Origin of the sequence: Methylomonas rapida (assembly GCF_024360925.2) — a bacterium.
Lineage (GTDB): Bacteria > Pseudomonadota > Gammaproteobacteria > Methylococcales > Methylomonadaceae > Methylomonas > Methylomonas rapida.
The window spans coordinates 4,050,344-4,106,199 of record NZ_CP113517.1; the positions used below are offsets into that span (position 1 = coordinate 4,050,344).

At 53.0% G+C, this 55,856-nt stretch carries 59 protein-coding genes, 1 tRNA gene and 1 pseudogene (2 of these 61 running past the window's edge); 17 read left to right on the plus strand and 44 right to left on the minus strand.

Features of this window, described 5'->3' with window-relative positions; translation table 11 throughout:
• Positions 1-108: pseudogene (locus NM686_RS19120) on the minus strand (tyrosine-type recombinase/integrase) (its annotated part extends 138 nt beyond the left edge of the window); the annotation flags it as partial.
• Between the two features lie 179 nt (positions 109-287).
• Between NM686_RS19120 and NM686_RS19125 the strand changes: the two are divergent.
• Complete coding sequence (locus NM686_RS19125; RefSeq protein ID WP_255189416.1) at positions 288-1,952, plus strand: L,D-transpeptidase family protein; 1,665 nt, start codon at positions 288-290, stop codon at positions 1,950-1,952.
• A 292-nt stretch (positions 1,953-2,244) separates the two neighbouring features.
• On the opposite strand, the gene NM686_RS19130 is transcribed toward NM686_RS19125, so the two are convergent.
• The 10 genes from NM686_RS19130 to rpsU form a co-directional block, all read right to left on the minus strand.
• Complete coding sequence (locus NM686_RS19130; RefSeq protein WP_255189417.1) at positions 2,245-3,141, minus strand: CPBP family glutamic-type intramembrane protease; 897 nt, start codon at positions 3,139-3,141, stop codon at positions 2,245-2,247.
• Positions 3,141-3,869 (minus strand): 16S rRNA (uracil(1498)-N(3))-methyltransferase, encoded by a 729-nt coding sequence (locus NM686_RS19135; protein WP_255189418.1) that lies wholly within the window; start codon positions 3,867-3,869, stop codon positions 3,141-3,143. Before NM686_RS19135 ends, NM686_RS19130 begins: the two co-directional genes overlap by 1 nt.
• Positions 3,869-5,221 (minus strand): adenosylmethionine--8-amino-7-oxononanoate transaminase, encoded by a 1,353-nt coding sequence (locus NM686_RS19140; protein ID WP_255189419.1) that lies wholly within the window; start codon positions 5,219-5,221, stop codon positions 3,869-3,871. Before NM686_RS19140 ends, NM686_RS19135 begins: the two co-directional genes overlap by 1 nt.
• Positions 5,222-5,532: 311 nt before the next feature.
• Entirely contained in the window at positions 5,533-6,825 is a 1,293-nt protein-coding gene (ahcY, locus tag NM686_RS19145; protein WP_269021919.1) for an adenosylhomocysteinase, read from the minus strand.
• A gap of 12 nt (positions 6,826-6,837) precedes the next feature.
• On the minus strand, positions 6,838-7,998 hold the full coding sequence (gene metK / locus NM686_RS19150; protein WP_255189420.1) for a methionine adenosyltransferase: 1,161 nt from the start codon (positions 7,996-7,998) through the stop codon (positions 6,838-6,840).
• A gap of 65 nt (positions 7,999-8,063) precedes the next feature.
• Positions 8,064-8,140, minus strand: a tRNA-Ile gene (locus NM686_RS19155).
• An 8-nt stretch (positions 8,141-8,148) separates the two neighbouring features.
• Positions 8,149-9,987: an RNA polymerase sigma factor RpoD gene (rpoD, locus tag NM686_RS19160; protein WP_255189421.1), complete on the minus strand. Its 1,839-nt coding sequence runs from the start codon at positions 9,985-9,987 to the stop codon at positions 8,149-8,151.
• 76 nt (positions 9,988-10,063) lie between these two features.
• The gene (gene dnaG, locus NM686_RS19165; RefSeq protein ID WP_255189422.1) at positions 10,064-11,794 is read right to left on the minus strand and encodes a DNA primase; all 1,731 of its coding nucleotides are present in this window, start codon (positions 11,792-11,794) and stop codon (positions 10,064-10,066) included.
• A 23-nt stretch (positions 11,795-11,817) separates the two neighbouring features.
• The gene (locus NM686_RS19170; RefSeq protein WP_255189423.1) at positions 11,818-12,267 is read right to left on the minus strand and encodes a GatB/YqeY domain-containing protein; all 450 of its coding nucleotides are present in this window, start codon (positions 12,265-12,267) and stop codon (positions 11,818-11,820) included.
• A 9-nt stretch (positions 12,268-12,276) separates the two neighbouring features.
• Positions 12,277-12,510: a 30S ribosomal protein S21 gene (gene rpsU, locus NM686_RS19175; protein WP_196435560.1), complete on the minus strand. Its 234-nt coding sequence runs from the start codon at positions 12,508-12,510 to the stop codon at positions 12,277-12,279.
• 107 nt (positions 12,511-12,617) lie between these two features.
• On the opposite strand from rpsU, the gene tsaD reads away from it, so the two are divergent.
• The gene (tsaD, locus tag NM686_RS19180; RefSeq protein WP_255189424.1) at positions 12,618-13,640 is read left to right on the plus strand and encodes a tRNA (adenosine(37)-N6)-threonylcarbamoyltransferase complex transferase subunit TsaD; all 1,023 of its coding nucleotides are present in this window, start codon (positions 12,618-12,620) and stop codon (positions 13,638-13,640) included.
• Here tsaD and plsY read toward each other — a convergent pair.
• Complete coding sequence (gene plsY, locus NM686_RS19185) at positions 13,628-14,200, minus strand: glycerol-3-phosphate 1-O-acyltransferase PlsY (RefSeq protein ID WP_255189425.1); 573 nt, start codon at positions 14,198-14,200, stop codon at positions 13,628-13,630. The genes tsaD and plsY overlap by 13 nt on opposite strands.
• An 87-nt stretch (positions 14,201-14,287) precedes the next feature.
• Here plsY and folB point away from each other — a divergent pair, with 87 nt between their 5' ends.
• Positions 14,288-14,641, plus strand: a complete 354-nt coding sequence (gene folB / locus NM686_RS19190) for a dihydroneopterin aldolase (protein WP_255189426.1) — start codon at positions 14,288-14,290, stop codon at positions 14,639-14,641.
• Position 14,642: 1 nt separating this feature from the next.
• On the plus strand, positions 14,643-15,140 hold the full coding sequence (gene folK, locus NM686_RS19195) for a 2-amino-4-hydroxy-6-hydroxymethyldihydropteridine diphosphokinase (RefSeq protein WP_255189427.1): 498 nt from the start codon (positions 14,643-14,645) through the stop codon (positions 15,138-15,140).
• Here folK and NM686_RS19200 read toward each other — a convergent pair.
• Together NM686_RS19200 and NM686_RS19205 are read right to left on the minus strand one after the other, a co-directional pair.
• The gene (locus NM686_RS19200) at positions 15,129-15,860 is read right to left on the minus strand and encodes a pteridine reductase (RefSeq protein ID WP_255189428.1); all 732 of its coding nucleotides are present in this window, start codon (positions 15,858-15,860) and stop codon (positions 15,129-15,131) included. The two genes, folK and NM686_RS19200, sit on opposite strands and share 12 nt — an antisense overlap.
• A gap of 8 nt (positions 15,861-15,868) precedes the next feature.
• Positions 15,869-16,216 carry a hypothetical protein gene (locus NM686_RS19205; protein WP_255189429.1) on the minus strand — a complete coding sequence of 116 codons (348 nt, stop codon included), beginning with the start codon at positions 16,214-16,216 and terminating at the stop codon, positions 15,869-15,871.
• A gap of 181 nt (positions 16,217-16,397) precedes the next feature.
• On the opposite strand from NM686_RS19205, the gene NM686_RS19210 reads away from it, so the two are divergent.
• A complete protein-coding gene (locus tag NM686_RS19210; RefSeq protein WP_255189430.1) occupies positions 16,398-16,799 on the plus strand; it encodes a hypothetical protein in 402 nt (133 codons plus the stop codon).
• A 50-nt stretch (positions 16,800-16,849) separates the two neighbouring features.
• Here NM686_RS19210 and NM686_RS19215 read toward each other — a convergent pair whose 3' ends face one another.
• The 8 genes from NM686_RS19215 to NM686_RS19250 form a co-directional block, all read right to left on the minus strand.
• Positions 16,850-17,209, minus strand: coding sequence for a DUF2782 domain-containing protein (locus tag NM686_RS19215; protein WP_255189431.1), 360 nt, complete (start codon positions 17,207-17,209; stop codon positions 16,850-16,852).
• A 146-nt stretch (positions 17,210-17,355) separates the two neighbouring features.
• Positions 17,356-18,717, minus strand: a complete 1,362-nt coding sequence (locus tag NM686_RS19220; RefSeq protein WP_255189432.1) for a hypothetical protein — start codon at positions 18,715-18,717, stop codon at positions 17,356-17,358.
• Between the two features lie 119 nt (positions 18,718-18,836).
• Complete coding sequence (locus NM686_RS19225; RefSeq protein WP_255189433.1) at positions 18,837-19,103, minus strand: hypothetical protein; 267 nt, start codon at positions 19,101-19,103, stop codon at positions 18,837-18,839.
• 78 nt (positions 19,104-19,181) lie between these two features.
• Positions 19,182-21,191, minus strand: a complete 2,010-nt coding sequence (gene tkt / locus NM686_RS19230; protein ID WP_255189434.1) for a transketolase — start codon at positions 21,189-21,191, stop codon at positions 19,182-19,184.
• 149 nt (positions 21,192-21,340) lie between these two features.
• Positions 21,341-21,988 carry a 3-hexulose-6-phosphate synthase gene (gene hxlA / locus NM686_RS19235; RefSeq protein ID WP_255189435.1) on the minus strand — a complete coding sequence of 216 codons (648 nt, stop codon included), beginning with the start codon at positions 21,986-21,988 and terminating at the stop codon, positions 21,341-21,343.
• 271 nt (positions 21,989-22,259) lie between these two features.
• Complete coding sequence (locus NM686_RS19240; protein WP_255189436.1) at positions 22,260-22,847, minus strand: UbiX family flavin prenyltransferase; 588 nt, start codon at positions 22,845-22,847, stop codon at positions 22,260-22,262.
• Positions 22,848-22,851: 4 nt separating this feature from the next.
• Positions 22,852-23,796, minus strand: a complete 945-nt coding sequence (gene pip, locus NM686_RS19245) for a prolyl aminopeptidase (protein ID WP_255190451.1) — start codon at positions 23,794-23,796, stop codon at positions 22,852-22,854.
• 124 nt (positions 23,797-23,920) lie between these two features.
• The gene (locus NM686_RS19250; protein WP_255189437.1) at positions 23,921-24,832 is read right to left on the minus strand and encodes a porin family protein; all 912 of its coding nucleotides are present in this window, start codon (positions 24,830-24,832) and stop codon (positions 23,921-23,923) included.
• Positions 24,833-25,273: 441 nt separating this feature from the next.
• On the opposite strand from NM686_RS19250, the gene thiO reads away from it, so the two are divergent.
• Together thiO and NM686_RS19260 are read left to right on the plus strand one after the other, a co-directional pair.
• The gene (gene thiO, locus NM686_RS19255; protein ID WP_255189438.1) at positions 25,274-26,365 is read left to right on the plus strand and encodes a glycine oxidase ThiO; all 1,092 of its coding nucleotides are present in this window, start codon (positions 25,274-25,276) and stop codon (positions 26,363-26,365) included.
• 7 nt (positions 26,366-26,372) lie between these two features.
• A complete protein-coding gene (locus NM686_RS19260) occupies positions 26,373-27,392 on the plus strand; it encodes a quinone-dependent dihydroorotate dehydrogenase (RefSeq protein ID WP_255189439.1) in 1,020 nt (339 codons plus the stop codon).
• A gap of 252 nt (positions 27,393-27,644) precedes the next feature.
• On the opposite strand, the gene NM686_RS19265 is transcribed toward NM686_RS19260, so the two are convergent.
• The 7 genes from NM686_RS19265 to NM686_RS19295 all read right to left on the minus strand — a co-directional run bounded on the left by NM686_RS19265 (position 27,645) and on the right by NM686_RS19295 (position 35,097).
• Positions 27,645-28,925: an HD-GYP domain-containing protein gene (locus NM686_RS19265; protein WP_255189440.1), complete on the minus strand. Its 1,281-nt coding sequence runs from the start codon at positions 28,923-28,925 to the stop codon at positions 27,645-27,647.
• Between the two features lie 396 nt (positions 28,926-29,321).
• Positions 29,322-30,653 (minus strand): metalloprotease PmbA, encoded by a 1,332-nt coding sequence (pmbA, locus tag NM686_RS19270; RefSeq protein ID WP_255189441.1) that lies wholly within the window; start codon positions 30,651-30,653, stop codon positions 29,322-29,324.
• 53 nt (positions 30,654-30,706) lie between these two features.
• Positions 30,707-32,146: a metalloprotease TldD gene (gene tldD, locus NM686_RS19275; RefSeq protein WP_255189442.1), complete on the minus strand. Its 1,440-nt coding sequence runs from the start codon at positions 32,144-32,146 to the stop codon at positions 30,707-30,709.
• Between the two features lie 34 nt (positions 32,147-32,180).
• Complete coding sequence (locus tag NM686_RS19280; RefSeq protein WP_255189443.1) at positions 32,181-32,606, minus strand: hypothetical protein; 426 nt, start codon at positions 32,604-32,606, stop codon at positions 32,181-32,183.
• 22 nt (positions 32,607-32,628) lie between these two features.
• Positions 32,629-33,474, minus strand: a complete 846-nt coding sequence (locus NM686_RS19285; protein ID WP_255189444.1) for a 23S rRNA (adenine(2030)-N(6))-methyltransferase RlmJ — start codon at positions 33,472-33,474, stop codon at positions 32,629-32,631.
• A gap of 25 nt (positions 33,475-33,499) precedes the next feature.
• A complete protein-coding gene (locus NM686_RS19290) occupies positions 33,500-33,850 on the minus strand; it encodes a DMT family protein (protein ID WP_255189445.1) in 351 nt (116 codons plus the stop codon).
• Entirely contained in the window at positions 33,847-35,097 is a 1,251-nt protein-coding gene (locus NM686_RS19295) for a multifunctional CCA addition/repair protein (RefSeq protein WP_255189446.1), read from the minus strand. The genes NM686_RS19290 and NM686_RS19295 overlap by 4 nt, the downstream gene beginning before the upstream one ends.
• A gap of 92 nt (positions 35,098-35,189) precedes the next feature.
• On the opposite strand from NM686_RS19295, the gene NM686_RS19300 reads away from it, so the two are divergent.
• The 8 genes from NM686_RS19300 to pqqE all read left to right on the plus strand — a co-directional run bounded on the left by NM686_RS19300 (position 35,190) and on the right by pqqE (position 40,487).
• Positions 35,190-35,978, plus strand: coding sequence for a sulfite exporter TauE/SafE family protein (locus tag NM686_RS19300; RefSeq protein ID WP_255189447.1), 789 nt, complete (start codon positions 35,190-35,192; stop codon positions 35,976-35,978).
• Between the two features lie 150 nt (positions 35,979-36,128).
• A complete protein-coding gene (pqqA, locus tag NM686_RS19305) occupies positions 36,129-36,203 on the plus strand; it encodes a pyrroloquinoline quinone precursor peptide PqqA (RefSeq protein WP_054760176.1) in 75 nt (24 codons plus the stop codon).
• 105 nt (positions 36,204-36,308) lie between these two features.
• Entirely contained in the window at positions 36,309-37,220 is a 912-nt protein-coding gene (gene pqqB / locus NM686_RS19310) for a pyrroloquinoline quinone biosynthesis protein PqqB (RefSeq protein WP_255189448.1), read from the plus strand.
• 9 nt (positions 37,221-37,229) lie between these two features.
• Positions 37,230-37,958 (plus strand): pyrroloquinoline-quinone synthase PqqC, encoded by a 729-nt coding sequence (gene pqqC, locus NM686_RS19315; RefSeq protein WP_255189449.1) that lies wholly within the window; start codon positions 37,230-37,232, stop codon positions 37,956-37,958.
• Between the two features lies 1 nt (position 37,959).
• Positions 37,960-38,517 carry a Uma2 family endonuclease gene (locus tag NM686_RS19320; RefSeq protein WP_255189450.1) on the plus strand — a complete coding sequence of 186 codons (558 nt, stop codon included), beginning with the start codon at positions 37,960-37,962 and terminating at the stop codon, positions 38,515-38,517.
• Position 38,518: 1 nt separating this feature from the next.
• Entirely contained in the window at positions 38,519-39,082 is a 564-nt protein-coding gene (locus NM686_RS19325) for a Uma2 family endonuclease (RefSeq protein ID WP_255189451.1), read from the plus strand.
• A gap of 27 nt (positions 39,083-39,109) precedes the next feature.
• The gene (gene pqqD, locus NM686_RS19330) at positions 39,110-39,382 is read left to right on the plus strand and encodes a pyrroloquinoline quinone biosynthesis peptide chaperone PqqD (protein WP_255189452.1); all 273 of its coding nucleotides are present in this window, start codon (positions 39,110-39,112) and stop codon (positions 39,380-39,382) included.
• Positions 39,360-40,487, plus strand: coding sequence for a pyrroloquinoline quinone biosynthesis protein PqqE (gene pqqE / locus NM686_RS19335; RefSeq protein ID WP_255189453.1), 1,128 nt, complete (start codon positions 39,360-39,362; stop codon positions 40,485-40,487). Before pqqD ends, pqqE begins: the two co-directional genes overlap by 23 nt.
• Positions 40,488-40,516: 29 nt before the next feature.
• On the opposite strand, the gene NM686_RS19340 is transcribed toward pqqE, so the two are convergent.
• Positions 40,517-41,899: a type VI secretion system contractile sheath domain-containing protein gene (locus tag NM686_RS19340; protein WP_255189454.1), complete on the minus strand. Its 1,383-nt coding sequence runs from the start codon at positions 41,897-41,899 to the stop codon at positions 40,517-40,519.
• Between the two features lie 164 nt (positions 41,900-42,063).
• Here NM686_RS19340 and NM686_RS19345 point away from each other — a divergent pair, with 164 nt between their 5' ends.
• Complete coding sequence (locus NM686_RS19345) at positions 42,064-42,960, plus strand: phosphoribosylaminoimidazolesuccinocarboxamide synthase (RefSeq protein ID WP_255189455.1); 897 nt, start codon at positions 42,064-42,066, stop codon at positions 42,958-42,960.
• Between the two features lie 74 nt (positions 42,961-43,034).
• On the opposite strand, the gene NM686_RS19350 is transcribed toward NM686_RS19345, so the two are convergent.
• The 14 genes from NM686_RS19350 to NM686_RS19415 all read right to left on the minus strand — a co-directional run bounded on the left by NM686_RS19350 (position 43,035) and on the right by NM686_RS19415 (position 55,564).
• Positions 43,035-45,815, minus strand: coding sequence for a glycosyltransferase (locus NM686_RS19350; RefSeq protein WP_255189456.1), 2,781 nt, complete (start codon positions 45,813-45,815; stop codon positions 43,035-43,037).
• Positions 45,816-46,052: 237 nt separating this feature from the next.
• Positions 46,053-46,250, minus strand: a complete 198-nt coding sequence (locus NM686_RS19355; protein WP_255189457.1) for a winged helix-turn-helix domain-containing protein — start codon at positions 46,248-46,250, stop codon at positions 46,053-46,055.
• Between the two features lie 79 nt (positions 46,251-46,329).
• Complete coding sequence (gene minE, locus NM686_RS19360; RefSeq protein WP_255189458.1) at positions 46,330-46,584, minus strand: cell division topological specificity factor MinE; 255 nt, start codon at positions 46,582-46,584, stop codon at positions 46,330-46,332.
• Complete coding sequence (gene minD, locus NM686_RS19365) at positions 46,584-47,396, minus strand: septum site-determining protein MinD (protein ID WP_255189459.1); 813 nt, start codon at positions 47,394-47,396, stop codon at positions 46,584-46,586. The genes minE and minD overlap by 1 nt, the downstream gene beginning before the upstream one ends.
• A gap of 21 nt (positions 47,397-47,417) precedes the next feature.
• Entirely contained in the window at positions 47,418-48,158 is a 741-nt protein-coding gene (gene minC / locus NM686_RS19370) for a septum site-determining protein MinC (protein ID WP_255189460.1), read from the minus strand.
• Positions 48,159-48,233: 75 nt separating this feature from the next.
• Positions 48,234-49,592 (minus strand): magnesium transporter, encoded by a 1,359-nt coding sequence (gene mgtE, locus NM686_RS19375; protein WP_255189461.1) that lies wholly within the window; start codon positions 49,590-49,592, stop codon positions 48,234-48,236.
• Between the two features lie 32 nt (positions 49,593-49,624).
• Entirely contained in the window at positions 49,625-50,485 is an 861-nt protein-coding gene (rapZ, locus tag NM686_RS19380; protein ID WP_255189462.1) for an RNase adapter RapZ, read from the minus strand.
• 50 nt (positions 50,486-50,535) lie between these two features.
• Positions 50,536-50,826, minus strand: a complete 291-nt coding sequence (gene hpf, locus NM686_RS19385) for a ribosome hibernation-promoting factor, HPF/YfiA family (RefSeq protein ID WP_255189463.1) — start codon at positions 50,824-50,826, stop codon at positions 50,536-50,538.
• A 41-nt stretch (positions 50,827-50,867) separates the two neighbouring features.
• Complete coding sequence (locus NM686_RS19390; RefSeq protein ID WP_255189464.1) at positions 50,868-52,307, minus strand: RNA polymerase factor sigma-54; 1,440 nt, start codon at positions 52,305-52,307, stop codon at positions 50,868-50,870.
• A 12-nt stretch (positions 52,308-52,319) separates the two neighbouring features.
• Positions 52,320-53,045 carry an LPS export ABC transporter ATP-binding protein gene (lptB, locus tag NM686_RS19395; protein ID WP_255189465.1) on the minus strand — a complete coding sequence of 242 codons (726 nt, stop codon included), beginning with the start codon at positions 53,043-53,045 and terminating at the stop codon, positions 52,320-52,322.
• A gap of 1 nt (position 53,046) precedes the next feature.
• Positions 53,047-53,550 carry a lipopolysaccharide transport periplasmic protein LptA gene (gene lptA, locus NM686_RS19400; RefSeq protein WP_255189466.1) on the minus strand — a complete coding sequence of 168 codons (504 nt, stop codon included), beginning with the start codon at positions 53,548-53,550 and terminating at the stop codon, positions 53,047-53,049.
• A complete protein-coding gene (lptC, locus tag NM686_RS19405; protein ID WP_255189467.1) occupies positions 53,537-54,103 on the minus strand; it encodes an LPS export ABC transporter periplasmic protein LptC in 567 nt (188 codons plus the stop codon). The genes lptA and lptC overlap by 14 nt, the downstream gene beginning before the upstream one ends.
• Complete coding sequence (gene kdsC, locus NM686_RS19410; protein WP_255189468.1) at positions 54,100-54,633, minus strand: 3-deoxy-manno-octulosonate-8-phosphatase KdsC; 534 nt, start codon at positions 54,631-54,633, stop codon at positions 54,100-54,102. The genes lptC and kdsC overlap by 4 nt, the downstream gene beginning before the upstream one ends.
• Before the next feature lie 10 nt (positions 54,634-54,643).
• The gene (locus NM686_RS19415; protein ID WP_269023008.1) at positions 54,644-55,564 is read right to left on the minus strand and encodes a KpsF/GutQ family sugar-phosphate isomerase; all 921 of its coding nucleotides are present in this window, start codon (positions 55,562-55,564) and stop codon (positions 54,644-54,646) included.
• Between the two features lie 197 nt (positions 55,565-55,761).
• Between NM686_RS19415 and NM686_RS19420 the strand changes: the two genes are divergently transcribed.
• Positions 55,762-55,856, plus strand: partial view of an ABC transporter ATP-binding protein gene (locus tag NM686_RS19420; protein WP_255189469.1) — the beginning only. The gene runs 724 nt beyond the window's last position; only the first 95 of its 819 coding nucleotides appear in the window; it begins with the start codon at positions 55,762-55,764; the stop codon falls past the right edge of the window.

The window sequence follows — 55,856 nt, forward strand, 5'->3', positions numbered from 1 at the left end:
GTTCATCATAAAATGACTGGCGAACGTATGGCGTAAAACATGCGACGACTGGCCGCGCGGTAGCGTTACTTGGGCGCGATCGATGGCATTTCTAAAGGCTTTGATGGGATCTGAAAAGCTGCCGTTTTGGTTTCGTTTGGCTTATGCCCCCACAAGCAGGGAATTCTTTTTGTGTACCTATGATAACGAAAACTAGCAGTTTAAAAAATTCAAGTCATAGCCTTGCCTGGTTTGCATTGGCCGTTTCTCTTTATTGCTCCGGAACAACGACGGCCGTCGGGGACGACATGCCTGTTCCACTCCCAGAATCAAGCCAGCCCGTAATTGATAGCATTGTCGAACCTGTAAGCCTGATTCCGACAGACAATCCCATCGGCGCAATTTTGCTCAGCAAACGCCACCCGTTATTGCTCCGCGCCGATTTCACTCGCGTCAGCGACCCTGTGATTCAGATTTATCAGCATAATGGTTTTGAGCCCATTTGGTTTACCCCCCATCGCTCGGAAAAAAATCTGCAAGATTTGATCACCATCCTGAGCAATGCCTCGAGTGATGCGCTGAATCCAATCAATTACGATGTCGAGCTCATCAAGAATTCGATCGGCCAGCAAGATTTGGATAGCAATATGACAGCCAGCTACGATGTGGCCTTGACCGTATCGTTAGTACGTTACTTGCAGGACTTGCGGCATGGGCAAGTCGATCCGCGCAACGCCCAGTATCCCGTACATATTGCCCCCAAACCATCGTTGGACATTGCCGGCTTGCTGAAGCAAAATCTGGCGTCTCAAACATTGACTGAACTGGTAGGCCAGTTCGAGCCCAAGGCCAAGCAATACCAACAGCTCAAGCAAATTTTGCATCACTTTCAACAGCTGAAGCTTCAAAATGATGTGGGTGAATTCAAGCCGAAAAAAATGCTGCGCCCAGGCGACCATCATGCCCAAATTCCCATCCTACGCCAGCGCCTAACATTGATGGGTGTACTTAGGGCCAGCAACGATAGCGATAGCGGACTTTACGACAACGATCTGGTCGACGCCGTCAAGACTATTCAGCAACAACAGGGCTTAAAAGCCGATGGCGTGATTGGCCCTGCCACCCTGGCATTATTCAAGCAATCCCATGGCGATGAAATCCCCAGGATTGAACTGGCCATGGAACGTGCTCGCTGGATTCCGGACCCAAGCGACGGTCCAATGATCATGGTCAACATACCCGCATTTGAACTGTGGGCATTCAATTCCGCTGACGATCCCAATCCGCTGAACATGAAAGTGATCGTCGGCAAAGCGCCGGACAAACAAACGCCGATACTCTGGGAAGAAATGAAGTATTTGGAATTCATGCCGTACTGGAATATTCCAATGACCATCTTCAAGAAAGAAATCCTGCCGAAGGCAGCCAACAATCAAGGTTATTTAGCCAGCCAGGATATAGAACTGGTTCGGCATCAAAATAGCGAGGCTTCAGGCGGAGGCAGTTACATTCGCGCCCGGCAGCGCCCAGGCAAGAAAAACCCGTTAGGGCGGGTGAAATTCGTATTCCCGAATAACGCCGACGTTTATTTACACGACACACCCAGCAAGGCGGCATTCAACCGCCCTCGTCGTGATTTGAGCCATGGCTGCGTGCGAGTATCGGAACCGGAACGCTTGGCGGAATTCGTATTGGGGGAACAGCTGGGCTGGGACACGGAAACCATCAAACAAGCCATGTCTGCTTCCAAGACACGCCATGTCACCCTTAAACGCGCGATCCCCGTGTTGTTTTATTATGGCACCACGTTTGTCGACCATGAAAATCAGTTGCATTTCTACCCCGACATTTACGGACAGGATGAACAACTGAAACAAGCTCTCAACAAACTACAATCACCCGTCCTGGTCAAATCTGACGCCAGTAATCAGTTGGCCAAGAGCAATACATCGGAACTGCTATCCAGCCCGTAAACGAGACTGCCATAACACACAAAATGCAGATTGAGCTGGCTTAACCTAACAAAATCATAATGTTAGGCTTCATTGCCATCAACAGAATCTCTTTTAAGGATTTGGTTGAAAATAATTTCCCGCACTCGGGGCTCATCGTTCCCATGCTCCGCGTGGGAATGCAGCCTGAAGCGCCCTGCGGTTCGGGATGCTAGAGTGTCCCTGAGCAGGCTTCCACGCGGAGCATGGGAACCAAAAGCGGAAGTTATTTCTGACGAAATCCTAACTCGGACCCAGGCATCGGCCGGCAAGGCTATCGTGCTCCTTGGCTGCTTTCGTGCCTTTCCGGGTTTAGCCCCAACCATAGCCAAACACCGATCGCTATCGCCAACCAGATGCTGACCAACGGCCCCACTACACCATCGTAGCTACTGACCAGATACAGGTAAGCGGCGTCAGAATTGACGTTGAAGAGATCCTTGCTGAGCTTGATTTGCCAGACCCAGCCGGCATGACAGCCTATGCAAAGCCCCAAGCTTTGCGGCACTTGAGTCCGAATGACGGCCAGAAAAGCACCGACGAAAAACAGCGCAATCAGTGCACTGATGATTTCCGGATTCAACCAGTTGGCGAACGCTTCCGCCATCAATTCAAAACCGCTGAAGACTGTTTGCTGCTCGTAAGGAATCTGGGTTTTGCTTTTCAGGAAATGCAGCGCCGCGAAATACAGCGAGCCTAGGCCTATCGCCAACCACACGGGCAAATAGCGGCGCAACAGGCTTAACAACAAGCCGCGGAACAGCAGCTCTTCGCCGATTCCGATCAACAGCGACAACAATAATCCCAAGCCCATGCGCTCGACCAGTTTGCCCGCCGTCCAATGCCGGCTAGAGTCCCAAACGTGCACATCCAACGCATACAGCGTCAGCAGCACCGGCAACAAGGTCAGCAGGCCCAGCAACAAGCCTTGACCCAATTGATTGAAAAACGCACGCGGCGGGGCAAAGCCCAGTTCGCCCCAGCTAAAGCCCAGTTTTTTCCGCAGCGGAAACACACCTATCAACAACAAGATCAAGGTCAGCTTGCTGACCGTCTTGTGCAGCGGCAGCAGGTCGCCGAACAGCTGCAACAAACCAAAACCCAGCAGACTGGCGCCAGCCGCCAGCAGCAGCAACCAAACCAAAGGCGCCAGCGCGACGATCCAGGCCATCAGCGAAAATCCCCCCACAGCGTTTGCACCGCGCTCAAAGCCGACAGCACGGCGGTTTCAGTGCGTAAAATGCGCGCGCCCATCCGCACCGGCACGAAGCCGGCGGCCTTGGCGATTTGCCGCTCCGCGTCGCTGAAACCGCCTTCCGGGCCAGACAGCAGCGTGATTTGGCTATCGCTTGGCTGCAGATCGGCCAGGGTTAGCTCGGCATAAGGATCGAGAAACACCTTCAAGCCTCGCGGCCGTTCAACCCAGTCGGATAATTCGGCGATGTTGCCCAACAGCGGCAAGCAGGTGCGGCCGGATTGCTCGGCGGCATGGCGGACGATGCCGTGCCAATGCTGCCAGCGTTGCTGTTTTTTGTCGTCGTTGAGTTTGGTGACGCAGCGTTCGGTCAGTAGCGGCGTCAATTCGGCCACGCCCAATTCCACGGCCTTTTGCACGGCCCAATCCATGCGGTCGCCGCGCGAAATGCCCATGCCCAAACAAACCCGCAGCGGCGACTCTACGTCGCGCGCCGAGAAAGCTTCGATTTCGACGCGCACGTTTTTGCGGCTGACTTCGCTGAAACGGCTGGCATATTCCCCACCCAGGCCGTTGAACAGCACAATCGCGTCGCCGGCTTTCAGCCGCAACACCGACCGCACGTAATGCGCCGCGTCGTCGTCCAGTTCGATACAGCCGCCAGCGTTCAAGGCCGCATTCACATATAATCGGGATACGCGCATCAGTCTTGCGTCGCCCGTTGTATGCCTTGCCAAGCTACGTCCGCCATCCGTTCTATCTCCTGTTCGTTGATCACATAAGGCGGCATAAAATAAATGACATTGCCTAGCGGACGCAACAGCACGCCCTGCGACAGGGCATATTGATAGACTTTCAATCCGCGCCGCTGCTGCCACGGATAAGCTTCGCGCGTCAGTTTGTCTTTGACCATCTCGATGGCCATGATCATGCCGGTTTGCCGCACCTCGGCCACATGTGGATGTTCTTTGAAACGCTCGGCGGCTTTGGCCATGATCTGTGCCAAATGCCGGTTACGGCCCAGCACGTCCTGGCTCTGGAAAATACCTATCGTCGCCAGCGCTGCCCGGCAAGCCAGTGCGTTGCCGGTGTAACTGTGCGAATGCAAGAATGCTGTCAGGTTTTGGTAATCGTCGTAAAAAGCCTCGTAGACCTTGTTGCTGGTCAGCACCGCCGACAACGGTAAATAGCCGCCGGTCAGCCCCTTGGACAAGCACAAAAAATCCGGGCTGATGCCGGCCTGTTCGCACGCGAATAAAGTCCCGGTGCGGCCGAAACCGACGGCGATTTCATCAGCGATCAGATGCACGCCGTATTTATCGCAGGCCTCGCGCAGCAATTTCAAATACACGGGATCGTACATGCGCATGCTGCCGGCGCATTGCACCAAGGGCTCGACGATCACCGCGCACACTTCATCGGCATGCTTGGCCAGCGTGTTTTCCATGTCGGCGAAACGGCGAAGCGAATAATCCCGCCAGCTCTCGCCGGCTTCGCGATGGTAACAATCCGGGCTGGGCACCGTGATGACATCCATCAGCAACGGCCCGTAAGTTTCCTTGTACAAGGCCACGTTACCAACCGCCAGCGCGCCCAGGGTTTCGCCGTGGTAACTGTTTTCCAGCGTGACAAATTGGGTCTTTCGGGTTTGCCCCAGGTTGCGCCAGTAATGAAAGCTCATCTTCAATGCGACTTCGATCGCCGACGAGCCGTTGTCGGCATAGAACACTTTGTCCAGATTCGGCGGCGTGATCTCGACCAGCTTTTCCGCCAGCTCCAGTGCCGACTCATGCGTGAAGCCACCGAGGATGACATGCTCCAAGGTATCGAGCTGGGCCTTGACGGCCTGGTTAATTATCGGGTTACAGTGCCCGAACAAATTGACCCACCAGGAACTGATGGCGTCCAGATAACGCTTGCCGTCGAAATCCTCCAGCCAGACGCCTTGGCCGGACTTGATCGGGATCAAGGGCAATTGCTCGTGATCCTTCATTTGCGTGCAAGGGTGCCAGAGTACGGCGAGATCGCGCCGGGCGATGAGTTGATTGTTTGTCATGCAGGAAGATTACAATAAACCTAAAAACATCAGTAGTCCACGAAAGACACGAAATAAAACAGATGGTTACGTCACTTGATTTAGTTACCCGCAAGGTGTCGGCTTTTTGAGCAATAACTTTTTGAAACTGTTCGTGATTTTTGTGTGTTTCGTGGACCAAATGATTTTTATAGGATAAATCCAGTGGCCTGAGAACGCAATTGCCTCGTTTTTGTTCACGATACAGGTTACTCTCCTCACGTTCCGGCGAACCCCCAGTGGACAGGCACAAAAAAGGGGCTTTCGCCCCTTTCTTTTGGATGGGAAAACGCTCAATAACGATAATGATCCGGCTTATAAGGCCCTTCGACCGGTACGTTGATATACGCGGCCTGTTCGGCAGTCAATTGAGTCAGTTTCACGCCGATTTGCGCCAAATGCGAACGGGCGACTTTCTCGTCCAGTTTTTTCGGCAATACGTAAACCTTGTTTTCATATTGGTCGGCATTATTCCATAGCTCGATTTGCGCCAACACCTGGTTACAGAACGAGTTGGACATCACGAAGCTGGGGTGACCGGTCGCGCAACCCAGATTCACCAAACGGCCTTCCGCCAACACGATGATGCGTTTGCCGTCCGGGAAAATCACGTGATCCACCTGCGGCTTGATGTTTTCCCAGGTGTATTGACGCAACGAAGCGATATCGATTTCGGAATCGAAATGACCGATGTTGCAAACGATGGCCTGGTCGCGCATGGCCTTCATGTGCTCGTGCGTAATGACGTGCACGTTGCCGGTCGCAGTCACGAAGATGTTGCCAACTGAAGCAGCTTCATCCATGGTCACGACGCGATAGCCTTCCATTGCCGCTTGCAATGCACAAATCGGATCGATTTCGGTGATCCAGACGGTCGCCCCCAAGCCGCGCAAGGATTGCGCGCAGCCTTTACCGACATCGCCATAGCCGCAAACCACCGCGATCTTGCCAGCCACCATCACGTCGGTCGCGCGCTTGATGCCATCGACCAGGGACTCGCGGCATCCGTATAGATTGTCGAATTTGGATTTGGTGACGGAATCGTTGACGTTGAACGCCGGCACTTTCAGCGTACCTTTCGCGACGCGCTCGGTCAGGCGTAATACGCCGGTCGTGGTTTCTTCCGACAGACCTTTGACGTCGGCCATCAACTCGGGAAACTTGTCGTGCATCATGTTGGTCAGGTCGCCGCCGTCGTCCAGAATCATGTTCGGACGCCAGCCGTTCGGCCCCAGAATGGTTTGTTCGATGCACCATTCGGCTTCGGCTTCGGTTTCGCCTTTCCAGGCGAAAACCGGAATGCCGGCCGCCGCAATCGCCGCCGCGGCGTGATCCTGGGTCGAGAAAATATTGCAGGAAGACCAGCGCACTTCGGCGCCCAATGCGGTCAATGTCTCGATCAAAACCGCAGTCTGAATGGTCATATGCAGACAACCGGCGATGCGCGCGCCTTTCAAGGGTTGCGAAGCGCCGTATTCGGCGCGCAAAGCCATCAGGCCCGGCATTTCAGTTTCGGCGATCTTGATTTCCTTACGGCCCCATTCGGCCAAAGCCATATCGGCTACTTTGTAATCGGTTTGAGTCATGGTGATTCCTGATTAAATGCCGGCCGCATCTCTCAATGCTTCGGCTTTGTCGGTTTTTTCCCAGCTGAAAGTGGCTTCGTTACGGCCAAAGTGACCGTAGGCCGCAGTTGGGCGGTAAATCGGTTTCAACAAGCCCAGTTGCGCGATCAGGCCTTTCGGGCGCAAATCGAAGTGTTCACGCACGATCTTGACCAGCTTATCTTCCTCGATCTTGCCGGTGCCGAAGGTTTCGATGCTAATCGAAGTCGGCTCTGCCACGCCAATCGCGTAAGACACCTGAATTTCGCAGCGTTCGGCAAGGCCTGCCGCGACGATATTTTTCGCCACATAGCGCCCCATATAGGCCGCCGATCTATCCACTTTGGAAGGATCTTTGCCGGAGAATGCTCCGCCGCCGTGACGCGCCATGCCGCCGTAGGTATCGACGATGATCTTACGGCCGGTCAGACCGCAGTCGCCGACGGGACCGCCGATGATGAATTGACCGGTCGGGTTGATGAAATATTGGGTGTCCTTGTGCAACCATTCCGCCGGCAATGTAGGCAGAATGATTTCATCCATTACCGCTTCTTCCAGCAATTTGCCGCCGACTTCCGGCGAGTGCTGGGTCGACAACACCACCGCGTCAATCGCGACCGGTTTGTTGTTTTCGTAGCGGAAAGTGATCTGGCTTTTCGCGTCCGGACGCAACCAAGGCAGGGTTTTGTTTTTGCGCAATTTGGCCTGTCTTTCCACCAAACGGTGAGCATAAGTAATAGGCGCAGGCATGAACACGTCGGTTTCGTTGCTGGCATAACCGAACATCAGCCCCTGGTCGCCAGCACCTTGCTCGTGGTTTTCAGATTCATCGACGCCCATCGCGATGTCGGCGGACTGTTTGCCGATCGCGTTCAAGACCGCGCAGCTGTTGCCGTCGAAACCGATGTCGCCATGATCGTAGCCGATTTCGCAGACTACCTTTCTGACCAGCTCTTCCATGTCAACCCAGGCACTGGTGGTGATTTCCCCCGCCAGCAATACCATCCCGGTTTTTACCAGAGTCTCACAAGCCACCCTGGAACGCGGGTCTTGCGCCAACAAGGCATCGACAACCGCATCGGAAATCTGGTCGGCCACTTTATCGGGATGACCTTCGGATACGGACTCTGAGGTAAAAAGGTAGTTTTTATTCACGGTGACACACCTCGCAAAAAATAGTGTGGATATAGAAAAGGCCGTTCAACACGGCCTTGGGATTATGGTGGGCCCTGTAGGACTTGAACCTACGACCTGCCGATTATGAGTCGGAAGCTCTGACCAACTGAGCTAAGGGCCCTAAAAGGTTTATTCGCCATCAAGGAAACAACGCAATTGCTCGGAGCGCGAAGGATGGCGCAATTTCCTGAGCGCCTTGGCTTCGATTTGACGAATCCGTTCACGGGTGACGTCGAATTGTTTGCCAACTTCTTCCAGCGTATGGTCGGTATTCATATTGATACCAAAACGCATGCGCAGCACTTTTGCCTCTCTTGCGGTCAATCCAGCCAGCACATTTTGGGTGGATTCGCGAAGGCCGGCGATTGTAGCAGATTCCACCGGGGATAGCATCTTGGAATCTTCGATAAAATCACCCAAATGCGAATCTTCGTCGTCGCCAATCGGGGTTTCCATCGAAATCGGCTCCTTGGCGATTTTCAATACCTTACGGATCTTGTCTTCCGGCATTTCCATGCGCTCGGCCAATTCTTCAGGAGTCGCTTCGCGGCCAAGTTCCTGCAAAATCTGCCTGGATACGCGATTGAGCTTGTTGATCGTTTCTATCATGTGCACAGGAATCCGGATGGTTCGGGCCTGATCGGCGATCGAACGAGTAATCGCCTGACGTATCCACCAAGTGGCATAAGTCGAGAATTTATAACCGCGGCGATATTCGAATTTATCCACCGCTTTCATCAGGCCGATATTGCCTTCCTGAATCAAATCCAGGAACTGCAAGCCGCGATTGGTGTATTTCTTGGCAATCGAGATCACCAAGCGCAGGTTGGCCTCGATCATTTCCTTCTTCGCGCGCCTGGCCTTGGCCTCGCCCAACGAGATGTTGCGGCAAATATTTTTCAAGACCGAAATGCTCAAGCCATACTGAGATTCGATAGCCGCCAGCTTTTGCTGCGCCGCCTTGATTTGCTCCTGATTGGCCTGCAGGACCTCTGCAAACTGAGGATGCGCAGCAGCGAACTGCGCCAGCCAATCAAGATTGGCCTCGTTTTCGGTAAAGGCGTTGATGAAATCCCGCCGAGGCACTTTGGCTTTTTTGACGCACAAATCCATCACCCGCCTCTCCTGCTCACGAATGGCAACGATCAAGTCATCGGCAATGGTGGTCATTTTTTTCAGATACTGGGGAGTCCACTTGAACTGAGAAAAGATTTCACTGAGCGCGTCAAAAGCCTTCTCGGCCTTGTCATGCCCATAACCGTGCTTTTTCACCGCGGACATCGCGGACTTTAAAGCCTTTTTCAACAGATCGACTTTTTCCTTGACCTCATGATAATCGACCGCCTTGACCTCATCTTCCTCCGTGGCGGTAGCCGCTTCCTCCTCGTCGGGCGCATCGATATCGATGTCGTCGGCAACCGCCACCTCTTCTTCGTCGAGATCAGTGTAATCGACGAAACCCTGCACCAAGTCGCCCAATCGCATACTGGATTCTTCATCCGCGACCAAATCAAAGGTTTCGATGAACGATTCCACGATGAATCCAGAACGCGCGATTGCGCCGACCACTTGACGCTGACCTTCTTCGATACGCTTGGCGATTTTCAGCTCTTGCTCGCGAGTCAACAATTCGACGGAGCCCATTTCCCGCATGTACAGCCGTACGGGGTCGGTGGTCCGGCCAAACTCGCTGTCGACCGATGCCAATGCCGCGACTTCGGCCACCTCTTCCTCATCGTCAACGGAGACAACGGTATCCGCGGTGATCAAGGAGTCATCGTCATCCGGCGCAACTTCATACACCTGAATGCCCATGTCATTGATCATGCCGATAATATCGTCAATCTGCTCAGGATCAATGATATCGCTAGGCAAATGGTCATTGACCTCGGCGTAGGTCAAATAACCTTGCGCCTTGCCTTTTGCTATCAGTTGTTTAAGTTGAGATTGCTGTTGTTCTTGATTCATTCTTTACTCACAATACGTTTTCAGCACCAAGCGCCGCAGAACAGAGCATTATAGCCTTAAATTGTAATTCGGTCATCTATAAGCGTTCTCTAAGCAACGCCCGCAACACTTGTTTTTCTTCGGCATTCAAACCCTCTCGACCTTCCTTGGCCAGCAATTCGGTTAATTTTTCTTGTCTGGACTGTTTCAACAATTGAATCACAGCCCCGAAAAACTCGGCCTCTTCCCCTCCCTCCGGAATATCAAGCTCCACCCCAGCCAAGGCGTTGACCGTTTTCTCATAAGATGACCCACGATAAGCCTCCAACAAGATTGCGCCATTTTCCGGTTTTTCAAGGGCTATTCTGCGCAAAACGTCTTCAAGCAACTCCTGGCCCGCAAACTTCAACCCCTCCAGACTCAAATGCCGCTGCGCAAGTACCTGCGCCAATTCAGGCCGCTGTATCAACAAAGCCAGCACTCTGCGTCCCAGGCTTGGCCGCTGCGTTTTCGCTTTGCCGACTTTCCCCTGAAACTGCCGATTAAGTGTAGACGGTTTTTCAGGAAGCTCCACAACTCGAGACCCCGCCAGCTCCCTCAGTCGTCGCCACATCATGTCCTTGAAATAGCCAGGCGGAATTTTTTCCACTTGCGGCCTGGCTGCGGTCATCAACTGCGACCGCCCCTCGATACTGGACAAATTCAATGGCCCCGCCAAAAAATCAAAAAAATAATCGGACAATACTTGAGCCTGCTCGATACGCTGCTCAAACCCAGCCTTTCCCTCGTCGCGAATCAATGAATCCGGATCATGACCTTGCGGCAACAGCATGATCTTGATTTGCCGGCCATCCCGCAAACAGGACAGCGCGGCATCCACCGCCTTCCACGCCGCCTGCCGCCCCGCATTATCGCCATCAAAGCAAAACACCAGCTCCGAGGCATAGCGAAACAGCATATCGATTTGGGTTTTGGAGGTTGCCGTACCCAGCGTCGCCACGACGTTTGCTACACCATACTGCGCCAGCGCAATCACATCCATATAACCCTCGACGATCAAAATGCGCTCAGGCCGTGACTTTTTTTGCAGCAACTCGCAAAGACCGTAGAGCTCCTTGCCCTTGGAAAATATCGCCGTCTCGGGAGAATTGAGATATTTGGGCAACGAGTCATCCAGTACCCGACCACCAAAACCGATCACGCGCTTGCGCTTATCCCGTATCGGAAACATCAAGCGACCACGGAACCGGTCGTAGACCTTGCCATCCTCCCTAACAACCAGCATGCCCGCATCAATCAACGCGTCGCGTTCGAAGCGACCCAACAGCACATCCCAAGCCTGCGGCGCATACCCCAAGCCAAAATCGCGAGCCACCTCGCCGCTGACACCACGCGCTTTCAAATAATCGACTGCAATCCTGCCATCGCCAGTGCGTAACTGATCCACATAAAAAGCAGCAACATCCTCCAGCACCGCATAGAGCCGGGTAAAATCCTCCTTATCAGACGCCGAAAAATCACCCCCTATCTCGCGAGGCACATCGACACCGACGAATGCCGCCAAATCCTCGACAGCCTCGACAAAACCCAAATGACTGTAATCCATCAGAAAGCTTATGGCATTCCCACTCGCGCCGCAGCCAAAACAGTGATACATCTGCTTGCCACGACTAACTGAGAAACTCGGCGTTTTTTCGGTATGAAACGGACAACGGGCAACAAAATTGCTGCCAGTTTTTTTCAGAGGAACGTGCGAATCGATCAGATCGACGATATCGACCCGCACCAATAGATCATCTATGAATTGCCGGGGGATCCTGCCGGACATATTACCGACAACGGAACGGCGATTTATGCTGGAAAACCAGCCTTGATTCTTGCGCTGACCAGCGCCATGTCGGCGCGACCTTGCATTTGCGGCTTCAGAATGGCCATCACCTTGCCCATATCCTTGACGGATTCGGCACCGGTCTCGGCAATCGCTTTCGCCACCATGTCATCGATTTCGGCCTCGTTCAAAGCCTGCGGCAAGAAATCTTGAATCACCAAAATTTCCGCCTCTTCGACTTCCGCCAAATCGATGCGATTGGCATCGCGATACTGCTTGATCGACTCGCGCCGCTGCTTCAACATCTTGTCGAGCACCACGATGACTCTGGCATCATCCAGCTCGACGCGCTCATCGATCTCGACCTGCTTGATGGCAGCCAGGATCATGCGTATCACGCCCAATCTGGCTTTATCGCCACTCTTCATCGAGGTCTTCATATCCTCCTTGATACGCTCCTTTAATGCATCCATAACCAAGCCTTAGGCTTGCGGACGACCGCGGCGCAGGTTTTTCAATGCATAACGCTCGCGCGCCAATTTTTTCAAATGACGTTTGACGGCCGCTGCACCTTTGCGTTTACGCTCGGTGGTCGGTTTTTCATAAAACTCACGGCGGCGCACTTCAGCCAATACACCGGCCTTTTCACAAGCACGTTTGAAACGGCGAATAGCAATATCAAAATGTTCGTTTTCTTTAACTTTAACTGATGGCATTATCAAAAATCCGAAGTGTGTTAGTATCTTAAAAATTCTTCAGGCAAAAACCCGCCCTGTAAAACCGACCGATTATACCGATAAAAAACTTTTATTCAAAAAATTTAATGTACGTTTTAGGCATAGAAACCTCATGCGACGAAACCGCGGTCGCCATTTACCATGCCGATAAAGGCCTGATCTCCCACACCCTGCATAGCCAAGTCCAGACTCATAACGAATACGGCGGTGTAGTCCCAGAACTGGCCTCGCGCGACCATGTCCGCAAACTCATTCCACTAGTCAAACAAGCTTTGCGCGACAGCGAACTGACAGCCCCCAACATCAATGGCATCGCCTATACCGCGGGCCCGGGGCTGATGGGCGCATTATTGGTCGGCGCCGCCACCGCGCGTAGTCTGGCGTGGGCCTGGCAAGTCCCGGCCGTTGCCGTGCACCACATGGAAGGCCATTTACTAGCCCCCATGCTGGAAGACAATCCACCACACTTCCCGTTTGTGGCGCTATTAATCTCGGGCGGACACACATTATTGATCGAAGTCACAGGCATAGGCCAATACCGACTACTGGGTGAATCGCTGGACGACGCGGCCGGCGAAGCCTTCGACAAGACCGCAAAATTGCTTGGACTCGATTATCCCGGCGGCCCCGCGCTGTCAAAATTGGCCACACGAGGCAAGGCGCGCTTTCACTTTCCACGCCCGATGACGGACAGACCCGGACTCGATTTTAGTTTTAGCGGCCTGAAGACGTTCACGCTCAACACGTTCCAAAACAGCGATCAAACCGAACAAGACAAAGCCGACATTGCCTTCGCCTTTCAACAAGCCATGGCCGAAACGCTCGCCTTCAAATGCAAGCGCGCATTACAGCAAACCGGCTTAAAAACGCTGATAGTCGCCGGAGGCGTCAGTGCGAATCATGAAATCCGCCGACAATTGCAGCAAATCTGCGAAAAGGAAGGCGCCGGGATTTATTTCCCTCGCCCGGAGTTTTGCACCGACAACGGCGCCATGATCGCCTATGCCGGCTGCCAGCGCCTACAGGCAGGCCAATCACAAGGCCTGGATATTTTCGCCCGCCCGCGCTGGCCGATGAACGAACTGCTAGGCCTGAATCAGGATTCCTGACCCGCCAGCAAACGCTGGATATTGCCCTTATGCCGCCACAATAAAATCAGCGATATCGATACGAAAGTCAGCAACAAATTCACATCACCCACGATCAACCAGACGTACAACGGCGCCAATGTCGCCGCCACGAGCGCAGATAGCGACGAAATCTTGCCGATTTTGTAAACCACGAACCAGGTTCCAGCGACCGCCAGGCCCAGCAACGCATGCACCCCCAGCATGACACCGAACGAAGTCGCCACGCCCTTACCGCCTTTGAATTCAAAAAAGATCGGATACAAATGCCCCAAAAACGCCGCAAACACGACCGCTGACAACACCAGACTGTTGACGCCCATGGCATGCGCCAACAGCACCGGCAACAGACCTTTCAATGCGTCGCCGGCCAAGGTAATCGCCGCCGCCTTTTTACCGCCGATACGCATGACATTGGTCGCACCAGGATTGCCCGAACCATTTTCCCTAGGATCGGCCAAGCCCATCATCCGGCAGACGATAATCGCGCTGGACACCGATCCCGTTAAATACGCCAAAGGCACGAGCAACCACTCCATCATTCAATCAACCTCTCTCATCAAAACTTGTACACTCGAGCCATTTACTCGATACTGATATAACAAAAATATAATAACCGGAAAGCACACATGGACATCATCTTTTTAGGCGGACTCGAAATCGAAACCGTGATTGGTATTTACGATTGGGAACGCAAGATCAAACAAAAAATCTTCCTGGATATCGAAATGGCTTTTGACATCAAGAAAGCCGCCGAGACCGACGACATTACCTTTACCCTTGATTACAAAACCGTTTCCGACCGCATCGTTTCGTTTGTCGAAGCCAGTGAGTTCTATTTAGTTGAGACTCTGATAGAAGAAATCGCCAACATCCTGCTCAAGGAATTCCCGATTCCCTGGGTAAAAATCATTCTGAACAAGAAAGGCGCCATCAGCCGCGCGCGCGACGTCGGCATCATCATCGAACGCGGACGAAAATAGCATGCCCATAGGATATATCAGCATCGGCAGCAACATCGACAAGGAAGTCAACATTCCATCCAGCCTGACAGCCCTGGCGCATGCGTTCGGCACGCTAACAATATCCAGCATTTATGAAACCGAAGCCGTGGGTTTTGTCGGCGACAGTTTTTATAATTTGATCGTGCGGTTTGAATCCAATCTCACTGCCAAAGAAGTCGCCAAGATATTACGGCAAATCGAGCTAGACCATGGCCGCACCCGCGAATCGCAGAAATTTTCCGCGCGCACCCTGGATTTAGACTTGATTTTATATGGCGATCAGATCATCAGCGACGGGCGCTTACAAATTCCACGCGACGAAATCGAGCGCTACGCGTTTGTGCTGGAACCGCTAGCCGAAATCGCCCCACAAGAAAAACACCCGATCAGCAGGAAAACCTACCAAGAACTCTGGCAGGCATTCGACAAAACCGGCTTGAAACGGACGAAAATAAACCAACACGATTCAAGAGAATAGCGTTCTGCCACCATCAACCGTCAGAACGTGACCTGTAATGTAATCGGCTTCATTGACCAAAAAGCGCATGGCCTTTGCAATATCATCGACCTCGCCGCAACGGCGTAAAGCAACTTTTTGCAGAATCTCTTGTTGCCGAGCCTCGTTCAGCTCATGCTCGGGCCATAGAATAGCCCCCGGCGCCACGGCATTGACGCGCACGTCAGGCGCCAGCTCTTTTGCCAGACATTTGGTCATCGCAACCAGCCCCGCCTTGGCAATACTGTACACAGGAAAGCCCAACAAACCTTTTTCCGCATGAATATCGACGATATTGACGATACAACCCTTTCGCCGCGCCAGCGACGGCACCAGGGCCTGAGACAGGAAAAAAGGCGCTTTTAGATTACTACCCAATAGTGCATTCCAATCCTGCTCCGTCACCTCGCCGACTTTTCCGCCATAAAATAGCGAAGCATTGTTGACCAATACATCGACCCCCCCGCTGATTGCCAAGCCCCATTCTGCCAATGCAGCCACTTGACTCAAATCCAACAAATCGGCTTGCTGCAAATGCGCCGAATGGGGGCGCAAGACGTTCAATTCGTTCACCAACGACTGCGCCGGCGCCTGTGACGTATGATAATGCAGCAGAACATCATAGCCCTCTTGGTGCAACAAGCGCGCACAAGCCGCGCCGATGCGCCGAGCAGCTCCGGTAATCAGCGCGACTTTTGGCATTGGCTACTTCACTGAACCGGAGCAACACTCGCAATCAGCTTTTTACGAATCAAATAGCAAGCTCCCACGGCGCAAACGACTGGCATCTGCGTCAACAAAAACTCCACCACGGAATGCTTGGGCACTGCATCCGCCAGCGGAATGACGAGCAAAAATTTCGCGAGCCACCAGGTCAGCCAATAACCGATCAACCCAATGATCGACCAATTAATAACCGGCCCGTTATTATTTTTGGCCGCCAAATAAAACCAAATCAGCGTCAGAATGCCAAACAGTTTAGCCAGAAACAACATATCCCCTTCCCCTTTAATTATTGTCAGTAAACCAAATACCCACCAGTCGGGCAATGTAATCAAATTGACTCAAAACAGCAACTATAACCGGGACTTGCACCCAGGACACCCGTACTTTCTCAAGCAAACACAACGCTTGGCGCATCGCAATACGGCACTAGCCGTCCATTGCAAACTTCAAAGTTACAAACGCAACACATATAATCGCCGATCATTCCAATAATAAATGACGAGGAGGGGTATCGTGCAAACGATTAAAATTTTCGCAGCATTACTAGCGCTGGGCTTTGGCCACATATCCTGGGCACAATCAACCGGCCATATCGGTCACGGCGGGGGCGGCGATGGTCCATCGTGTGTCAAGGCCAAAATCAGCCGATATAATCCCGAACATATGGCTAGCGTCGCGCCCGGCTCGGAGTTTTCGTTCGTTGCCTCCGGCAGCAATGGCCCCGGCCATATTCACGTCAGCATCAAACAGCAACCCATCGACGTAGAGATCGAAGACAAGGAAACTTTCTATTTGGTCAAAGGAAAGCTGCCTGAAGACATCAAAAACACCGTGGTGCGCATTTCAGTGGCGATCAAATCCAAAGTCAGCAAATGCGACACGGAAGGCGGCTGGCTATTGAAGGTCACGGAATAAATCTTTACACAACATGGCCGCTCTCGCCTGACAAGGCGGCCATGATTCGATCAATCCCACTCAAACAAGGTCCATAGATTGATGTTGCTGTGCTTATCCAGATCATTTTTCTTGACATCCATGCGCTCATCACCGTTGGTATCGAGTAGATAGTAAGGCGGTCCTACTTGCGGCACCACCTTGATCATATAAAGCTTGCCATTTCTACGATATTCCTGAACGGTATCCTTACCCTTGCGGATGATCGTAATATCGGGCTCCATTTCTTCCCCGGATTGAACGCGCTGCGGCAATTCCGGCGGTTCGGGGACCGCCGGCGGCTCATCCGACACGCCATCCCCTGGGCCAGATTGAGCCCATGTAACCAGCGGAGGCAGCAACAGCAGACTAAAAATCAAAAAACGCAACATTCTATTCTCTGGACAAGTCTTATCGGGTAAGCATGATAAACCAGTTTTACGATTGCCGTAGCCTATAAAACATAAAATCAGCCCGCATAAAAAAACCAATACTCCCGTGAAGGAGTATTGGCTTTATTGGTTTATCTACAGATCAATCAGGCTTGTTTACGCAAATACTTTTCCACGCCCGTGCTTCTGACAAATCCCGCGTCTTCGCTCTGCGCCTGTCTAGCCATGTAACGTTCCACACCGGATACCGGCGCAACCTCTCTGGCCAAGGCACTCTGCTTGGAGACATACCTGGATACACCGGTCACCTCGGCGCTATCCTTCTCTTGCAACTCTTGACGCAGCACATATTTGCTGACCGTGCTGATTTCTACTGTCGGCTTGAAGACGAGTCGCTGTTTCGCAATATACCTACTAACACCGGTCAAAGGCTCTTGATAGCGCGCCAAAGTCGCTTGTTTTGCCAGATATTTGGCGACGCCGCTCATGGGCTCGGCCTGGCTTTGCAATTGGATCTGCCTGGCCAAATAGCGCGCAACGCCGGTTGGCTTTTCCTGTACCGAAGCCGCCTGCTTAGCCAGGTATCTTTCGACCCCGGAGCCTTGGAATACTTCTTCGGTAGACTCAGGCAACGCAGCCTGCTCTTCAGCCTGCTCGGCCTGTTGTCGAGCTTTTTCCTGTTGCATTCTTGCCTCTTCTTCCAGATACCTAGCCACTACGGCGGCGGCTGCCGCTTTTTTCGCCAACACGGCCTGTTCAGCCAAGAATTTGGCGACACCTGTAGTCGGGATATTTTCTTGTTCCTGTTTTTCCAAGGCTTTGATGTAATTGGCAACGCCAGTCACCTTAGGCGCATCCTTGGCAAGCAAATTTTGCTTGCTGACGTATTTGGCCACACCGGTTGCCACTGGCGCATCCTTGGCTTGCAACTCGCTTTTCAGCACGTATTTGGCGACACCGGTAACGCTTGGCGCCATGCTTTCACGCATGCCTTGTTGGGTTACGTATTTGGCAACGCCAGTCACCACATGCCCGTCATGCTCATGTCTGGTGACATATTTGGACACGCCGGTCACAGGTATTTCGCGGGATAAAATCGATTGCTTGAGCAAATATTTCGCAACCCGGGTTATCGGGTTTTCATTTTGCTGGGAAATATATTTCTCGACGCCGCTAGGCACAGGCTCGCTTTCGACAGGCTCCACTTCGACAGCGGCCTCCTCGGCTACCTCCAAAACTTCGGCTTCCACCTCTGCGACCACTGGCTTATTGGCTTCTTCCAATGCTTGCTGCTGCGCCAAATATTTCGCCACTCCGGTCAATTGTTCTCCATCGATGACTTCTTCGGCTTTTGGCTCAAGCTTTTGTAAATAACGGGCAACGCCAGTCACTTGACTATCTTCGCCGGCATCGCCTCTATTTTCGACGACACGACCAACAGACGGCTTATCGAAAAACAAAGGCGGCAAAATGCCAAATAAGCTATTCATCAAACTGTTTTTTTTCATTTGAGAATACTCCTGAATGAATTAATGTCGTGTACAACCAACAGTTGGCTGCTTACACCTTCTTTTAACGTCGCGCGCCCATCACGAAAACCGGCCACAATCGCATCTTTTTATTCTAATTATTCGCTAAAAATCACTTTAGGCTGAAAACTGCTGGCCGGATATTTAGCATCCACTTCTTCTGCCACCGCCACTTCTTGTTTGGCGGCCGAATCCTGACTTACACAGGGCGCTTGCCCGGCCGCAACCGGTTCAACCACCACCGATTCATCTCTGTACAACACTTTGGGCTGAAAATCCGCCGCGGGATAATCCTGGGCATTAACGGCCGAAGCGACCAACAACAAACCACCGAGCATTCCTTGGTTCAATTGTGTTTTTGTCATATTGTCCACCCCACTCAATTTTGTTGAAAAACCGGTTCTTGCGAACTAGCCCGCAAGAACCGGCTGAAACATGACTAATTACAGCACTGCTTCCACATTGGCGACGACATTGTCCACGGTGAAGCCGAACTCTTTGAAGAGTTGTCCGGCCGGCGCGGATTCGCCGAAGCGGTCCAGACCCACGATTCTGCCATGGCTGCCGACATATTTCCACCAGCCATCGGTGACGCCGGCTTCAACGACCACGCGTTTGCTGACGCTAGGCGGCAATACGCTGTCTTTGTAAGCCTGGTCTTGCGCTTCGAAGACGTTGGTAGACGGCATGGACACCACGCGGATTTTCTTGCCTTTGGCTTCCAGCGCTTCGGCGGCTTTGACGGCCAGTTCGACTTCGGAGCCCGTGGCGATGATGATCGCATCGGGTGTGCCTTCGTCACGCAACACGTAACCGCCTTTGCTGATCGCGTCGATCTGCGCCTGGCTGCGCGCCATGTGCGGCAGGTTTTGCCGCGAGAAGATCAAGGTGCTCGGGCCGTCTTGGCGGTCGATCGCGGCTTTCCAGCTCACGGCCGATTCCACCGCGTCGCAGGGACGCCAGACTTGCATGTTCGGAATCATGCGCAGGGTGGCGGTTTGTTCGACCGGCTGGTGAGTCGGGCCGTCTTCGCCCAGACCGATGGAGTCGTGGGTGAATACGAAGATGCTCGGCGCTTTCATCAGTGCGGCCATACGCAGCGCGTTACGGGCGTATTCGCTGAACATCAGGAAGGTGGCGCCATACGGACGGAAACCGCCGTGCAGCACGATGCCGTTCATGATGGCGGCCATGCCGAATTCGCGCACGCCGTAGTAGACGTAGTTGCCGTCATGGCCTGGCGCGCAGACGTCTTTGCAGCCGGACCACAAGGTCAGGTTGGAGCCGGCCAGGTCGGCGGAACCGCCCATCAGTTCAGGCAACAACGGACCGAAGCCGTTCAGGGCGTTTTGCGAGGCTTTACGGCTGGCGATGGTTTCGCCTTTGTCGTTGACGGCAGCGATGAAGGCATTGGCTTTTTCGTGCCAGTCTTTCGGCAGTTCACCGGCCATGCGGCGTTCGAATTCGGCGGCCAGTTCAGGATACGCGGCTTTGTAGGCGGCGAACTTTTCGTTCCAGGCGCGTTCCAGACGCTCACCTTTGGCTTTGGCGTCCCAACCGGCGCGAATGTCGGCCGGAATTTCGAAGGGAGCGTGCGGCCAACCCAGTTGTTCGCGGGTCGCAGCAACTTCGGTTTCGCCCAACGCGGCACCGTGGCATTCTTCCTTGCCTTGCTTGTTCGGCGAACCGAAACCGATGATGGTTTGGCAGCAGATGATGGACGGTTTGTCGGTGACTTTTTTGGCTTCTTCGATGGCTTTTCTCACCGCTTCCGGATCGTGGCCGTCGACTTTTGGAATCACGTGCCAGCCGTAGGCTTCGAAGCGTTTCGGGGTGTCGTCGTGGAACCAGCCGTGCACGTTGCCGTGACCACGCACTTCACCGTCGATCGAGATGTTGTTGTCGTCGTAGAAGGCGATCAGTTTGCCCAGACCCATGGAGCCGGCCAGCGAGCAGGCTTCGTGGGAAATACCTTCCATCAAGCAGCCGTCGCCCAGGAATACGTAGGTGTGGTGATCGACGATGTCATGGCCAGGACGGTTGAATTGGCCGGCCAGGGTGCGTTCGGCCAACGCGAAACCAACCGCGTTGGTGATACCTTGACCCAAGGGACCGGTGGTGGTTTCGACACCCTCGGTATAACCGTATTCCGGATGGCCTGGGGTTTGGGAGTGCAATTGACGGAACTGTTTCAGTTCTTCGATCGGCAGGTTGTAGCCGCTCAAGTGCAACAACGAATAAATCAGCATCGAGCCATGGCCGTTGGACAGGATGAAACGGTCACGGTTTGCCCATTTGGGATTGGTGGGGTTGTGTTGCAGAAAGTCGTTCCACAATACTTCTGCGATGTCAGCCATCCCCATCGGGGCACCAGGGTGTCCTGAGTTGGCTTTTTGTACGGCGTCCATGCTGAGTGCGCGGATGGCGTTCGCTAAGTCTCGGCGCGAAGGCATGTTGGTCTCCTTAATTTATAATGATGAATGCTGAGATTGCGGCACGATGGCCGCTTGATTATTACGGTTTTAAAACGAACAAAGGACGGGTGGCCTTCGCCATCCGTCCTCCGTTTGCCTAGATAAAGCTAGCTATTGCCAATGTCGGCTTATGCAGCTGCGGCTTCAACCAATTCGCGGATTTCGCGGGCAGCTTCAGCAGGTGACGGCGCACCGTAGATCGCAGCGCCGACAACGATGATGTTTGCACCCGCTTTAACGGTTTGATCAATAGTCGCAGGTTTGATACCGCCAGCAACAGAAACACGAACGTTCAAGCCCAATGAGGCAACTTCATTCAGGTCGGTAAATGGGGTTTGACCCGCGGCTTGCGCGTCCAGACCGGTGTGAACGCCCATGATTTGCGCGCCCAATTTTGCAGATTCGCGTGCGCACTCTGCTTTGTTCGGCACGTTGATCAGGTCAACTTGAACTTCGGCCGCGTGTTTTTTCGCCGCCTTGATGACGCCACCGATGGTAGCCAGACCAGACACACCCAATACGGTGCAGATGTCGGCGCCAGCCGCATAGAATGCACCGGCTTCATATTCGCCAGCGTCCATGGTTTTCAGGTCAACCAGCAACAGTTTGTCAGGATAACGTTCTCTCAACGCTTTAACCAGGTTGATACCGTTGTATTTGATGCAAGGGGTACCGATTTCGAAAATATCCACATACGGCGCTACTTGATCCGCCAATGCTACGGTTTGGTCGAAATCCAGTGAGTCCAACGCCATTTGAATTAATGGTCTTGCCATGAGATGTGCTCCGATTGTTACAGTTACAGTTATAGTTATAAGGACCGCTCACCAACATCTGGACAACCCGCCTTGAAGCAGCAAAGAAACAACCGTCGTTGATGGGCAATAAAAAAGCTGGCAGCAACTCTAAATCAGAACGAGCCCCCCTGTCAATTGAAAGCCCGCCATTTACTCGCTAAATTTTGTTATTTATTTGGTTTTTCAGCCAATTCTCCCTGCAAAAACCCGCTTCAGGTTTCGGGCGGCAACCGGTAATCTTTGCTCAATATCAGCAGATTTCGCCATTCAAGCCAGTCCACGGCCTGAAAAGACCGGCTACCGTGACGCCAAACATGTCCAGGATTCGCCCGACCCCCTCATCCACCATCGCCCTGACTGAATCGGTCTTGTTATAAAAAGCCGGCATCGGCGGAAAAATCACCCCTCCCATCTCGGTTACCGCCGCCATATTGCGGATATGCGCCAGATTCAACGGCGTTTCACGCGGCACCAGCACGGTTTTGCGTCTTTCCTTCAAGGCCACGTCGGCGGCGCGGGAAATCAAATTATCGCCAAACCCATGAGCCACGGCCGCCAGGGTTTTCATCGAACAGGGTGCGATGACCACCCCTTCCGTCTTGAACGAGCCACTGGCAATACAGGACGCAATATCATTGATGCCATGAGTAACGTCCGCCAACTGATAAATCGCCGCTCTATCCATATCCAGCTCGTATTTCAAATTGACCAGACCGGCCGCGGAAATCACCAGATGCGTCTCCCATTCCGGCAAACCTTGCAACACCTGCAGCATACGCACACCATAAATCGCGCCAGTGGCGCCGGTCATCGCAATGACCAATCGTTTTTTATTCATTATTTCAAGCCAGTGCCATTGCCATCTCATCCGTGGCCGCAACCAGCGCAGCGATCATTTCCTCGCCTTTGGCAACATGCCCGGCATTCGGCAGCACCACGAATTTCGCCCGAGGCAAGGCCTGATGCAAGCGCCAGCCCGCCTCCAAAGGACAGGTCAAGTCGTTTTGACCGTGAATGATGATAGCCGGAATATCCTGCAAAACGGCGCAATTGCGCAAAATCTGATTTTCGGCGACGAAATACGCATTCCTCGCATAATGCAATTCCATTTGCACTTGTTTGACCGCCGTTTCCGGCAGAGGCTGATCATCGTCGCGATATTCGTTACCGAGCGCCACCTGCCCACCCCAGGCCAGCCACTGCCGGGCACCCCGTTTCGCCACCGCCTCCTCGTTACCGAAAACAGCGAGACAGAGCTTTTGCAATACGTCTTCGCCGGCTTCGGCAGCCGCCGCTTGCAATAACGCCTGCCAAGCTTGCGGATAGATGCGATTGACACCGTCGCGCAAAAACCAATCCATATCGGTTTGCCGTGCCAGAAATACGCCGCGCAAAATCATGGCCGCAACCCTTTGCGGATAACGCTGCGCATACAACAAGGCCAGAGTTCCGCCCCAGGAACCACCAAACAGCAACCAGCTATCGATACGCAGGCGTTCACGAATAACCTCCATGTCCGCCAGCAAATCCTGGGTCGTGTTGCCATCGAGCTCGCCGAACGGCAGCGATTGCCCACAACCGCGCTGGTCCATCAGGATGATGTGATAGCGCTCCGGATCGAAAAAACGCCGATGATCGGGCTTGGTGCCGGAACAAGGACCGCCGTGCAAAAAAATCACCGGAATACCCGCCGGGTTACCGGATTGTTCGACATAAACCCGATGACAACTCTCGGTTTCGAGCAAGAAGGCGTGGAAAGGACTGATTTCAGGATAAAGGGACTTCATCATCGACTACAAGTTTACACGCCGGCACAAACCAGTCTGACACGGCACAAGCAAGCATGGCCAGACAGACACAAAAAAAGGGAAGGCTTTCGCCTTCCCCTTGCGTGCCTGGAGAGCTGACAAATTAGAATTTGAAACCGACTGAACCACCGGCACTGAAACCATCGGTTTCGGTGCCATCGATTTCGGTGGTTGAATAGTGGTAGCGGGTATCCGCGCCAATCACGATGCCACGATACAATTCGTACTCAACACCACCACCGAACTGCATGCCGGAGTTCAATACGGAAACCGCGTTCGAAGGCACGCCCAGGATATTGACATCTAAACCAATAGGAATGATCCAGGGACGGAATTTACTGCCATGCATGAATTTGATTTTTGGAGAAGCACTCAATCTTAAACGGGCGTCGGTGGAACGAGGCGAACCGGCGTTCAACGGAACCTGCTTGGTTCTATCAGCTGTTGCAAGAGCGGTCAAGGTACCATCGGTCAACGCATTGGTGCCATCGCCAAACTCGGCATATTCAACGCCCAACTCAATCGCGAACGAAGTGCCATCCATCAAGCCAAACAAATCGTTGTTGATGTTGAAGTCGAACGCGCCACCGAAATAGAAACCGTCGTTGTCGGTGTTATTGGACAACAGACCACCCTCTTCAAACCAGTTGCCATTCGATCTGGCATCATCCACACGAGTCCATCCGCCGCGCACCGCAACCAAGTTATCTTTAGAAAGAGACACGGCTGGAGCGGACTTGACAGAAGCCATCCACTGATCCAGTTCCTGCACCTTGGCGGATTCGGTAGCGGTTTTAGAAGACTCGGCCTTGACACGGCTCAATTCGGCTTGCATGGCTTGCATTTGCGCAGCCATTTGTTCCATTTGCGATTCCAGCGCTTCGGTCTTTCTGGCGGCGGCATCGGCAACGCGCTCCGCTTTGCTATCGGTAGCCGCTTGCGCAGGGGCAACGATTGCCAGGGATAAAGACGCCGCGGCAAGGCCCAGCGCCAGTTGATTTTTCTTAAATGTCATTGTCGTCCCCCAAGGGTTATTGTTGTTAGACAGGCTGCATTTTGCTTAATTGCAACACAGATTTTTTTGCCGTTGGCAATAATAGCAGCAGTCTTGCATCCTTACAAGTTTTGACGTTAATTTTTTTTGCACAAAAACATGATTTAGATCAATAACCTACATCAGCAAAATAAAGACGAATCATCGACTGTTAAAAAAAAACAACATTTAGTTTAAAATTCGCACTTAGCCATCACCGGATTTAAGCACGCTCAACGCTAGGAGAAAACATCATCGTCCGGCGGAAATCGTGAAAAATTTTCATCAGCATCATGGCGGACCAGAATATGATCGTTTCAAACATTCTTTAGACGGGCAAACGAGCCTTTATACCCAGGAAAACAGCAAAACAAGGCGATTTAATGTTACCTTGCGGCATAATTTAAGCCCAACTCTCAGCAAATGAACCAAGACACAGACATCCTGATCATAGGCGGCGGCATCAGCGGTTTGTTGACCGCGCGCGAACTGCGGATGGCGGGCCTAACGGTCACCGTCATCGACAAATCCCATACAGGCCAGGAGGCCTCATGGGCCGGCGGCGGCATTCTGTTACCGATCTATCCCTGGCGGCAGGCCGCCGCGATATCGGACCTCGTCATCGACAGCTTGCAACGCTACCCCAGTCTCAGCCGAGAGTTACGCGAAGCCAGCGGCATCGATCCCGAATGGCTGCCCTGCGGCATGTTGATTTGCAAAAACCCGGATTATGCCGAGGCCGTAGCCTGGTGCCAAAATCGCAATATCGCCTATCAGGACGCGTCCGAAACCATGTTGCGGAACTTTCGGACGACACCCGATCGCCCGCTATGGCTGCCGGAGGTTGCCCAAGCCCGCAATCCCAGACTGTTGAAATCCCTGAAGGCCTATGTGACGGAATTGGGCGTCCGCTTGATCGAACACAGCGAAATCAGCGCCATTGAATTTCAGCGACGGCAACTGACGCGCGTCACGATCGGCCAGCAAAGTTTCCGCCCCAAGCAGACCATAATCTGCGCCGGCGCCTGGACGGGGAAATTACTCGAAAAATGGCTGCCGCGGGCATCGGTGGCGCTGAACATCCAGCCTGTCCGCGGCCAGATGCTGCTGTTCGATGCCCTACCCGACACGCTAATGCATATGGTGCTGGATGGTGATCAATATTTAATCCCGCGCCGTGACGGCAAGATTTTGGCCGGCAGCACGGTGGAACAGGCCGGCTTTGAAAAAACCACCACCGCGCAAGCGAAGGAAGCACTCTATCGCTTCGCCACCGACTTGCTGCCGGAGCTAAAAAATTTCCGGGTCTGCGAACATTGGGCCGGCCTGCGCCCCGGCACCCCTGACGGCATTCCTTATATCGGTTTTCACCCCGACATCGACAATCTCAGCATCAATGCCGGACATTTTCGCAACGGCCTGGTCATGGGCCCGGCTTCGGCCCGCTTGCTGGCCGACTTGATCTTGCAGCGCCCGACCAGCGTCGACCCAACTCCTTATGCCTTGACCCATTGAGCGAACCATGAACCTGTATCCGCTACTACGCCCGCTGTTGTTTAGCCTCGATCCCGAAACCGCGCACCATGCCACACTCGCGCTGCTGAAACTGGCCGACAAGACCGGTCTTTCCACCCTGATTCGCGCGCAATCCGTCGACAAGCCGCTGCGCGTGATGGGTCTGGACTTCAAGAACCCACTGGGCTTGGCCGCCGGCCTGGATAAAAACGGCGATTACATCGATGCGCTGGCCGCACTGGGATTTGGTTTCATAGAGATCGGCACCGTCACGCCGCGCCCGCAGCCTGGCAACCCCAAGCCTCGCCTGTTCCGTTTACCCGAACACCAAGCCATCATCAACCGGATGGGTTTCAACAACTTCGGCATCGATCACTTGTTGCGGCAAGTCGAGCGCTGCCGCTATCGCGGCATTTTAGGCATCAATATCGGCAAGAATGCCGATACACCGCTGGAAAACGCCACCGAGGATTATTTGATCGGCTTGCGCAAAAGCTATCAAGCCGCCAGCTATGTGACGATCAACATCTCTTCGCCCAACACGAAAAATCTGCGCCAGTTGCAACAGGGCGACGAAATCAAGCATCTACTGGAGGCGCTGAAACGAGAGCAAACGAAACTGCAAGCCGAATACGGAAAATACACGCCGATTGCGGTCAAGATCGCCCCCGATCTGACGGCGGAAGAAATCCGCCATATCGCCGAATTGCTGCTGGAATATGGCCTCGACGCCGTCATCGCCACCAACACCACGATTGCCCGCGATAAAGTGCAAGGTCATCAATACGGCACCGAAACCGGCGGTCTCAGCGGGGCCCCGGTCAAAGAGAGCTCGACGCTGGTAGTGAAAGGGCTTGCGGCGGAATTGAACGGCAAATTGCCGATCATTGCCGCGGGCGGCATTCTGTCGGGTTTCGATGCCAAGGAAAAGATCGATGCCGGCGCCAGCCTGGTGCAGATATACAGCGGCTTGATTTACAAAGGCCCCGCTTTGATTGAGGAAGTCCTGCAAACTCTTGCGGAGTGATGGATATGACATTAAGTTGAGCGGACAATAAAGCTCAACCTAACGCTCATGAAGGCTAGGCAATCACCCCGGCAAATGAAAATAGTCTTCAGGGTAAGGTTGCTTGCCGGACAGGCCGCCGTGAATACATCCATGTAGGCTCGACGGCGGCATCCTTGCCGCCGACGCCTGCCCAACAAGCAACCGCACCCTCAGATTTTGCTACTTTCAGAGTAATGCCACCGACCCGCAACAATCACCAACATCATAAAGTTACTTTCGCTCCTCGTTCGCCAGCACTTTTTCAAACAGTCCAGCCTTCACGTATGTGCTCAAGTCTATGCCGCACTCATCGGGGCGCAGCACTTTTTTGATGACATAATCACGGCCATCGACATTCTGACTCAACATGGCCAGGTCGACCACGAACTCAAGGCAGGGCTGGTTTAGCTTTTCCTGCAATATCATGATTTTGGGTTTCAGCTTGACCTTGGGATTGACTTCAAGCACCAGGGCGACCTGCCCACTGGCCAATTCCACTATGCTGCCTGCCGGATAAATCCCCAGGCATTCGATGAATTTCATCGTCAACGCGGAATCGAGATGGCTGCCTGCCGCATCGGTCAGAATTTTAATGCTCTCCAGATGCGACTTGCCGGGCTTATAGATGCGATCACTGCTGACCGCATCGTACATGTCGGCAATCGCCACGATACGCGAATACGGCGTAATTTGTTCACCCTTCAATTGCCGCGGATAACCCGTTCCGTCAATACGTTCATGATGCATGTGAGCCACGTCGATCGCCCCCGCATATATGCCGCTGGTTCTCATCAACAAGCTCCAGCCCTTGGCGGCATGGCTTTGCATCACGGGCAATTCTTCGGGCGTCAGCCGGCCCGGTTTATTCAAAATTTCCAGCGGCACCAGCATCTTGCCCATGTCGTGCATCATGCCGCACAATCCGACGTTATTCAGCTCGTCGAGCGATAGATTGATCTGCCTGCCCAATGCAATCGAAAAAACGCAGACATTCATGCTGTGCTGCGCGGTATATTCATCGCGTTTTTTCAATTGCGTCATCAACATCAAGGCATCCGGCGCATTGAGAATGCTATCCACGCAAGCCGCCACGGCTTTCTTCGCAACCATCACATCGATAGGGCGACCCAGCCGCACTTCTTCCATGAAGCTTTTCACCAGCGAACTGGTTTTGTGGTAAATATTCTCGGCTCTTTTGATTTCCTGAGCAAAAGATTTCCGCTTTTCCGGCGGCTTGACATGGTCCAGATAGTCCTTGGTATAGGCTGTGCCGCGCGCAACATAACGCGGCACCTGGGTCTGTTTACTGACGTCGATGTACACGAAATCACACTGCTTTTGCACGGCATCGATGTCAGCTTGAGTTTTCAACTCAAAACCTTGAAACAGAAAATTGGTTTCCAGCCACGGTCTATCCAGTTTGGACACGAACATGCCGATTTTCAGATCCTTTACATTGATCTGTACCAGGTCGATCGTATCAATCGTTAGGTTGTGAATTCCGTTCGTCATAAAAACTCAATCACTTTAATTGATGAAACCAAACATAAAACGGATTAAAACGCGCAAATTGATTCGCCTGCAAATTGGCTTGCCGTAAAAATCCTCTCAGGCCCAAATTCTTAGTGGAAAAGCTAAGGAATGTGTGAGAAATAAGCTCGACAATGGTAGGCGCGGATAAAGCCCCACCTACACCGAATCCTTGCATAGATTATTTCATGTTCATTCCTAAAGGCTTTTCACGCCAGTCAGTACTCTGGCCTGCCATAGCTTCAGCTATGGCCGAATAGCGCTGGCGTTTTTGGCTGTTATGGCAGTCTCATAATGATGGCTTCGCCCTGCCGGCGACTGCCGCAGCGCCGGCCAAGATTATAATGCCCCGCAAAACTTGAATATCGGCTTTTTGCCCTATTCACCGGCAATGGCCATTTGCTCCAGTAACACCGATCCCACCCGGATATTACCGCGCAAATCTACGTCATTGCCAATCGCCACGACGTTGCGCAGCATGGTTTTCAAGTTGCCGGCAATCGTGATTTCCTGCACCGGATATTGAATCACACCGTTTTCAACCCAGAAACCGGAGGCGCCACGCGAATAATCGCCGGTGACACGGTTCACGCCCTGCCCCATCAATTCGGTAACCAGCAAGCCCGTATCCAATAGTTTCAGCATGCCGGCGAAATCGTTGTCGCCGGCCTCTACGATGATGTTATGCACCCCACCGGCATTACCGGTGCTTTTCATGCCGAGCTTGCGAGCCGAATAGGTACTGAGGATATACGAGCGCAAAACCCCGTCTTTGACGATGTCGCGGGCCTGGGTGGCCACGCCTTCGGCGTCGTAACTGGCGCTACCCAGTCCGCCCACCAACAAAGGCTGTTCCTGTATGCGCACGAAATCCGGCATCACCTGGGTATCGAGACTATCCAGCAAAAACGACGATTTGCGATACAAGCTGCTGCCGCTGATGGCGCCCAACAACGCGCCAATCAAGCCCGAGGCCATTTCCGGCGCAAACATTACCGGACATTGGCGGGTGCTGAGACTGCGGGCGCCTATCCTCGCCACCGTACGTTCGGCCGCCATTTCGCCGACCTGCTGCGCGGATTCCAGCAGCGCCGCGTTGCGCGCCACGCTATACCAGTAGTCGCGTTGCATCGCATCGCCGCTGCCAGCCAACACTGAACAACTGATGGAATGTCGACTGGATTGGTAGCCTTGCAAAAAACCCAGCGAATTGCCAAACACCCGGGTACCTTGATGGGTACTGACCGAAGCCCCCTCCGAATTGCTGATGGCGGCATCGTAATGGCGGGCGGCATTTTCGCATTCGATGGCGAGTCCAATGGCTTTTTCGGCGTTAATGCCCCAAGGATGATACAAATCCAATTCGGGAAAATCGGTCGCCAGCTGGTCGGGATCGGGCAAGCCGGCGTATTCATCGTCACTGGCGTAACGAGCGATACTGCAAGCGGCCTTGACGGTTTCCTTCAAGGAGTCGGGCGAGACGTCGTTGGTGCTGGCCGTACCTTTTTTTTGCCCGAAATATACCGTAACGCCTATGCCCTGATCGCAATGGTATTCGACGGTTTCCACGTCGCCCAACCGCGCGGACACCGACAAGCCGTTGTCTATGCTACACGCCGCTTCGGCGGCACTGGCGCCTTGTTGTTTGGCTTCGTCCAGCAACTGCTGTACGACATCTTTTAAACGATTGATTTCTTGTTGATTTTGCAAGATGACTTCTCTTTGATTGCTGATTTAGGTCCTGCATGCGACCTAAAAAATACTTAAACGCTGGTCCCGCCGACGGTCAAACCGTCGATTTTCAACGTGGGCTGCCCAACACCGACCGGCACACTCTGGCCTTCCTTGCCGCAGGTGCCGACGCCGCTATCCAGTTGCATATCGTTACCGACCATGGAAACCTTGGTCAAAACGTCTGGGCCATTGCCTATCAAGGTAGCCCCCTTGACCGGCCGGGTAATCTTGCCGTTTTCGATCAGGTAGGCTTCGCTGGCCGAAAACACGAATTTGCCGGACGTGATGTCCACCTGGCCGCCGCCGAAATTACGCGCATACAGGCCTTTTTTCACCGACCGCATGATTTCTTCGGGATCGCTTTCGCCAGGCAGCATATAGGTGTTGGTCATGCGCGGCATCGGCAGATGCGCGTAGGATTCACGCCGGCCGTTGCCGGTAGGCTTGACGCCCATCAGGCGCGCGTTCAGCTTGTCCTGCATATAGCCTTTCAGAATGCCTCTTTCGATCAACACGGTGTTTTCGGTCGGCGTGCCTTCGTCGTCTATGCTCAAGGAACCACGGCGTCCAGGCAAGGTGCCGTCATCCACCACGGTGCAAAGATCGGAGGCCACGCGCTCGCCGACCCGACCACTGAACGCGGACGTGCCCTTGCGGTTGAAATCGCCTTCCAGACCATGCCCTATGGCTTCATGCAACAAAATACCGGGCCAACCGGGACCGAGCACGACGATCATGTTACCGGCCGGTGCCTCTTCCGCCTGCAAATTGATTTGAGCTTGCCGCACGGCTTCGCGTCCGTATTCGAACGCCCTGTCGCTGTCGAGAAAATAACTGTAATCGCTACGCGCGCCGCCCCCCATGCTACCCTGCTCGCGCCTGCCGTTTTCCACCATGATGACGCTGACGTTCATCCGCACCAGCGGCCGGACATCGGCCATTAACGAACCATCCGGATTCGCCACCAGAACGCTGTCATAAACGCCGGCCAGGCTGATCATCACTTCCTCGATACGGCTGTCCAGCTTGCGGGTTTCAGCATCGACCCGTTTCAATAAATCGATTTTTTCCTGATCGTCCAGGGATTTCAACGGATTGAAGGGTTCATAGAGTTTGGGCCAATTTTGCGGCGTTTCGATTTTGTGCCGCGCGTGTTGACCTTGCCTGACGATGGCTTTGACATTGTTCGCGGCCTCCAGCAATATCGGCAACTCGATGCGATCGCTGTAGGCAAAGCCGGTTTTGTCGCCGCTGACGACCCGCACGCCGGCGCCACGCTCGATCGAATGACTGCCTTCCTTGACGATACCGCCTTCCATGGACCAGGATTCGAAATGACTGGATTGAAAATAAATATCGGCCGCGTCGACCGGCGCGCTGAGCAGCGTAGCCATCACCCGGTCGATATCCTGCGTTTGCAGGCTATTGGCGGCGAGAATGGTCTGTTTGACTTGTTCTGATAAAGGCATGAGTACCACAAAAAATAAAGGTAAAGCGATTAGGTCACATCACAAAAAACGAAGCAATATAGGCCACGCTCAATGCGGTCACCACCAACGAGATCTTTTTGGTTAGGGTCAACGAAAGCCAATAGAGTTCCCACTCGGTTTTGCGCCGTACCCAAGAGTCGTTCGCAAATTGTTTGATCCGTTCCAGCCAACGCGGCAAGACGCGCCAAAAGCCATAAATCAAGCCGCAGGCTATCAGCACCAATATGTAAAAGGTAACGATCTGGCTGCCATGGCGGGTGGTATGGAACAAATGTTCGACACTATGCTCTATGCCCAGTTCGAACCATTCGTAAGCGATATGAATGAGCTCGAATATCAGATGTAACAGGCTCAAAACCCAATCGATCGTCACGTCATACATGACCACGGCCAACGCAACAACGGCCACCAGGATCAAATCAAGATTATTCTTTATCATGCCCATTCGCGACAACCCTAGCTCACACCGACTCCGGCACCATCCATTCTACTTTCCAGCTGCCCTGCCCGCCCGTCAAAACCTGATCCAGCCACGGTAACAGCGTTTCCGCCTGAGTTTGCAACTGCCAAGGCGGATTGATGAACAGCATACCAGACCCCGTCATGCCTCGCATCGAACCGTCAGGCGCGACACAATGCTCGATGCGTAACTGTTTGGGAATACCCGTGGCTTGCAAATTTTGTAACAACCTTTCGGTATTGCCGCGTTCGATAACCGGATACCACAAGCCGTAAATACCCGTGGCAAAACGGCGATGCGCGGTCTGGATGGCATCGACCACCTTGTTGAAATCGGATTTCACTTCATAGCTGGGATCGATCAGGATCAAGCCGCGCTTCTGAATCGGCGGCAGTTTTTGCGCCAGCCGTTGCAGGCCGTCTTCCTTCGCGACGTTGACCTGTTTGTCACCGGCAAAGAGTTGCTGCAGGCTTTCGTAATCACTGCCATGCAGTTCCGATAACAGCAACCTGTCCTGGGCACGAACCAAGCGCCGCACCAATTGCGGTGAACCGGGGTAACGCACCAATTGTTTGCCGGTATTTTCCGCCCGCACCGCAGCCAGATAATCCTTCAATTCTATCGGCGGCTGTTGATTCGCCCAAATCCTCGCAATGCCTTGTTGATACTCCTCGGTTTTCTGGGCGAATTCGGATTTGAACGAGTATTTGCCGGCACCCGCATGGGTATCGATATAAACAAAGGGTTTGTCTTTTTGCTTCAGGGCATTGATGACCAGTGCAATTAAGCTGTGCTTCAACACATCGGCAAAATTGCCGGCGTGAAAACCGTGGCGATAACTCAACATGATGGGATTCCGCTATTGAGGTGCATCAGACCAGTTTGGGTCTGAACATGAAGTAAATCGCCCCCAGCAAGCATAACCCCGCCCACAGGTAGTCGAGTTTCAAAGGCTCTTTCAGGTAAAACACCGAAAACGGTACGAACACGCTCAACGCGATCGCTTCCTGCATGATTTTCAGTTGACCGACGCTGAGCACCGAGTGCCCGATCCGGTTGGCCGGTACTTGTAACAAATATTCGAAAAAAGCCAATCCCCAGCTCAATAGCGCAGCGAACAGCCAATGCCTGTGATTGAGTTCCTTCAGATGGGCATACCAGGCAAACGTCATGAAGACATTGCTGCAAACCAGTAAACCGATGGACATTAAGACTGGATTCATGCCTGATTGATCGAATTGGATTGCCGATAATGTTGCTTGAGGCTGCCGACGGCTTTGCTGCGCAATTGCTGAATCGCCGCGCCGATTTGCGCGCCCTGCAAATGGGGTTGCAACACCGATCGCGTATCCACCGCCATCGCCGTTTTCACCGCCGCCTTGATGAAATCGGCTTGCGGATAGGCCGTTTGCTCGAAACCGGTGCGGCCTCGAGCATCGGCTTCACACGCCAGCAAAAACTCCGGCAATTGATTATCGGCCTTGAATGCGCCGATATTTTGCAGCATTTCGGTCAAGGTGTCGGGGCGCAATTCCAATACCCGATGACAATGTGTGTGATATTCCATCACTTGCGCGCATAAACTCTTCACCGTCTTGGGCACCCGTAAGCGCTGGCAAAATTGTTCCAAGACCGGCAAGCCTTTGCGTTCATGGCCATGATGGCTCGGCCAGTATTTTGGCTCGGTCAACGCCTTGCCTAGATCGTGCAGCAGCGCCGCCAGCCGCACTTCCGGCTTGCCGGACAGTTTTGCCGCCTGCGTCAACGCCATCAAACTATGCACGCCGGTGTCGATCTCGGGATGATATTTGGCCGGTTGCGGCACGCCGAACAACGCTTGAATTTCCGGAAATATCACCGCCAGAGCACCGCAGTCCTTCAAGGTTTGGAAAAACGCCGCGGGACTCGCTTCGGTCAAGGCTTTGTAAAGCTCGGCCCATACCCGCTCAGGCACCAAGTGATCGACTTCGCCGCTTTCCACCATATCTTGCATCAATTGCCTGGTTTCTTCCGCGACTTTAAACCCCAAATGCGCGTAGCGCGCCGCAAACCGGGCCACGCGCAAAATCCGCACCGGATCTTCGTTGAAAGCCGGGGAAACATGACGCAAGATACGATCACGCAAATCCCGCTGCCCCTGAAATGGATCGGCCAATACCCCCTCATCGTCGATCGCCATCGCATTGATGGTCAAGTCACGGCGCAGCAAATCTTCTTCCAATGTCACGCCTGGATTGGCGTCGACCGCAAAGCCCTTGTAACCGGGCGCCGTTTTGCGTTCGGTGCGAGCCAGGGCATATTCTTCATGGGTCTCTGGATGCAAGAATACCGGAAAATCCTTTCCAACCGGCTTATAACCCTGGGCCAGCATGGTTTCCGCCGTTGCGCCCACGACCAGCCAATCCCGTTCCAAAACCGGATAATCCAGCAAACGATCGCGTACCGCACCGCCAACCAGATAGATTTTCATGTAGCCTGACTCGCTGTTGTTGAATTTAAACGCACAGTATAAATGAGTCGTTATTATAGTGCTTTGCTTATTCCTACCCGATACCTTCAATCATGATGGAAGTTTTTTTCGCCAGCCTGGCACTAGGCCTATTGGCCGGCCTCAGCGCAGGATTATTCGGCATTGGCGGCGGCGCGCTGATCGTCCCCCTCCTCAGCTGGCTGCTGGCCTCCCAGGCTTTCAAGCCAGAGCATGTCATGCTCGTAGCCGTCGCCACCTCGCTGGCAACGGCCCTATTCACCTCAGCCGCCTCGGTACGCGCCCATCATAAACTCGGCAATATCGATTGGCACCGCGCCTTTCGCCTTGGCCCCAGTTTGTTGCTGGGCGCTGCCGGCGGCGCCATCGTCGCCGAAGATTTAAGCGCCGACAATCTGCGCTGGTTTTTCATCGGCTATTTGTTGTACACCAGCTTACGAATGGCTTTACCCAAAAAAAATGCCGCGACGGCGCATAAACCAAGACTATATCTGGATTTTCCGATGGGCTTGTTGATCGGCGTGCTATCGGCGATTCTCGGCATCGGTGGCGGCACGATGAGCGTGCCGTACCTGGCCGGCGGCGGTCTGGCGATGAAAAATGCCGTGGCCACCTCCTCCACCTGCGCCCTGCCCATCACGATTTCCGCGGCAGCAAGCTATATGGCCCTAGGCTGGCATGAACACGATTTACCGGCTGGCAGCCTGGGTTACATTTATCTTCCTGCCTTTGCCGGCATCGTCATGACCAGCATCTTTACCGCCCACCTTGGCGCCAAGCTGGCCCATCGTTTACCGGCGCACCAGCTCAAGCGCTACTTTGCCATCGTGCTGCTGCTGATCGCGATAAAAATGGCTTGGTAAACACAAGGAACTTAGTCTCAATACGCCGCTCATAGCTAGGCTGAACAGCGTTTGATTGCTCAGTTGCGCGAAAAAAAACTTCATCGTATACTTCGGGCAGCTTTGTTGATCAAGCTAGCACACAACAACAAACCTCTGGAGGGTATACAAATGAAATGGGAAACACCAGCTTACAACGACATGCGTTTCGGTTTTGAAGTCACCATGTACATCTACAACCGTTAATAGCAACGGCTGTTCACAAAAAGGGGCACAACCTGCCCCTTTTTTTTGCCTGCCGTTTTTGAATCCCGTATCATTTGGCGATTATCATTTCAAGCACCTCACATCATGAAGATCAGAGTTCTCGGCGCCGGCGCCGGCGGCGGATTTCCGCAGTGGAATTGCAATTGCAATAACTGTGGCCGCTTCCGCAGAGGCGAATTCAATGGCAAAGCCCGCACCCAATCGTCGATCGCCATCAGCACCGATGATCGCAACTGGCTGCTGTTCAACACCTCGCCGGACATCCGCGCCCAACTGGAGGCTTTTCCCGCCATCCAGCCCAAACAAGGCATACGCGATACTGGCATCACGGCCGTCCTCTTGATCGACAGCCAGATCGACCACACCACCGGCATGCTGATGCTGCGCGAAGGCAAACCGCTTAACGTGTATTGCACCGAAATGATCAGGCAGGACCTGACCACGGGCTTTCCGCTATTCAACATGCTGAAGGATTACTGCACGGTCAATCATCGTGCCATTGCCTGCGACGAAACCCCGTTCGAGATTCCCGGCATAGACGACATTCGTCTTTACGCCCATGCCCTGAAAAGCAAGGCGCCGCCCTATTCCCCGCACCGGCACGATCCGCATGACGGCGACAATATCGGCGTCATCGTCGAACAAATTTCTACTGGCAAGAAGCTGTATTATTCGCCCGGATTGGGAGAGATCGAACCGCACGTATTCAAGGCCATGCAAAACGTCGATTGCCTGATGGTGGACGGCACCTTCTGGACCGACGATGAAATGGTCGCGCAGGGCATCAGCCAAAAACGCGCCCGCGAGATCGGCCACTTGCCGCAATCCGGCCCCGGCGGCATGATAGAAGTGCTGAACAACGTACCGAATGCACGCAAGATCTTGATTCATATCAACAACACCAATCCGATTCTGGACGAAGATTCGCCCGAGCGTAAGACCCTGGAGACATACGGCATCGAAGTGGCTTACGACGGTTTGGAAATCGACTTATAAAGGTGTTTCATGACGACAGATAATCAACCTTGGAGCCGCGCAGAATTCGAAGCCAAGCTGCGCGGCATGGAAAAGTATTACCACATCAATCATCCGATGCACGTGATGATGAATGAGGGCAAACTGAACAAAGCGCAATTGCAAGGCTGGGTTGCCAACCGCTTTTATTATCAAGTGATGATTCCGATCAAGGACGCCAATATTTTGGCCAATTGCCCGGATAGAGAAACCCGCGCCAAATGGGTGCAGCGCATCCTGGATCACGACGGCCACCCCGGCGATCCGGGCGGCATCGAGGCCTGGATACGGCTCGGCATCGCGGTCGGCCTGACGCGTGAAGAAATCACTTCTTTGCAGCACGTGCTGCCCGGCGTGCGCTTCGCGGTGGATGCCTACGTGAATTTCGCCCGTCGCGCCGAATGGCACGAAGCCGCCAGTTCTTCGCTGACGGAACTTTTCGCGCCGAAAATTCATCAACAGCGCCTGGACAACTGGCCCGAAGTCTATCCGTGGGTGGAACAAGAAGGTTACATCTATTTCAAGAAACGCCTGACCGAAGCCCGCCGCGATGTCGAACACGGCCTGCAATTGACGTTGGATTGGTACAAGACCCGCGAACAACAAGAGCGCATGCTGCAAATCCTGAAATTCAAACTGGACGTGCTGTGGAGCATGGCCGATGCGATGTATCTGGCCTATGTCGCCAACATGCCGCCGTATTTCAACATCGAGCAATGACATGCAAACCGCACAACGCCTGCGCATGACGGCCGACGACTTTTTGGCATGGGAAGAAACCCAAGTAGAAAAGCATGAATTCGTCGCCGGCGAGGTGTTTGCGATGGTCGGCGCACGACGTGAACACGTTGTCGTCTCAGGCAATATCTTCGCTGGCCTGAAACAACGCCTGCGCGGCAAGCCCTGTCACGCTTATATGGCCGACTTGAAATTGCGCATTGAAGCTGTCGATGCCTTTTTTTATCCGGATGTTGTGGTGTCGTGCGATCAAAACGACAACAAGGCCGATCAATATATTTCACATCCGACGCTGATCGTCGAAGTGCTATCCGATTCGACGGCCGCCTATGATCGCGGTGGAAAATTCGTCGCCTATCGCAAACTGGAATCACTGAAGGAATATCTGATCGTCGACATAGACGCCCGCCGGGTAGAATGCTTCCGTCGCATGCATAACAACGACTGGTTGCTGCACGATTATGTCGGCGAAGTCGATTGCGAGCTAAACAGTTTGGGCTTGCGCCTGCCGCTAACGGAAATATTCGAGGACATTGGCTAACATGCAAACCGCTGAACAATTGCGCTTCAATGCCGAAGAATACCTGACCTGGGAAGAACGGCAAGCCGAAAAGCACGAATTCGTCGCCGGCGAGGTATTTGCGATGGTCGGTGCAAGGCAGGATCATGTCGTCGTATCGGGCAATATTTTCGCAGGCCTGAAACAAGGCTTGCGCGGCACGCCATGCCGGGCTTACATTTCCGACTTGAAACTGCACGTCGAAGCCGCCGATGCGTTTTTCTATCCGGACGTCATGGTGTCCTGCCATCCGGACGACCTGAAAAATCAGCACTATATTTCGCATCCAACGCTGATCGTCGAAGTGTTGTCTGACACTACGGCCGCCTATGATCGCGGCGGCAAATTTGCCGCCTACCGTAGCCTGGAGTCATTGCAAGAATATGTCATCGTTGACATAGACGCCCGCCGGGTCGAGTGCTTCCGCCGCACCGCCGATAACGATTGGCTGCTGCACGACTATCACGGCGATGCCGATTGCGAATTCCAGAGCTTGGGCATCAGTTTCAGCCTAGCGGATATGTTTGAAGACATTGAACCCGTCTAAATTTTTAGACCACAACCAGCCACGCACATGAGCATCAACCCCGATTCCAACCTACAGTTTTCGCCGCTGCATCGCCTGCAATGGGAAGAGGCCCAGCAAAAATACGTGATACTCTACCCGGAAGGCATGGTGGAGCTGAATCAAAGCTCGGCCGAGATACTGAAACTTTGCGACGGCGCCCATAACTTGCCGCAAATCGTCGCCGAACTCGAAGAAAAATTCGCGACCCAGGGCCTCGGTAACGACATCCACAACTTTCTGAACATCGCACTGCAAAATGGCTGGATCAGACAAGACTAAACCTACTCCGCCGCGCTGGCTGCTGGCGGAACTCAGTTACAAATGCCCGCTGCAATGCCCGTATTGCTCCAATCCTCTGGATTACGCCAAATATCCCGAAGAACTCGATACCGAGGACTGGAAACGGGTTTTAAGCCAAGCCCGCAAGATGGGGGCCGTACAACTAGGCTTCTCTGGCGGCGAACCATTGACCCGACAAGATTTGACAGAACTGGTGCGTTACGCCCGCGAATTGGGTTATTACTCCAACTTGATCACGTCCGGCTATGGCCTGACCGAACAGAAAATCATCGAGCTGAAACAAGCCGGCCTCGACCATATCCAGGTCAGCATCCAGGCCAGCACCCAAGAACTCAACGACCACATCGCCGGCACCGCAACCTACCAGCATAAACAGGAAGTCGCCCGTCTGGTCAAAAAGCACGGTTACCCCATGGTGCTGTGTGTGGTGATCCACCGGCAGAACATCCACCAAATGCCCCAGATTCTGGAAATGGCGGACAACCTCGGCGCCGATTATCTGGAATTGGCCAATACCCAATACTACGGCTGGGCCCACATCAATCGCGACGCACTACTACCGACCAGGGAACAATTCGAGGAAGCCGAAAGAATCGCCCAAGCCTACAAGGAAAAAGTCGCCGGCAAAATGAAGATTTATTACGTGGTACCGGACTACTACGAAGACCGGCCCAAGGCCTGCATGAATGGCTGGGGCACCACCTTCCTGACCATCGCTCCGGACGGTACCGCGCTACCCTGCCACTCCGCCCGCGAACTACCTGGCCTGGATTGCCCGAACGTCAAGGATTTCAGCATCGAACAAATCTGGAACGAATCCAAGACCTTCAATTTCTTCCGCGGCACCGACTGGATGCAGGAACCTTGCCGCAGCTGCGACGAAAAACATAAAGACTTCGGCGGCTGCCGCTGCCAGGCATTCTTATTCAGCGGCGACATGTACAGCACCGACCCCGTCTGCAGCAAATCGCCGAACCGGCATCTAGTCGATCAAGCCATTGCCTCGGCAAGGGAAACGGCCTTGGCTGGTGACGAGCAGCCATTGATATTCCGTAATAGTAAAAATTCCAGGCAATTGTTTTGAGTATGCGTCAGCCCCCTGACTTACGCTATTCAATGATAGGACAACGGCGAAATCGCCAATAAGCGTACACCTTGCCGTCGATGGTAACCGATCAGCGGCATGATGCCTTGAGACAATAACGCATTGGCTTGAGCTTCGGTTAAAACCGTTTCGGTTCCCGGTTGCAAAATTCGCTCGTCGTCCTTCGTAAAAGCAAAGCCTGGAATATCGGCAAAAAACAAGGCTTCTTGGGCATTTTCCGCCCGACACAATCGGATCAGGGCACGAGCGCAAAGAAAAGCCGGATTGCCCCATGACAGCTCATCGACGTGCGGCACGGCGGAACACTCTTCGAAGGCCAAGGTTTCCAAGGGGGCGCGCTTTTCGCCATACGGTAAACGCAACAAATAGCGCGGATAAGCGAGTATCACACTACCCGCGTTAATGCCCTGAACAAGATTCCTTTTTTCCGCCTGCCCTGCGGCGGGCAAAATGGCGTTTTCTATCAAAGAAGCGTCGGCAGCCGCCAAAAAATGCCCCCCACAGGCATTCGCCAATCGTCCACATAAACCGAGTAACTCAACATCGCTCTCGCCAGCCGAGAAACGATAATCGCCAATCAACAACACCTCCCGCTCGCCGTCGCCAGTCTGCAGATGTTGTAGCAGTTTTTGCCGCAAGCCCTGCCCTCCGCTTTGCACATCGGCCAATAATTCGGCCTGGCTTATATCGACCAAAAACACGCTTTGTTCATCCGCGAAATCTTCATTCAGCAAGCCAGCCGTCGCCCGCCACAGCGACTCTAGCGCCTGAAAACCGGGTTGCCGCAAAATGATGCGTAGATATTGACTTATCGTCGCGTCAATCAGACCGAGCAAGCGTTGATGACGCACCTGGACGGTCGGGCTGATATGGGGCGAAACAATCCGTTCGATCAGACGATCGACGCTCTGGGCTTGCAGCATGGTTGATTCAGGTTTTCGACCAAGCAGGCGCTCCAACATTTCCGCTTCAGTTTCGTGAGGCTCCTGTGTTTCTAAAGCATCTTCCTTGCCGGCCTCATCGGCCGGCAAAAAAGCTTGGATTTTTGCCGCCGCCTTGTCGGCCGTGACCGGATTGCTCAATTCCCGTTTTAACGCCAACAAATCAGCGATTATTGGCACTTTTGGCAACCAAACATCGGGATGAAAATCCTCCAGCGCTTGAAACCGCAATCTCAGCCCTGACTCCCATTCGAACGTTGGCTCGACTTGAGCCATGACCCGATCAAACTCATCCAGGGTAACCGGGATGATTTTTCGCAGCCCTAACGGAACGCTCGTCCGGCCGGAGAAATTGCCTAAAACATAGATCCGATAACATCCATCGCTATTACGCTCATGGTCTTCGCCTGCCCGCTTAAAATCCACTGTAAAATCGATTCTGCCCGACATGATGTCTCCCTTGGCGTTCGTCATTTGGAATTGAAGACAGTATCAAACCCCAACGTTTCCAACAAGCTCGGCGTCTCGACCTGACTTATCCGCTTCCCCGGTAACGGCAGATGAGGCGTTTAATGCTAAAATTTCGCTTCCTTAATTACTGACTGCGCCGCACCATGAATGCTCCTGCCGCACTTTACGAATCCTCCCTGCCACATTTGAAACTGCTCGGGCGCGGCAAGGTCCGCGACATGTACGAGATCGACGATCGCCATTTACTGATCGTCACCACTGACCGTATGTCGGCTTTTGATGTGATTTTGCCAGACCCGATTCCGGGTAAGGGCCGTGTATTGACTCGGGTGTCCAACTTCTGGTTCGAAAAAATGCGGGATATTATCCCCAACCACTTGGCCGACGACCTGACGCTGGAACAAGTGGTGCCGGACGCCGAATTGCGGCGCCAGATCGAAGGCCGCGCCATCATCGTCAAACGCCTGAAACCGCTACCCGTTGAAGCCATCGTGCGGGGTTATCTGATCGGCTCGGGCTGGAAGGATTATCAAGCCAGCGGCTCTGTGTGCGGGATTCAACTACCGGCAGGCCTGCAACAGGCGCAACAACTACCGGAACCGATTTACACCCCTTCCAGCAAGGCCGAAGTCGGCGTACATGATGAGAACATCAGCTTTGCCGACACGGCGGCATTGATGGGGCAGGACCTTGCCGAGCAGGTGCGCGACGCCAGCTTGAAGCTGTATACCACCGCAGCCGAATATGCCCGCCAGCGCGGCATCATCATCGCCGATACCAAGTTTGAGTTTGGCTTGGACGATGCCGGCAAACTGTATTTGATAGATGAAGCCTTAACACCCGATTCCTCTCGTTTCTGGCCGGTCGAGCAGTATCAGGTCGGCATCAGTCCGCCCAGTTTTGACAAGCAATACCTGCGCGATTATCTGGAAACCCTGGATTGGAACAAAACGGCGCCCGGCCCGAAATTACCGGCCGAAGTGGCGCAAAAATGCGCGGAAAAATACCGGGAAGCCGAGCAAAAACTGACCGGCAATTAAACTTTTCCTAACCCATAAAAAAGGCCGCAGCGGTTTGAATCGCTGCGGCCTTTTTATTTTGCTGGCGCTAAAGCTTACTCGTCGACATCCAGTTCTTCCGCCGCCAGTTTTTTACCCGGCAAATAATTAGGCGCCACGCTGATCAGAATGGTCAGGAAAGTTGCCATATACGGCACTGCCTGCACCGCCAACACCGCCACCCAGAGATGACCGCTAGTATTATTGAACTGCGGCTCCATACGCATCGCGACGATACCCGCAATCAACAAACTCAGCAGCAAAAGCTCCTGCCAAATCACCAGCAAACCGGCAATCAACGGACCTTGCGCTTCGTATTTCGGCGTCCGCATGAAGGGCTTTCCGGACGTGAACAGGCCTTGCAAGGTCCCGCGTGCCACCGTGTGCGTCAAGGACAAACCCGCCAAAGCCGCTCCCAAGGCTTGAAGGGTCGAACATGCCACCCGCGCCTTATAAAGCCACAAGCCACGCCCCACCTTGAACGCAAACAGGCCGATGGTCGGCAATAAAAAGGCATTGATCGGCAATTCACTGTGCAGCGGATTCAATACCAGCATCGTGGTCAGTATCAAGCTGGCGCCCGTGAACAATAAGGCCAGCGCATCGGAAAACCAGGGCAACCAACCGGCAACAAAGTAATAACGCTGGGCCGGAGTCAACGCAGACTTTTTGTTCGGCAAGAAATGACGCCAATGCTTTTTGATGATTTGCATCGCGCCATAAACCCAGCGGAAACGCTGCGTCATGTAGCCCGAGAACGTATCCGGCATCAAGCCGCGGCCGAACGATTCCTTGCAATAAACGGAATCGTAACCGGCTTCATACAGGCGCAATCCCAGCTCACTGTCTTCGCAAATACACCATTCGCCCCAGGGCCCGACTTTTTCGAAGGCCGACTTGCGCACCATCGTCATCGTGCCGTGCTGAATGATGGCATTGTATTCGTTGCGCTGCACCATGCCGATGTTGAAGAAACCGGCGTATTCCCAATAGCACATGTCCTTGAAGGTGCTTTGATGGGCATCGCGATAATCCTGCGGCGATTGCACGAAGCCGACATTTTCTTGATCGAAATACGGCACCATGCATTTCAGCCAATCCGGCGACAGAATATAGTCGCTGTCGATGACCGCAATGATTTCGGCGTCTTCGGCGGTATTTTCCAAGGCATAGTTGATGGCGCCCGCCTTGTAACCCGGCCAATTATCCAGATGGAAAAAGCGGAACTTCGCCCCCAAACGATCGCAATCTTCTTGCACCGGCATCCAGACGGCAGGATCCTTGGTGTTGTTATCCATCACCAACACTTCGTAGTTTGGATAATCCACCTTGGCCAGCGCATTCAAGGTCTTGCGCACCATTTCCGGCGGCTCGTTATGAATCGGCAAATGAATGGACACTTTCGGATATTTGAAATCGGGCGACGGGGTTAGCGGCTGAAAGGTGCGCCGGCCTTTTCGATGCCACAATACTTCCGCCAACTCCAGGCTTTCGGTCAGCAATACCAAAATCGCCATGGCCTGCATCATCAGCAAAATGCTCCAGAACACCACGGAAAAACTGGTCTGATACTGGGCCGCCGCGATAGAGGCCGACCAAAACAACACCGAAGCCGCCAGATTGGCCACGATGCCGAATAACAACTTGCCAGGCAGTTTCAGGCTTTTGCGCTTGAATAAAAACGCTGCCATCAAGATCATGCTCAGCAATGCCGCGCCGGTGGCAAAGTTGCGCCACATCGGGTTGGCGACCACTTCGCCCTCCATGGGAAACTTGGGCTGGCGATCGGCATTGAACAAACCCCAGTAAGCACCGGCCGTACCCTCGAGCTCGATTTTCCAGGGCTGATCAAAGGCCTCGATCACGTAATAAATGATGTTTTCCGCGGTCGCCCGGTTCAGGAAAGCCCGTAAAAACTTGGCTTCGTTGATCAGCGACGCGCTAGCCGCACCTCGCGGCGGCCCGTCTGAAGGCCAGCCTGTCTCGGTGATCACGATAGGTTTGTTAGGGTAGAGCTGTTGCAATTCATAAAAACGCTTGAACACATAGTCTACCGCGGCATCGCCCTCGGCCCCCTCGGGCAAATCGACAGGCACCCCCTCCCAATAGGGCAGGATGTGCACACCGATATAATCGACCTCAGCCACCAAAGCCGGATTGGCGGCCCAGATATCCCAGGTTTCCGAGGTACTGACCGGTTTCCAGGTATTTTTTTTGACTTCCCGGATATATTCAATCAACTGATTGGCTTTTTCCGCGACCTTGACCTTGACCTCGGCCTCGATCTTGTCTTTGATTTCCTGCTCGCTCAGCTGGCCTTTGTATTGCGCCCGAATCTGTTCCGAAATGGGGCCGGCCAATTTGGCGCGCACCCTGAGCAAGGACTCGTTGCCCACCAATGTACGCAGGATGGTCTTGGGGTAATTATTGGTCAGATTGATCAGGCTCTGGATTTCCCGGCGATTTTTTTCTTCGAACTTTTGCCTGTCTTGCTCGGTAATGTCGTCGTCAAATAAATCTATCCAGGCCCCCATCGCCAAATTGATGCGATTTTGCGCCGCAAGCTCGGGAACGACTTCCATGCCCTCGGTAGAGGTATAGGTTCTGATCGAGTGGACTTTGTCAGCCAACAGTTCCAAATCTTCTTGAACTTGCGCGGGCGTCGGATAGTTTTTCTTTTCTGGATTAAAGTCTTTGCGGGTCCCGTTATACGTCACCCCCATCATCGTACTGCTCCAGGACGGCAAATGCAGCGGGTTGTTGATGTAGGACCAGATGGCAACGTTGACCGCCACCAGAAAAACCACGGTGAATAAAGTAGCTAGTTTTGCTTTCATTTCGAGCAAGACACTCCAGATCAGGAAGAGGCGAGATTAAAGAAGATACTTAAAATTGATCGACAATAACTGTAGTCGATGTTCATGTTGTCGTTAATAATTTGGCGCCGCGGCTAACCGGCGGCTATAAAAAACCCCGCGCGGCGAGCCCAAAGCAACTGGCAAATCGAACTTCAAGAGCCCTAATTTGCTATGGCTTGCTTAGACCAAGCTTAAGCGGGGTTTGGTAAGAAAAACTTATTTCAAGGACAAGGTTTCGGCACGACCACTCGTTTCGACGCTCAACTTGTCTTCTTTCAGCAACCACCCAATCGCACGCTGGACTTCATTTTTACCCAGCCCAGTCTCGGTGGTAATCTTAGTGACGCTGGCTTCACCATTTTGATCCAGGTAATGCCAGATTTTACCGGCAGCTTCACCAATTACATCTCTCATTTCAACACCTCACATTTCAGCAAAAAAACCTTTTTCAGCCTACAGTCGCTTTGGCATGTCGTCGTCTTGTAACCGCGGTTTACCGGTCTTCTGGCAACACAATGTTCAATTCAAGTGTTTCCTGATTACCATCTTGTTCAAAATTGACCGTAATGGCATCTTGGCCCACGTTAACGTATTTTTGAATGACTGCCAAGAGCTCTTGCTGTAACTGCGGAAGATAGGACGGTTGGTTTCGCGACGCGCGTTCGTGCGCCACCAGAATCTGCAACCGTTCCTTCGCCAACGAGGCGGAACTGGGTTTCGATGACCTGAAATAATCCAAGAGACTCATCACTTACTCCCGAATAACTTGCTAAACAAGCCTTTCTTCTCTTCCTCAATGAAACGGTGAGGTTTATTCTCACCTAAATAGCGCGCGACGATGTCTTGATAAGCTTGACCCGCATCGCTTTGCTCGTCCAAGATAACCGGCGTTCCCGAGTTGGATGCATTCAAGACCGATTTTGACTCCGGAATCACCCCCAACAAATGTAGCGACAAAATTTCCTGGACATCGTCCACGCTCAGCATTTCTCCGAGCTTCACTCGATCAGGCGAGTAGCGCGTCAATAGCAAATATTCCTTAATCGGTTCTTCGCCTCTTTCGGCGCGGCGCGATTTACTGGCCAATATGCCCAACATGCGATCGGAATCACGCACCGAGGACACTTCCGGATTGGTCACGACAAAGGCGTCGTCGGCAAAATACATGGCTAAGGTAGCACCACGCTCGATGCCGGCCGGCGAGTCGCAAACGATGTATTTAAAATCTTTTGCCAATTCTTCGAGGATTTTGCCCACGCCTTCGGTGGTCAGCGCATCTTTGTCGCGGGTTTGCGAAGCGGGCAATATATAAAGTTGATCGCAACGTTTGTCCTTGATCAATGCCTGCTTCAGGGTCGCCTCGTTATTGATGACGTTAACCAAATCATAGACGACTCGACGCTCGCAACCCATGATCAAATCAAGATTACGTAAACCCACATCAAAATCGATAACCGCGGTTTTATGGCCTCTCTTTGCCAGGCCCATTGCGATAGCCGCGCTGGTTGTGGTCTTACCCACGCCACCTTTTCCTGACGTTACGACGATTATTCTGGCCAAAGTTGTTCCTCCGAGAAAAGCTTAAATATCTTTAATAATAAGTGTTTGATTATCCAAACTGATTTGGACTGGCTTATGCGCTGTTTCCGGGCTTAAATCATCGCTGAGTTGATAAATGCCTGCAATTGAAATCAACTCAGCCTGCAGGTCAGAACAAAAAATCCGGCTCTCGACATTGCCCAAAACTCCGGCCAACGCCCGTCCCCGCAACGTGCCATAAACATGTATGTTGCCTTCGGCCATGATTTCAGCGCCTGCGCTGACGGTAGCCGTTACGATCAAATCGCCTTTGGCATAAACGCGTTGCCCGGAACGAACGGGTTGCGTAATCAATTTGTTTTCGACGAGGGGCTCTGATTGCTTTATTTCTTCCGCATCAGGCACTGGCAATGTTTTGGGTGCCGGTTTTTCAGGCATCGCGCTATTGACGCCATGCATGGAAAGAACCGGAAGATTCAGCGCCAAAGTGTCTTGATTCTGTTTTTCCGTTCCGCCACGAATTCCGATCGGCATGAATGCTTGCTTACGCACCAGCGCAATCAAGGCAGGAACATTGATATCCAGGTTTTGGTTGTTGAGCTTCTGCAAATCGATCAGCAACGGCGAATTCCTGAAGAAATCCGGCGCTTGCGCGACTTTCTCGAGCAGCTGTTGCTGAATTTGCTCGACATCATTACTGTTCAACAATAGCACCGGCACAGTCAATGACGTGCTTTTAAACTCTAGAACGACTTTTTGCAAGGAAGGGGCCTCGGTTGACATAGAGTTTTCAAACAGAACCAGCTATTTTAACGTGGCAAATACTATCATTTTCCACCAGGAAAAGCATATAGACAGTTAGAGCAGGAACAGGGTTGCCAAGCCCAAAAACGCCATGAAGCCGACCACATCGGTCACCGTCGTCAGCAGCACCCCGCCCGCCAATGCAGGGTCTATCCCCATGCGATCCAAGGCGACCGGAATAGCCACGCCCGAAAGGGCGGCGCAGACCAAATTGATCATCATCGCGGCACCTAGTAAAAAGCCCAAATGCACGTCGTGAAACCAGAACGCCGCGACACTGGCCACGACCACCGACCATATCAAACCATTCACCAGGCCTACGGAAATTTCCTTGAAAAACAGACTCACCGTGTTGCCGGCCGAAACTTGCCGCAATGCCAAGCCCCGTATCACCAGGGTCAGGGTTTGACTACCAGCTATCCCTCCCATGCTGGCGACGATAGGCATCAACACGGCCAGCGCCACGATTTGCTGAATCGCATCTTCAAACAAGTCGATGACCCAGGCGGCCAGAAACGCCGTCAACAAATTGATGCCCAACCAAACGGCGCGCCGTTTGGCGCTCGTCATGACCGGCGCAAACATATCGTGTTCTTCGGTCAAACCAGCCATTCCCATCAGGGAATGCTCGGCCTCGGCTCGGATGACGGGCACCACGTCATCTACCGTAATGAGACCGATCACTTTTCCATCGTCCGCCAATACAGGTACCGACAGTAATTTACGCTGTTCGAACAACACCGCCACATCGCGAGTAGGCATGCGGTAGGAAATGGTTGTAGCCTTGGCATCCATCACTTCCGCCACTTTCTTGTGCGGATCGTGAGACAAAAACTGGCTGAGCGGTAATAGGCCTTGAAATTGCTCTTTACGATCGACGACGATCAAGCTATCGATCGTGGCTGGAATTTTGCCCCGCAGCCTGAGGTAGCGCGCGGCCACATCCAGGGTCACATCGCCCCGCACTGTCAATAACTCTTGCGACATCATGCCGCCGGCCGTATGTTCGTCATAACGTAACGATTGCTCGAATTGGGCGCGATTATTCGTACCGATCGTCTCAATCACTTGCGACAATAAGGGTTCGGGTAACACATGCAATAAGTCGACCATTTTATCCGAACCCAAATTCTCGCTCGCCGCGATGAGGTCCTTTCTGTCGGTGATTTTCAACAGAAAACTGCCCACATCGACGTTGACTTCGACCAATATCGTACCCATTACGCTGGGCGGAATCACCGACCAAATCTTGGTCCGCTGCTCCGGCCCCAAGGATTCCAGGACATGCGCGGTCTCGGCGGGATAGAGCGAGCGCACGAAATCTCTAACCGCGACTTGAGAACCTTTAGCCAGCACTTCGATTGCCCTGTCGACGAGTTGCTTACTGTTTTCTTGTTGTAAAGTTGACGTCATAGAAAATTAGAAATAGATGGCTCAAGCGCCAATTAACGCATCTCGCGATGCCGAACAATCACGTTCGGAATGATGCCTCGAAAATGTTTGCCGAGTTCTTCCACCAGAAAAACCGAGCGGTGTTGCCCGCCCGTGCAGCCTATCGCAATCGTCAGATAACTGCGGTTATCCGACTCGAATCGGGGCGCCCAGCGCTCTATGAAACCGCTTATATCCTGCAAAAACTCGCTGACGACGGTTTCATGCCGCAAAAAGTCGATGACAGGCTGATCCTGTCCATTGAGCCCGCGTAATTCCTGCACCCAATAGGGATTCGGCAAACTGCGGGCATCGAATACGAAATCAGCATCCAGTGGAATGCCATATTTAAAACCGAACGACTGAAACAAAATCGATAAATTGTTTTTACCCTTTTCCCCCAGCCGGTTCTTCAACAAGTCGCGCAGCTGATGGTAGTGGGTATAGCTGGTATCGATGACGACATCCGCATGGGCCGCGACCGGACGCAGCACATCCTGCTCAATATTCAGCGCCTCGCGCAGAGGCCTTTGCGCCGTGGTCAAAGGATGCCGGCGCCGGGTTTCACTATAGCGTTTGAGGATGATTTTTTCCTCGGCCTGCATATAGACCACCTGGCAGTCAACACCTTTATGCCGAATGGATTCGAGGATCTCCGGAAAAGCCGCCAGTTTTTCGGTTTGATTGCGCGCATCAATGCCGATGGCGGTTTTTTTATAGGTTTCCCTGTTATCCTCCAGCATGACATGGTCAATGAAATTCTGCAGCAAGGCCACGGGCAAGTTATCGATGCAGTAATAACCGCAATCTTCCAGTGTATCCAGAGCGATACTTTTTCCCGAGCCCGATAGGCCGCTGACGATGACCAGTTTCATAAATTCGTAGGCAGGGTAACTAGAGCCACCCTGCCATGTTTAGCGGCTAGTTAACGATGGTTTTGGATTTTTTCTTTATGCTTGACGATTTGCCTGTCAAGCTTGTCGACCATGAAATCGATCGCCGCATACATATCTTCCTGGGTGTCTTCTGCATAAAGCTTGGCGCCGCTGATTTGCACGGCCGCTTCGGCTTTTTGCTGCAGCTTTTCAACAGTCAAAATGACGTGAACATCCACCACATTGTCGAAATGACGTTTGATTTTGCTGATTTTTTCCTCGACATAGGCCTTCAATGCCTCGGTGACTTCTACGTGATGACCTGTGATACTGACTTGCATGGGAATACTCCTGTTTATAGAAAATGTACTTCCTGATGGGATTAAATTAGCCTTTTCCGCTGGCTGGTCGAAGGAATCGACATGGCTTCGCGATATTTGGCAATGGTGCGACGCGCCACTTGGATGCCCTTCTCATTCAATAAGTCGGATATTTTACTATCGCTTAATGGTTTGGCCGGATTTTCGTTGCCGACCAACTCTTTTATCAGTGCCCTTATCGCCGTAGCCGAGCACTCGCCCCCCCCGTCCGTGCCGACATGACTGGAGAAGAAATATTTAAATTCGATCACGCCTTGCGGCGTATGCATGTATTTTTGCGTGGTGACGCGGGAAATCGTGGATTCGTGCAAACTCAATTCTTCGGCAATGTCCCTCAGCACCATGGCCTTCATCGCGATCGGGCCATGTTCGAAAAAATCGCCCTGTTTTTCGACGATACTTTTCGCGACCCGCAGCAAGGTGTCGTTGCGACTGTGCAAACTCTTGATGAACCAGCGCGCTTCCTGCAGATGGTTTTTCATGCTGACATTGTCCTGGCTATTATCGGCACGTTTGATCATGCCGGAATAGAACGGGTTGATACGCAGCTTGGGCGCGATATCCGGATTCAAGGTCACTTGCCATTGGTCCTTGACCTTGGTGACGAAGACGTCGGGCACGACATACTCGACGTCGGCTTCCTGCAAGCGCGCGCCGGGCTTGGGATCTAGCGTTCTGATCAGCGCCAGCACGCCTTTCAACTGCGCCTCGCTAAAGCCGACCCGCTTCATCAAACGATTTTGATCGCAAGTCGCCAATAATTCCAGATGCCTGCACACAAACTCCAAGGCGTCTGCCTTATACGGCGTATCGTCCGGTAATTGCTGCAGCTGCAAACGCAGGCAATCGGCCAAGTCCAGAGCGGCAACCCCCACCGGATCGAAATTCTGAACCATGTGCAACACTGCCCGCACCTCATCCATTTCCACGTCGTCCAGTTGCTCCAATAAACCCTGATGAATCTCGTTCAGGTCCATGGCAACATAGCCATCGTCATTGATCGCATCGATGATGGCCACCGCAATCGCGTAGTCACGCTCCGAAACGTGGGTTAGTTCCAGTTGCCAAATCAAATGGTCCTGCAAGGTTTGCGCCTTGCCGCGAAAAGTCTCGAACTCGGCGCTGTCCGCCGCATCATCGCCACCAACCGGCAGCATGCTTTCATAGACATCGTCCCAGCTGACATCGACCGGCAACTCATCCGGCAAATCGGTTTGCGAGCCTTCGCTAGTGACTTGATCGGTGTTTTCGGTTTTCTTTTCCCGATATTCCAGAGTCGGCAAATCCTCTTCTTCCGCTTCCAGCATCATGTTGGACTCGAGCGCCTGCTGGATCTCCTGCTGCAAATCCAAAGTCGACATTTGCAACAACTTGATCGCCTGCTGCAACTGCGGCGTCATTGTCAGGCTTTGCCCGATTCTGAGTTGTAAAGATTGCTTCATAACCACTCAATCCTATAAGCTAAATGTCTCGCCCAAATACACGCGGCGGACTTCCTCATTGTCGACCAGTTCCCGCGACCGGCCTTCCGCAATCACCCGGCCACCATTCAAAATATAGCCCCGATCACAGATTTCCAGTGTTTCCCTTACTTTGTGCTCGGTAATCAATATGCCTATGCCTCGATCTTTCAAATGCGCAATGATCTTTTGCAGATCGAGCACCGAAATCGGGTCAACGCCGGCAAAAGGCTCATCCAGCAAGATGAATTGCGGCTCGGATGCCAGGGCCCTGGCGATTTCAACCCGCCGCCGCTCCCCCCCGGACAAGCCCATCGCCAGTTGTTCGCGCAAATGACCGATGCCGAATTCGCCGAGCAGTTCATCGATGATCAATTCGATCTGCCCATCGGTCAAATCATCCCGTATCTGTAGAACCGCGCGCAAGTTATCGGCGACGCTCAATTTGCGAAATACGGAAGCCTCCTGCGCCAAATAACCAATGCCTAGCCGCGCGCGCCTATGCATGGGATGATGGGTAATTCGTTGATCATCCAAATAAATTTCGCCGGCATCCGCCTTGACCAAGCCAACCAGCATGTAGAAACTGGTGGTCTTGCCGGCTCCATTCGGCCCCAACAAACCGACTACCTCGCCGGTATTGACATTCAAACTCACACCATTGACGACATTACGCCGGTGATAGCCCTTGAAAAGTTGCTCCGCACTCAATCGCGCCATATCACTTAGCCGTCTTTGCCTTGGGCTTGATCACCGAATGGACGCGCTTGCCGTCCGAACTGGGTTCACCGGCCTTGAGCAACGAGTTTTTGGTGTCGTATTCGATATATTCGCTCGATTGCTTGGCATCGCCTTGCCAAACCGACGCCTTTTTCATGAAGATCAACAGGTTTTTATCAGGGTAAAATTCATTGATTAAGCCCTCTCCGTACATTTTTTCCTTACCGACCGCCGGCAATTGCTCGAATCGTGACGGATTACCCGTCGCCACCAGTTTGGTAATGGCGCCATCCTTCAAATAAACCACCAATTTGTCCGCATCGATTCTGATACTACCTTGGGTCGCCACCACATTACCAGTATAAGTACTGACTTCCGCTTTTTCATCATAGACGGCATTGTCCGAATCGATGTACACGGGTTGCTCGGAGTCGGTCTCCAGCGCAAGCGCGGGATGCGCCGATAACAGCGCAAAAATCAAACCTATGAATTTACTTAATCTCATAACGCCCTTTTACTTTGGACAATAATTTCAAGTGTATGGGACTCACAAAAGTCACCTGCATCCCTGTGCCAGACGTCTGATTGGGGGGGCTGATGATTTCAGCCCAGGCCGAGGTTTCCGCGTAATTGGTCGACAATTTGACGCGTAAATCCGATGTTTTCACCGTCAAAGCCGAATTATTTTCAGAGGCTTCGCGATCGATCAGCGCCTGCCCGTTCAATTGTAAATTATCGCCATCGGCCGCCATGATGCCGGTGTCGGACTGTATCACCCACGGCGCGGCATTGGGGTTGTATAAGGTCATCACCGGCCTATCCAGATGCGTGCTGCCATCCTGCTTGAAATGCTGCATTTTATCGGCTTTCAATTCGCTTTTTGGCTTTCCGTCCAGGTCCATTTCTTTCTTGTAATAACCCGTGCTAAAAAAGTCCGGGCTGTTTTCCGCCACTTTCATTTCCATTTCGTGCTGCTCGTACAACTGCTGCAACCACCAGCTCAGTAAGACAGCCAGCGCCACATAGACATAAAGTTGGTATTTATCCCAAAAAGTCATAAATAGGCTTGCAGCGTCAGATCAAACGTACCTTGCACCTGCATGATCAAGTCGCATACCTCACGCACGGCGCCCAGTCCGCCTGGCGTTTGCGTACACCAATCGGCGCGTTGTTTGACCGCAAAATGCGCGTCGGCCACGGCGACAGCAAAGCCTGCTTGAACCATGATCGGCAAATCCAATACATCATCGCCGACATGAGCCACTTGCACGGAGCTCAAATTCAGATTTTGCAGAATTTCGGCGAATGCGGCCCGCTTGTTTTCATGCCCCTGATAGACCTGTTCGACCCCCAGACTTTGCATCCTGAGCGCCACCGAATTGGATTTGCGCCCGGAAATGACCGCCACCTCGACACCCGTCTGCCTGAGCAATTTAATGCCATGCCCATCGCGCGCATGAAAACATTTGTATTCCCTGCCTTGATCATCGAAAAACAGACGCCCGTCCGTCAAGACGCCATCGACATCCAGAATCAACAGCTTCAACGCCTTGATTTTATCTTGTTGCTCTTGAGTCAAACCCAACATGCGGACCACCTCAAACAATACCGGCACGTAATAAATCATGCATATTTAATGCGCCTTGCAAATTTTTATTTTCATCGACGACCAATAGGGCGTTGATCTTTTTTGCCTCCATGATTTGCATGGCTTCGGCCGCCAGAATATCGGCTTGAATCACCTTGCAAGGCCGTGTCATCACATCGCAAACCCGGGTCGCATGTACATCCAGGTTTTTTTCCAGCATGCGCCGAAGATCGCCATCGGTAAAAATCCCCGCCACATGCCGATTGTGGTCGACTACCGCCGTCATGCCCAACTTTTTCTCGGTCATTTCCAATAATGCTTCGCTAACCAGCACCGTGTCAGCCACCATGGGCACTTCATCGCCGCGATGCATGATGTCACAGACTTGCAGCAACAAACGCTTACCCAAGCTGCCACCGGGATGAGACAAGGCAAAATCGTCACGGGTAAAACCTTTTTTCTGCAACAACGATACCGCCAGAGCATCCCCCATCACCAGAGCCGCCGTGGTACTCGAAGTCGGCGCCAATCCCAACGGACACGCCTCCTGTTCGACACCAACATGAATGTGCACGGTCGCCAGTCGCCCCAGGGTAGATTCAGGATTACCGGTCATGGCAATCAAAGGTACGCCCAACCGCTTAATGATAGGCAAAATCGTCAAGATTTCTTCGGTATTGCCGGAATTCGACAAGGCCAATACCACATCCTGCCGGGTAATCATGCCCAGATCGCCATGACTGGCCTCTCCAGGATGCACAAAAAAAGCCGGTGTTCCGGTGCTTGCCAAGGTAGCGGCAACCTTTCCGGCGATATGGCCGGATTTACCCATCCCGGTGACCACCACCCGCCCCTTGCAAGCCAACAGCAAGTGGCAGGCTTCGACGAAATGCTCATCGATGCGTTCAGCCAATTTGGCGATGGCCTGCATCTCGGTTTGAATCACCGCGACAGCCAATGCCTGTATATCCTGATCGCGCACCAACTCCACCACCTCATCACAAAATTAAAAAAGGAATCATTATTGCATGTTCTGATGCAGGTTTTCATCCTGAGTCATTGACTTATTCGCGATGACTCATACAAAATACCCCGCTTCAAAGCAAAAAATTCTTGTAATCTCGGCAGATGCCTAATAGCGCAAGCTCGACACACCAGATCGTCAGCATTAAAAACCTGAGTTTTTCCCGCGGGAAACGAAAAATATTCGACGACATCAGCCT

What these genes read in the sequence shown, in the direction of transcription:
- NM686_RS19125 (WP_255189416.1), top strand. Translation starts at nt 288, where the DNA reads ATGCCTGTTCCACTCCCAGAATCAAGCCAGCCCGTAATTGATAGCATT.
- NM686_RS19130 (WP_255189417.1), bottom strand. Translation starts at nt 3,141, where the DNA reads ATGGCCTGGATCGTCGCGCTGGCGCCTTTGGTTTGGTTGCTGCTGCTG.
- NM686_RS19135 (WP_255189418.1), bottom strand. Translation starts at nt 3,869, where the DNA reads ATGCGCGTATCCCGATTATATGTGAATGCGGCCTTGAACGCTGGCGGC.
- NM686_RS19140 (WP_255189419.1), bottom strand. Translation starts at nt 5,221, where the DNA reads ATGACAAACAATCAACTCATCGCCCGGCGCGATCTCGCCGTACTCTGG.
- ahcY (WP_269021919.1), bottom strand. Translation starts at nt 6,825, where the DNA reads ATGACTCAAACCGATTACAAAGTAGCCGATATGGCTTTGGCCGAATGG.
- rpoD (WP_255189421.1), bottom strand. Translation starts at nt 9,987, where the DNA reads ATGAATCAAGAACAACAGCAATCTCAACTTAAACAACTGATAGCAAAA.
- dnaG (WP_255189422.1), bottom strand. Translation starts at nt 11,794, where the DNA reads ATGTCCGGCAGGATCCCCCGGCAATTCATAGATGATCTATTGGTGCGG.
- NM686_RS19170 (WP_255189423.1), bottom strand. Translation starts at nt 12,267, where the DNA reads ATGGATGCATTAAAGGAGCGTATCAAGGAGGATATGAAGACCTCGATG.
- rpsU (WP_196435560.1), bottom strand. Translation starts at nt 12,510, where the DNA reads ATGCCATCAGTTAAAGTTAAAGAAAACGAACATTTTGATATTGCTATT.
- tsaD (WP_255189424.1), top strand. Translation starts at nt 12,618, where the DNA reads ATGTACGTTTTAGGCATAGAAACCTCATGCGACGAAACCGCGGTCGCC.
- plsY (WP_255189425.1), bottom strand. Translation starts at nt 14,200, where the DNA reads ATGATGGAGTGGTTGCTCGTGCCTTTGGCGTATTTAACGGGATCGGTG.
- folB (WP_255189426.1), top strand. Translation starts at nt 14,288, where the DNA reads ATGGACATCATCTTTTTAGGCGGACTCGAAATCGAAACCGTGATTGGT.
- folK (WP_255189427.1), top strand. Translation starts at nt 14,643, where the DNA reads ATGCCCATAGGATATATCAGCATCGGCAGCAACATCGACAAGGAAGTC.
- NM686_RS19200 (WP_255189428.1), bottom strand. Translation starts at nt 15,860, where the DNA reads ATGCCAAAAGTCGCGCTGATTACCGGAGCTGCTCGGCGCATCGGCGCG.
- NM686_RS19215 (WP_255189431.1), bottom strand. Translation starts at nt 17,209, where the DNA reads ATGTTGCGTTTTTTGATTTTTAGTCTGCTGTTGCTGCCTCCGCTGGTT.
- NM686_RS19220 (WP_255189432.1), bottom strand. Translation starts at nt 18,717, where the DNA reads ATGAAAAAAAACAGTTTGATGAATAGCTTATTTGGCATTTTGCCGCCT.
- NM686_RS19225 (WP_255189433.1), bottom strand. Translation starts at nt 19,103, where the DNA reads ATGACAAAAACACAATTGAACCAAGGAATGCTCGGTGGTTTGTTGTTG.
- tkt (WP_255189434.1), bottom strand. Translation starts at nt 21,191, where the DNA reads ATGCCTTCGCGCCGAGACTTAGCGAACGCCATCCGCGCACTCAGCATG.
- hxlA (WP_255189435.1), bottom strand. Translation starts at nt 21,988, where the DNA reads ATGGCAAGACCATTAATTCAAATGGCGTTGGACTCACTGGATTTCGAC.
- NM686_RS19240 (WP_255189436.1), bottom strand. Translation starts at nt 22,847, where the DNA reads ATGAATAAAAAACGATTGGTCATTGCGATGACCGGCGCCACTGGCGCG.
- pip (WP_255190451.1), bottom strand. Translation starts at nt 23,796, where the DNA reads ATGAAGTCCCTTTATCCTGAAATCAGTCCTTTCCACGCCTTCTTGCTC.
- NM686_RS19250 (WP_255189437.1), bottom strand. Translation starts at nt 24,832, where the DNA reads ATGACATTTAAGAAAAATCAACTGGCGCTGGGCCTTGCCGCGGCGTCT.
- thiO (WP_255189438.1), top strand. Translation starts at nt 25,274, where the DNA reads ATGAACCAAGACACAGACATCCTGATCATAGGCGGCGGCATCAGCGGT.
- NM686_RS19260 (WP_255189439.1), top strand. Translation starts at nt 26,373, where the DNA reads ATGAACCTGTATCCGCTACTACGCCCGCTGTTGTTTAGCCTCGATCCC.
- NM686_RS19265 (WP_255189440.1), bottom strand. Translation starts at nt 28,925, where the DNA reads ATGACGAACGGAATTCACAACCTAACGATTGATACGATCGACCTGGTA.
- tldD (WP_255189442.1), bottom strand. Translation starts at nt 32,146, where the DNA reads ATGCCTTTATCAGAACAAGTCAAACAGACCATTCTCGCCGCCAATAGC.
- NM686_RS19280 (WP_255189443.1), bottom strand. Translation starts at nt 32,606, where the DNA reads ATGATAAAGAATAATCTTGATTTGATCCTGGTGGCCGTTGTTGCGTTG.
- NM686_RS19285 (WP_255189444.1), bottom strand. Translation starts at nt 33,474, where the DNA reads ATGTTGAGTTATCGCCACGGTTTTCACGCCGGCAATTTTGCCGATGTG.
- NM686_RS19290 (WP_255189445.1), bottom strand. Translation starts at nt 33,850, where the DNA reads ATGAATCCAGTCTTAATGTCCATCGGTTTACTGGTTTGCAGCAATGTC.
- NM686_RS19295 (WP_255189446.1), bottom strand. Translation starts at nt 35,097, where the DNA reads ATGAAAATCTATCTGGTTGGCGGTGCGGTACGCGATCGTTTGCTGGAT.
- NM686_RS19300 (WP_255189447.1), top strand. Translation starts at nt 35,190, where the DNA reads ATGATGGAAGTTTTTTTCGCCAGCCTGGCACTAGGCCTATTGGCCGGC.
- pqqB (WP_255189448.1), top strand. Translation starts at nt 36,309, where the DNA reads ATGAAGATCAGAGTTCTCGGCGCCGGCGCCGGCGGCGGATTTCCGCAG.
- pqqC (WP_255189449.1), top strand. Translation starts at nt 37,230, where the DNA reads ATGACGACAGATAATCAACCTTGGAGCCGCGCAGAATTCGAAGCCAAG.
- NM686_RS19320 (WP_255189450.1), top strand. Translation starts at nt 37,960, where the DNA reads ATGCAAACCGCACAACGCCTGCGCATGACGGCCGACGACTTTTTGGCA.
- NM686_RS19325 (WP_255189451.1), top strand. Translation starts at nt 38,519, where the DNA reads ATGCAAACCGCTGAACAATTGCGCTTCAATGCCGAAGAATACCTGACC.
- pqqD (WP_255189452.1), top strand. Translation starts at nt 39,110, where the DNA reads ATGAGCATCAACCCCGATTCCAACCTACAGTTTTCGCCGCTGCATCGC.
- pqqE (WP_255189453.1), top strand. Translation starts at nt 39,360, where the DNA reads ATGGCTGGATCAGACAAGACTAAACCTACTCCGCCGCGCTGGCTGCTG.
- NM686_RS19340 (WP_255189454.1), bottom strand. Translation starts at nt 41,899, where the DNA reads ATGTCGGGCAGAATCGATTTTACAGTGGATTTTAAGCGGGCAGGCGAA.
- NM686_RS19345 (WP_255189455.1), top strand. Translation starts at nt 42,064, where the DNA reads ATGAATGCTCCTGCCGCACTTTACGAATCCTCCCTGCCACATTTGAAA.
- NM686_RS19350 (WP_255189456.1), bottom strand. Translation starts at nt 45,815, where the DNA reads ATGAAAGCAAAACTAGCTACTTTATTCACCGTGGTTTTTCTGGTGGCG.
- NM686_RS19355 (WP_255189457.1), bottom strand. Translation starts at nt 46,250, where the DNA reads ATGAGAGATGTAATTGGTGAAGCTGCCGGTAAAATCTGGCATTACCTG.
- minE (WP_255189458.1), bottom strand. Translation starts at nt 46,584, where the DNA reads ATGAGTCTCTTGGATTATTTCAGGTCATCGAAACCCAGTTCCGCCTCG.
- minC (WP_255189460.1), bottom strand. Translation starts at nt 48,158, where the DNA reads ATGTCAACCGAGGCCCCTTCCTTGCAAAAAGTCGTTCTAGAGTTTAAA.
- mgtE (WP_255189461.1), bottom strand. Translation starts at nt 49,592, where the DNA reads ATGACGTCAACTTTACAACAAGAAAACAGTAAGCAACTCGTCGACAGG.
- rapZ (WP_255189462.1), bottom strand. Translation starts at nt 50,485, where the DNA reads ATGAAACTGGTCATCGTCAGCGGCCTATCGGGCTCGGGAAAAAGTATC.
- hpf (WP_255189463.1), bottom strand. Translation starts at nt 50,826, where the DNA reads ATGCAAGTCAGTATCACAGGTCATCACGTAGAAGTCACCGAGGCATTG.
- NM686_RS19390 (WP_255189464.1), bottom strand. Translation starts at nt 52,307, where the DNA reads ATGAAGCAATCTTTACAACTCAGAATCGGGCAAAGCCTGACAATGACG.
- lptB (WP_255189465.1), bottom strand. Translation starts at nt 53,045, where the DNA reads ATGGCGCGATTGAGTGCGGAGCAACTTTTCAAGGGCTATCACCGGCGT.
- lptA (WP_255189466.1), bottom strand. Translation starts at nt 53,550, where the DNA reads ATGAGATTAAGTAAATTCATAGGTTTGATTTTTGCGCTGTTATCGGCG.
- lptC (WP_255189467.1), bottom strand. Translation starts at nt 54,103, where the DNA reads ATGACTTTTTGGGATAAATACCAACTTTATGTCTATGTGGCGCTGGCT.
- kdsC (WP_255189468.1), bottom strand. Translation starts at nt 54,633, where the DNA reads ATGTTGGGTTTGACTCAAGAGCAACAAGATAAAATCAAGGCGTTGAAG.
- NM686_RS19415 (WP_269023008.1), bottom strand. Translation starts at nt 55,564, where the DNA reads ATGCAGGCCATCGCCAAATTGGCTGAACGCATCGATGAGCATTTCGTC.